This is a genomic window from Amycolatopsis sp. NPDC059027, assembly GCF_042739735.1.
Lineage (GTDB): Bacteria > Actinomycetota > Actinomycetes > Mycobacteriales > Pseudonocardiaceae > Amycolatopsis.
On record NZ_JBHYIK010000002.1, the window covers coordinates 242,348 to 290,918 of the forward strand.

Annotated in this window: 44 protein-coding genes; 23 read left to right on the forward strand and 21 right to left on the reverse strand. The window is 69.7% G+C overall.

Features of this window, described 5'->3' with window-relative positions; translation table 11 throughout:
• Positions 1-321: 321 nt before the first annotated feature.
• The 3 genes from ACFWY9_RS02210 to ACFWY9_RS02220 are packed head-to-tail and all read left to right on the forward strand — an operon-like array spanning position 322 to position 4,282.
• A complete protein-coding gene (locus ACFWY9_RS02210; protein WP_378337950.1) occupies positions 322-1,755 on the forward strand; it encodes an FAD-binding oxidoreductase in 1,434 nt (477 codons plus the stop codon).
• A complete protein-coding gene (locus ACFWY9_RS02215) occupies positions 1,752-2,864 on the forward strand; it encodes an FAD-dependent monooxygenase (protein ID WP_378337951.1) in 1,113 nt (370 codons plus the stop codon). The genes ACFWY9_RS02210 and ACFWY9_RS02215 overlap by 4 nt, the downstream gene beginning before the upstream one ends.
• On the forward strand, positions 2,864-4,282 hold the full coding sequence (locus tag ACFWY9_RS02220; RefSeq protein ID WP_378337952.1) for an MFS transporter: 1,419 nt from the start codon (positions 2,864-2,866) through the stop codon (positions 4,280-4,282). The genes ACFWY9_RS02215 and ACFWY9_RS02220 overlap by 1 nt, the downstream gene beginning before the upstream one ends.
• Before the next feature lie 66 nt (positions 4,283-4,348).
• On the opposite strand, the gene ACFWY9_RS02225 is transcribed toward ACFWY9_RS02220, so the two are convergent.
• The 4 genes from ACFWY9_RS02225 to ACFWY9_RS02240 form a co-directional block, all read right to left on the reverse strand.
• Positions 4,349-5,947, reverse strand: coding sequence for an alpha/beta hydrolase (locus tag ACFWY9_RS02225; protein WP_378337953.1), 1,599 nt, complete (start codon positions 5,945-5,947; stop codon positions 4,349-4,351).
• 154 nt (positions 5,948-6,101) lie between these two features.
• A complete protein-coding gene (locus ACFWY9_RS02230; RefSeq protein ID WP_378337954.1) occupies positions 6,102-6,749 on the reverse strand; it encodes a TetR/AcrR family transcriptional regulator in 648 nt (215 codons plus the stop codon).
• Positions 6,750-6,826: 77 nt separating this feature from the next.
• Positions 6,827-7,216, reverse strand: coding sequence for a hypothetical protein (locus ACFWY9_RS02235; protein WP_378325628.1), 390 nt, complete (start codon positions 7,214-7,216; stop codon positions 6,827-6,829).
• Between the two features lie 68 nt (positions 7,217-7,284).
• Positions 7,285-8,022, reverse strand: a complete 738-nt coding sequence (locus ACFWY9_RS02240; protein WP_378337955.1) for a S1 family peptidase — start codon at positions 8,020-8,022, stop codon at positions 7,285-7,287.
• 192 nt (positions 8,023-8,214) lie between these two features.
• Between ACFWY9_RS02240 and ACFWY9_RS02245 the strand changes: the two genes are divergently transcribed.
• Both ACFWY9_RS02245 and ACFWY9_RS02250 read left to right on the forward strand, forming a co-directional pair.
• Positions 8,215-9,645 carry an amidase gene (locus ACFWY9_RS02245; RefSeq protein ID WP_378337956.1) on the forward strand — a complete coding sequence of 477 codons (1,431 nt, stop codon included), beginning with the start codon at positions 8,215-8,217 and terminating at the stop codon, positions 9,643-9,645.
• Between the two features lie 102 nt (positions 9,646-9,747).
• Positions 9,748-9,933 carry a hypothetical protein gene (locus tag ACFWY9_RS02250; RefSeq protein WP_378337957.1) on the forward strand — a complete coding sequence of 62 codons (186 nt, stop codon included), beginning with the start codon at positions 9,748-9,750 and terminating at the stop codon, positions 9,931-9,933.
• Positions 9,934-9,982: 49 nt separating this feature from the next.
• Here the strand turns inward: ACFWY9_RS02250 and ACFWY9_RS02255 are convergent, their stop codons facing one another.
• The 6 genes from ACFWY9_RS02255 to ACFWY9_RS02280 form a co-directional block, all read right to left on the reverse strand.
• Positions 9,983-10,408 carry a rhodanese-like domain-containing protein gene (locus ACFWY9_RS02255; RefSeq protein ID WP_378337958.1) on the reverse strand — a complete coding sequence of 142 codons (426 nt, stop codon included), beginning with the start codon at positions 10,406-10,408 and terminating at the stop codon, positions 9,983-9,985.
• Positions 10,405-10,980: a cysteine dioxygenase gene (locus tag ACFWY9_RS02260; RefSeq protein WP_378337959.1), complete on the reverse strand. Its 576-nt coding sequence runs from the start codon at positions 10,978-10,980 to the stop codon at positions 10,405-10,407. Before ACFWY9_RS02260 ends, ACFWY9_RS02255 begins: the two co-directional genes overlap by 4 nt.
• A gap of 216 nt (positions 10,981-11,196) precedes the next feature.
• Complete coding sequence (locus tag ACFWY9_RS02265; protein ID WP_378325636.1) at positions 11,197-11,571, reverse strand: Na-translocating system protein MpsC family protein; 375 nt, start codon at positions 11,569-11,571, stop codon at positions 11,197-11,199.
• 178 nt (positions 11,572-11,749) lie between these two features.
• Positions 11,750-13,681 (reverse strand): protease pro-enzyme activation domain-containing protein, encoded by a 1,932-nt coding sequence (locus tag ACFWY9_RS02270; RefSeq protein ID WP_378337960.1) that lies wholly within the window; start codon positions 13,679-13,681, stop codon positions 11,750-11,752.
• Positions 13,682-13,888: 207 nt separating this feature from the next.
• Positions 13,889-15,412, reverse strand: a complete 1,524-nt coding sequence (locus ACFWY9_RS02275) for a M1 family metallopeptidase (RefSeq protein ID WP_378337961.1) — start codon at positions 15,410-15,412, stop codon at positions 13,889-13,891.
• 338 nt (positions 15,413-15,750) lie between these two features.
• Positions 15,751-16,503 carry a GGDEF domain-containing protein gene (locus ACFWY9_RS02280; protein WP_378337962.1) on the reverse strand — a complete coding sequence of 251 codons (753 nt, stop codon included), beginning with the start codon at positions 16,501-16,503 and terminating at the stop codon, positions 15,751-15,753.
• A 408-nt stretch (positions 16,504-16,911) separates the two neighbouring features.
• Here ACFWY9_RS02280 and ACFWY9_RS02285 point away from each other — a divergent pair, with 408 nt between their 5' ends.
• The 9 genes from ACFWY9_RS02285 (at position 16,912) to ACFWY9_RS02325 (ending at position 30,084) form a co-directional block, all read left to right on the forward strand.
• The gene (locus tag ACFWY9_RS02285; protein WP_378337963.1) at positions 16,912-18,210 is read left to right on the forward strand and encodes a purine-cytosine permease family protein; all 1,299 of its coding nucleotides are present in this window, start codon (positions 16,912-16,914) and stop codon (positions 18,208-18,210) included.
• 82 nt (positions 18,211-18,292) lie between these two features.
• Positions 18,293-19,864: a hydantoinase/oxoprolinase N-terminal domain-containing protein gene (locus ACFWY9_RS02290; RefSeq protein WP_378325729.1), complete on the forward strand. Its 1,572-nt coding sequence runs from the start codon at positions 18,293-18,295 to the stop codon at positions 19,862-19,864.
• Positions 19,864-20,955: a DUF917 domain-containing protein gene (locus ACFWY9_RS02295; RefSeq protein ID WP_378325642.1), complete on the forward strand. Its 1,092-nt coding sequence runs from the start codon at positions 19,864-19,866 to the stop codon at positions 20,953-20,955. The genes ACFWY9_RS02290 and ACFWY9_RS02295 overlap by 1 nt, the downstream gene beginning before the upstream one ends.
• Positions 20,952-22,019 (forward strand): DUF917 domain-containing protein, encoded by a 1,068-nt coding sequence (locus ACFWY9_RS02300; RefSeq protein WP_378325643.1) that lies wholly within the window; start codon positions 20,952-20,954, stop codon positions 22,017-22,019. Before ACFWY9_RS02295 ends, ACFWY9_RS02300 begins: the two co-directional genes overlap by 4 nt.
• A 5-nt stretch (positions 22,020-22,024) precedes the next feature.
• A complete protein-coding gene (locus ACFWY9_RS02305) occupies positions 22,025-23,605 on the forward strand; it encodes a helix-turn-helix domain-containing protein (protein ID WP_378325644.1) in 1,581 nt (526 codons plus the stop codon).
• Between the two features lie 69 nt (positions 23,606-23,674).
• Complete coding sequence (locus ACFWY9_RS02310; RefSeq protein WP_378325645.1) at positions 23,675-24,343, forward strand: TMEM175 family protein; 669 nt, start codon at positions 23,675-23,677, stop codon at positions 24,341-24,343.
• Positions 24,344-24,433: 90 nt separating this feature from the next.
• Positions 24,434-29,098, forward strand: coding sequence for an internalin (locus ACFWY9_RS02315; RefSeq protein ID WP_378325646.1), 4,665 nt, complete (start codon positions 24,434-24,436; stop codon positions 29,096-29,098).
• Between the two features lie 160 nt (positions 29,099-29,258).
• Positions 29,259-29,603 (forward strand): hypothetical protein, encoded by a 345-nt coding sequence (locus tag ACFWY9_RS02320; protein ID WP_378325647.1) that lies wholly within the window; start codon positions 29,259-29,261, stop codon positions 29,601-29,603.
• Between the two features lie 16 nt (positions 29,604-29,619).
• Positions 29,620-30,084: a DUF523 domain-containing protein gene (locus ACFWY9_RS02325; protein ID WP_378325648.1), complete on the forward strand. Its 465-nt coding sequence runs from the start codon at positions 29,620-29,622 to the stop codon at positions 30,082-30,084.
• Between the two features lie 27 nt (positions 30,085-30,111).
• Here ACFWY9_RS02325 and ACFWY9_RS02330 read toward each other — a convergent pair whose 3' ends face one another.
• Positions 30,112-30,717 (reverse strand): TIGR03086 family metal-binding protein, encoded by a 606-nt coding sequence (locus ACFWY9_RS02330; protein WP_378325650.1) that lies wholly within the window; start codon positions 30,715-30,717, stop codon positions 30,112-30,114.
• A gap of 62 nt (positions 30,718-30,779) precedes the next feature.
• On the opposite strand from ACFWY9_RS02330, the gene ACFWY9_RS02335 reads away from it, so the two are divergent.
• The gene (locus tag ACFWY9_RS02335; RefSeq protein WP_378325651.1) at positions 30,780-31,208 is read left to right on the forward strand and encodes a MarR family winged helix-turn-helix transcriptional regulator; all 429 of its coding nucleotides are present in this window, start codon (positions 30,780-30,782) and stop codon (positions 31,206-31,208) included.
• Positions 31,209-31,259: 51 nt separating this feature from the next.
• Here ACFWY9_RS02335 and ACFWY9_RS02340 read toward each other — a convergent pair whose 3' ends face one another.
• On the reverse strand, positions 31,260-32,132 hold the full coding sequence (locus ACFWY9_RS02340) for a LysR family transcriptional regulator (protein WP_378325653.1): 873 nt from the start codon (positions 32,130-32,132) through the stop codon (positions 31,260-31,262).
• Between the two features lie 70 nt (positions 32,133-32,202).
• Between ACFWY9_RS02340 and ACFWY9_RS02345 the strand changes: the two genes are divergently transcribed.
• Positions 32,203-32,520 carry a hypothetical protein gene (locus ACFWY9_RS02345; protein WP_378325654.1) on the forward strand — a complete coding sequence of 106 codons (318 nt, stop codon included), beginning with the start codon at positions 32,203-32,205 and terminating at the stop codon, positions 32,518-32,520.
• Entirely contained in the window at positions 32,517-33,257 is a 741-nt protein-coding gene (locus ACFWY9_RS02350) for an SDR family NAD(P)-dependent oxidoreductase (RefSeq protein ID WP_378325656.1), read from the forward strand. The genes ACFWY9_RS02345 and ACFWY9_RS02350 overlap by 4 nt, the downstream gene beginning before the upstream one ends.
• Here the strand turns inward: ACFWY9_RS02350 and ACFWY9_RS02355 are convergent.
• Both ACFWY9_RS02355 and ACFWY9_RS02360 read right to left on the reverse strand, forming a co-directional pair.
• The gene (locus tag ACFWY9_RS02355; RefSeq protein ID WP_378325657.1) at positions 33,209-33,859 is read right to left on the reverse strand and encodes a carboxymuconolactone decarboxylase family protein; all 651 of its coding nucleotides are present in this window, start codon (positions 33,857-33,859) and stop codon (positions 33,209-33,211) included. The genes ACFWY9_RS02350 and ACFWY9_RS02355 overlap by 49 nt on opposite strands.
• Before the next feature lie 5 nt (positions 33,860-33,864).
• A complete protein-coding gene (locus ACFWY9_RS02360) occupies positions 33,865-34,806 on the reverse strand; it encodes an MBL fold metallo-hydrolase (protein WP_378325659.1) in 942 nt (313 codons plus the stop codon).
• A 100-nt stretch (positions 34,807-34,906) separates the two neighbouring features.
• Here ACFWY9_RS02360 and ACFWY9_RS02365 point away from each other — a divergent pair, with 100 nt between their 5' ends.
• Positions 34,907-35,527 (forward strand): TetR/AcrR family transcriptional regulator, encoded by a 621-nt coding sequence (locus ACFWY9_RS02365; RefSeq protein WP_378325660.1) that lies wholly within the window; start codon positions 34,907-34,909, stop codon positions 35,525-35,527.
• Between the two features lie 161 nt (positions 35,528-35,688).
• The gene (locus ACFWY9_RS02370) at positions 35,689-36,873 is read left to right on the forward strand and encodes a cytochrome P450 (protein WP_378325662.1); all 1,185 of its coding nucleotides are present in this window, start codon (positions 35,689-35,691) and stop codon (positions 36,871-36,873) included.
• A gap of 11 nt (positions 36,874-36,884) precedes the next feature.
• Here the strand turns inward: ACFWY9_RS02370 and rho are convergent, their stop codons facing one another.
• The 6 genes from rho to ACFWY9_RS02400 form a co-directional block, all read right to left on the reverse strand.
• Positions 36,885-37,964: a transcription termination factor Rho gene (gene rho, locus ACFWY9_RS02375; RefSeq protein WP_378325664.1), complete on the reverse strand. Its 1,080-nt coding sequence runs from the start codon at positions 37,962-37,964 to the stop codon at positions 36,885-36,887.
• 224 nt (positions 37,965-38,188) lie between these two features.
• Positions 38,189-39,160 carry a YncE family protein gene (locus tag ACFWY9_RS02380; protein ID WP_378325666.1) on the reverse strand — a complete coding sequence of 324 codons (972 nt, stop codon included), beginning with the start codon at positions 39,158-39,160 and terminating at the stop codon, positions 38,189-38,191.
• Positions 39,153-40,337, reverse strand: a complete 1,185-nt coding sequence (locus ACFWY9_RS02385; protein WP_378325668.1) for a sialidase family protein — start codon at positions 40,335-40,337, stop codon at positions 39,153-39,155. The genes ACFWY9_RS02380 and ACFWY9_RS02385 overlap by 8 nt, the downstream gene beginning before the upstream one ends.
• Positions 40,338-40,486: 149 nt before the next feature.
• On the reverse strand, positions 40,487-41,893 hold the full coding sequence (locus ACFWY9_RS02390; RefSeq protein WP_378325669.1) for a polysaccharide lyase 6 family protein: 1,407 nt from the start codon (positions 41,891-41,893) through the stop codon (positions 40,487-40,489).
• Positions 41,894-41,991: 98 nt separating this feature from the next.
• Positions 41,992-42,819 (reverse strand): hypothetical protein, encoded by an 828-nt coding sequence (locus ACFWY9_RS02395; RefSeq protein ID WP_378325670.1) that lies wholly within the window; start codon positions 42,817-42,819, stop codon positions 41,992-41,994.
• A gap of 238 nt (positions 42,820-43,057) precedes the next feature.
• Entirely contained in the window at positions 43,058-44,260 is a 1,203-nt protein-coding gene (locus tag ACFWY9_RS02400; RefSeq protein WP_378337964.1) for a cytochrome P450, read from the reverse strand.
• A 108-nt stretch (positions 44,261-44,368) separates the two neighbouring features.
• Between ACFWY9_RS02400 and ACFWY9_RS02405 the strand changes: the two genes are divergently transcribed.
• The 4 genes from ACFWY9_RS02405 to ACFWY9_RS02420 all read left to right on the forward strand — a co-directional run bounded on the left by ACFWY9_RS02405 (position 44,369) and on the right by ACFWY9_RS02420 (position 48,058).
• Positions 44,369-45,538 carry an epoxide hydrolase family protein gene (locus tag ACFWY9_RS02405; RefSeq protein WP_378337965.1) on the forward strand — a complete coding sequence of 390 codons (1,170 nt, stop codon included), beginning with the start codon at positions 44,369-44,371 and terminating at the stop codon, positions 45,536-45,538.
• Positions 45,539-45,549: 11 nt separating this feature from the next.
• Positions 45,550-46,242, forward strand: a complete 693-nt coding sequence (locus ACFWY9_RS02410; RefSeq protein WP_378337966.1) for a helix-turn-helix domain-containing protein — start codon at positions 45,550-45,552, stop codon at positions 46,240-46,242.
• Positions 46,243-46,270: 28 nt separating this feature from the next.
• Positions 46,271-47,161 (forward strand): hypothetical protein, encoded by an 891-nt coding sequence (locus tag ACFWY9_RS02415; RefSeq protein ID WP_378337967.1) that lies wholly within the window; start codon positions 46,271-46,273, stop codon positions 47,159-47,161.
• Positions 47,162-47,224: 63 nt separating this feature from the next.
• Entirely contained in the window at positions 47,225-48,058 is an 834-nt protein-coding gene (locus tag ACFWY9_RS02420) for a class I SAM-dependent methyltransferase (protein WP_378325677.1), read from the forward strand.
• A 45-nt stretch (positions 48,059-48,103) separates the two neighbouring features.
• Here the strand turns inward: ACFWY9_RS02420 and ACFWY9_RS02425 are convergent.
• Positions 48,104-48,571, reverse strand: a 468-nt coding sequence (locus ACFWY9_RS02425; protein WP_378337968.1) for a DUF222 domain-containing protein, incomplete at its 5' end; no start/stop codon positions are given.

A 48,571-nucleotide genomic window follows, 5' to 3' on the forward strand; every position in this document is an offset into this window, starting at 1 on the left:
GTGTCGTCGCTGTCTCTGCGCGCGCCTCGCGAGAGTCCCCAGCGGGAGTGGCGCACCACCACACCACCCGGGGCACTTGTGCCCGGCTGGTGCTTCGGCGGAACATTCACCCTTTTGCAAGCTTGTATTCAGCTGCTTTCCGGTCATAGTGTCCCCTTGTCGTGAATAGTAATCCTGGGGTGTAACGCAAAGTACACGACGTCTCTGTCGAGCTTCCCGAGCGTCCCCCTGAGATCGCGCTGGTGTGCTTTCTGAATTGAGAAAGCGCTTTCAGAACGCCCGTAGTTCGCTTGTGTTCATTTCGGAGCATGGGAGACGGATATGACATCGATCGGTGACCTGCCGAGAGTGCCGAGCCCGGTGGCCGATGCGGCGCCGAGGCCGGACCTGGGTGAACACCGTCCCAGGGCGACGCTGGCGACGCGGTTCCCCGCCAGCGTCGACGAGGTCCGGGAAGCCGTACGCGCCGCCCGAGCCGAAAAGATCCCGCTGTATCCCCTGAGTACCGGGCGCAACTGGGGGATGGGCTCCCGGTCTCCGGTGGTCGACGGCTGCGCCGTGCTCGACCTGAGCCGGATGAACACCATCCGCACACTCGACCTCGACGAGGGCTACGCCGTGGTCGAACCCGGCGTCACGCAGCGGCAGCTCGCCGAGCGGCTGGAGGGCACGCCCTGGATGCTGAACGTGACCGCGGGGTGCGCGGACGCCGGCGTCGTCGGCAACATCCTCGAACGCGGTGACGGCACGATCCGCGGGCGCACCGAGGATCTGCTGGGCCTGGAGGTGGTGCTGGGCACCGGTGAAGTCCTGACGACGGGAGGCCTCGACCGGTACGACCGGCGCGCGGGCCGCGTCGCGGGCCCCGACCTGACCCGGGTCTTCCAGCAGTCCAACCTCGGAGTCGTCACGGCCGCGGCGATCAGCCTGATTCCCCGGCCTGAGGCGATCACGCTCGTCCACGCGACCTTCGCCCGCGACGCGCTCGGCGCGGGGGCGGGCGCCTTGGTCCGGATCGGCAGGTCACGGGTACCGGAACACGGGATGCTCCGGCTCAAGGAACTCTTCGTCGTCCCGGACCGTGGTGCCGCCGCCGTCCCGCCCGCCGCCGACCAGGGCAGGGTGACGATTCAGGTGCCGCTGCTCGGTTCACGGGCCGCCGTAGAGGATGCGGAAAGCGCTATCCGGGCTGTCTTCCGGGACGCCGCCACGCCGGTGTCCGTGCGTGTGCTGGACACGGCGACGACCACGGAAGACGACCCCTTGTACGCGCGTGCCCAGTTCGCGCGTGGCGTACCGACCTGCGACGCGCTGCGGGCGGGCCTGCGTGTGCGAACCTGCGCGGAAGCGGACGAGGCGCCCGTGGGGTGGCTCATGTTCCTGCCGACGGTGCCGCTACGCCGCGAGAGCCTGGTCACCGCCGTCGAGCTGATGCGTGCCGAGTCCGAACGACACGGAACCGCGAGCATGCTCGAGTTCAACGTGATCTCCCAGCACTCCACCAACATGGTCGTGCAGGTTCCGTTCGTCCGGGAACCGGACGCCATCGAACGGGCCCACGCGCTGCGCTTCGCGGCAAGGGAAGCCTTCCTGCGCGCGGGTTTCCCGGTCTACCGGTCGAACATCGACCAGCAGGATTCGGAGCTGGCCGCTCGTTCGGCCGGCTACCGGGACGAGCCGCTCGGCGGCCTGAAACATCTCTTCGACCCGGACGGCATCATCGCTCCCGGGCGTTACCTGGCGGTGCCCCGATGAACGACCGGACGCGGACGTCGGACGTCGACGTCGTCATCCTCGGCGCGGGGATCAGCGGATCGCTGCTCGCGATGCTGCTGGGGCGGCAGGGCCTGCGGGTGGCGCTGGTCGAGGCGAAGCCCACCGTCGGCACGAAGGGTGCCGATTTCCTCAAGCCGCGCGGCCTGCGCATCCTCGCCGAGCACGGGCTGCTCGACGTACTGCGGTCCCAGGGCGCGTTGCAACGGGCCACGATCGACTTCCACCACGACGGCGCCCCCTTGCTGTCCTACGACTTCGCCGAGCACACCGGCCTGGGGTACTACCTCGTCGTCCCCTACGCCGAGACGGTCCGCGCGGTGCTCGGGGCATGCGCCGAGTTGTCCACTGTGGATATACGCTTCGACACCTCCCTGGTGGACATCCACACCGAGGGCTCGACGGTGACCGAGGTCGGGCTTTCCGACGGCACCCGGCTGAAGGCGCGGGCGTTCGTCGACTCCAGCGGCTCGGGTACGCCGCTGCGCGACCTGATCGAACCGGACCGCCGGGTGATCAGCTACGACCACGGTTTGTGGATGACCACGATCCCCGGCACGCGGACCCGCGGTCAGCTCTACTTCAGCTCCGACCGCTGGCTCGCCTACTTCTACTCCGTGACGGCGGACTCGGCCCGGGTCTTCGTCGGGGTGCCCAGCGAACTCGAAGAGGCGGTGTTCCTCCGGCAGTCCCTTGACCTGGCAACGAAACTGGCTTCCTTCGTCACGGACGAAGACGGTATCGCAGCGCTCGACGCCAGCGCCTTCGAGCGCGCGCCGGTGTCGGCCTTCACCAGCGGTCCGTATCACCGCGGCAACGCGGTGCTGCTCGGCGGCAGCACGTTCGGCTGCCACCCGATGACCGGGCAAGGGATGAGCTACACTATGGAGGACGCGACGGTCCTGGCCGCGGTCCTCACCGAAGCACGCGACGCGCACGAACTGGACCGGCTGCTCGAACAACGCTACGAACCCCGGCGCGCCGTCCACATGCGACTGGTCGAATACGGCGACAACCTGGCCCGCCGCTATCACGACAGGGACGCCTACCTGGGCGTCCACGACGTGGTTTTGCACGGCGGGGACGTGTGATGGCGACGCGCACGGCCGCGTTGTTGAGCGCGACGTTCATGCTGTTCCTCGATGTTTCGATCGTCAACGTCGCTTCTCCCGCCATCCGGCAGGATCTCGGCGCGTCCACCGGAGCCGTGGAACTGGTGGCGTCCGTTTACACTCTGGCCTTCGCGTGCACGCTGATCACGGCCGGGCGGCTGGGGGATCGGTACGGCTATCGCCGTCTGTACCTGATCGGCATGGCGGTCTTCACGCTGGCCTCGGTGTTCTGCGCGGTGTCGTTCAGCATCGAGTGGCTCATCGGTTCCCGGGCGCTCCAAGGCTTCGGCGCCGGGGTGATGGCTCCCCAGGTTCTCTCGATCATCCAGCGGACATTCCCGCCCGAGCAGCGAGGACGTCTCTTCGCTGCTTACGGCTCGGCGATCGGTCTCGCGACCGTTACCGGGCCGGTGCTCGGCGGCCTGCTCGTCCAGCTGCGCGTTCCCGGACTCGACTGGAGACTGGTCTTCGCGATCAACCTGCCGGTCGGGATCGCGGCGTTGTGGGGCCTCCGGCTGCTGCCCGAGTCGCCACCGGGGGAGCGGACAGCGCTGGATCTCGCGGGTGCGGCGTTGTCCGTGATCACACTGGGCCTGCTCGTCTACCCTCTCGCCGTCGGCCACTCGGCGGACTGGCCCTTGTGGACGGTCGTGATGCTCTGCGCCGCTCCAGTGGCGCTCGCGGTCTTGGTCGCACACCAGCTCTCCAGGGAGCGCCACGGCCGGTGGCCCTTGCTGAAGCTGGTCTTGGTGCGCGATCCCGGATTCCGGGCCGGACTGGTCGCCGTGGCGGCCTTCTTCGCCGGCGTGCCACCGTTCTTCTTTTTTCTTTCGGTGTATCTGCAGACGGGCTTCGGGCATTCCGCGCTGGCCGCCGGTCTGACGCAACTCCCGTTCGCGGTGGCCACCGGGGCCGCGTCGCGATGGTCGGCGCCCATCACGTCCTGGCTGGGACGCGGTGTCCTGGTGAAAGCGACCGGGGCGCTGGCGCTGTCGATGCTCGCGCTCGCGGCGATTGTGGACATGCGAGGTGCCGACGTGCAGCCATGGGAGCTGGCCGTGCCCATGGCTGTGGGTGGTGCGTGCTTCGGCGTGTTCACCACGACGGCGTTCGCGCAAGCTCTGTCCCGCGTACCACCGGACGCGACCGGATCCGCGTCGGGGCTGCTCACCACCGTGCAGCAGGCCGCCGGTTCGCTCGGCCTCACCGTCGGTGGCGTCGTGTTCTACCTGGCTTCTCCCACGGCCGCGCTCGCGGGTGAAGCCACGGTCGTCCGCGATAGGCATGTCACCGGATTCACCGATCTGCTGCTCTACGAGGCGGTGGTGTTCGCACTGGCCTGCGTGGCCAGTCTGCTGCTCGACCGCAAGGCCGCGCTGCCACAGCCGGTGGGCTGACAGTCCACAGTGGAGCAATGCGGCGGGCCCGCCGGTGGTGACCGGCGGGCCCGCTGTGTCCGGGTGTCATGGAGTCGGCAGTGGCAGGCCGGGGACGCTCTGGTCCGGCGGGACGACGCCGTCGACCAGATAATCGTCGACGATCTTGTCCACGGCCTTGTTCCCGCCGAGCGCGTAGATGCCGTGGTCGCCTTCACCGGTGACGGTGAGCATCCGGGAGTTCTGGAAGGCGGCGTGGGCTTTCCTCGCGCCTTCGATCGGCGTGGCCGGATCGTGTTCGGACTGGACGATCAGTACCGGTGGAACACCCTTGCCGTTCATCGTCGGCAGCGGCCGGGGCTGGTTCTTCCAGAAGGCACAGATCTGGGCCGGCATCCAGACCGCGTTGTACAGCGTCACGCCGCGGTCGATGTACTCCTGCGACTGACGGATCAGCGACTGGCGGTTGCCCCGCCACGTGCCCTCGCCGCACAGGGTGGTGATCAGCGTGGCCGCCATGGCGTCGGAGGAATCGGCCGTGAGACCGGGCAATGGACCGGGTTTGCCGGACTCCGCCAACGTGGTCTTGAGCGCCGCACGGGCAGCGTCCTTGGCCTGCGCCGAAGTACGGGCGTCGGTCAGTGTCTTGACCTGCACCAGGATGCCGGCCATCGCGGGAAACTGGCTCTTGGATTTGAGCGCGCCGATGAGGTAACCGTCCAGCGCGGTCGCGCCGATCTTCGTGCCGTTCACCTCGACCGGCTCGCGAGTCAGTGCGTACCGGACGTTCTCGTAGGTCTGGCGCGCCGCTTCACCGCTGGTACCGAAGTGGTACTTGGCGTCGTAGCGGCCCAGCCAGGGCAGGAAGTCCTGCCGCCAGCGACGTTCGTAGGCGACCGGTTGCCATCCGAACGAACTCTGCCAGGTGCCGGTGAACTCGGTCGACGAGTCCAGCACGAACCGGCCGGTGCGATGCGGGAACTGCTGGGCGTAGTGCGCTCCGAGCCAGGTCCCGGCGGAGTACCCGATCCAGTTGATCTTCTCCCGGCCGATCAGTGCCCGCAGCAGATCCAGGTCCCGGACGTTCTGGAAGGTCGTGATCAGCGGGCCCAGTTCGCCGGCGGCCCGGCGGCAGGCGTTCGCGGTGTACTCGACGGCGTCCACGATCAGGTCGAGATTGCGCGGATCGCGATCGCGCGGGTCCAGTTCGCTGCCGGTGCCGGACGCGCCGCCGCAGGTGACGTTCGTGCTCCGGCCGGTGCCGCGCGTGTCGATGCCGATGATCTCCTGGTGTTCCCGAAGTCTTTTCTGCTCGCGGAACGCGGCCGGCAACCAACGGCCGGGCCCGCCGGGGCCGCCCGGGTTGGTGAACACCGACGCCGTGGTCGCACCGGTGGACTTGAGCCTGCTGACCGCGATGGTCAGGTCCTGCCGCTCGTTCGGGCGTTCCCAGTCGCGGGGCGTGCGGTACGTGGCGCATTCGAGTCCCGCGATGTCGGTGCCGGGCGGAAGATCCACCAGTTCGTCCTTGACGCAGGCGTGCCAGTCCAATGTCTGCCCGGAATAGCGGGCCGGGATGTTCGTGGTGGCCGGGCTTGGCGCGGCGGGATCCGCCGGCGCCGGTGTCACACCGGCGAGCAGTCCGCCCACCGCCGCCGGAATCACCACGGCGAGACGCAGTCTCATGTATTTCCCCCTTCTTCGAACCTTGTTTCGCCGAAGACCTCGAAACTGCGCCCACGCTAGGATGCCGCGCTCAAGGGGTACATCAACCGCAGGTAGCGGTCGCGCTCCTACTGCGGGATGACCGCGACAAAACGCCGCCCGATCGCATGCGGGCTCAGGAATCGACGGGGTCGCCGACGATCCCGCTGGTGGCCACGCGCACCGCACGAGCCATGCTCTGGAACGGATCCGGGATCCCGGTCAGATCTTCGCCCGACAGCACGGCGGGGCCGAGGGACTCGTTGAGCACCCGCATGGCTCCGCCCGCGGCCGCGGCGTGCGTCCGGACCTCGACATCGTCGGCGGGACGCCCCAACCGGTCCGCGATGACCGCGGCCAGTTCCTTCTCCACGTGATCGCACGTCATCAGCCAGGCCGACCGCAGCGCTGGCTCGGTGTCCCCCAGAACCACCATCCGGACCCCGGCCAGATCGTCGGCCGTCTCCTCCGGCGTCCGGCGTATCTCAGCCCGTGTCGCGGCGAGGTGGTCCTCAATGGACAGTTCGCGTGGCCACCGGCGCAGTGCCGCCACGAACCATTCGGCGCTTTTCGCCACGATCGGCTCGGCGCAGCTCTCCTTGGTGCGGAAATGCCGCCAGAGGGTGCGCACCGACAGGCCCACCGACGCGGCGATCTGCTCGCCACTGGTCCCGGCAACCCCCTGTGCCCAGAACAGTCGTGCCGCCTCCCGCGAGATCTCCAGGCGAATCCGGCTGCGACGCAGCTCGCTCATCGCGCCCGGCTTGCGGGTGCTCGGCGTCACGACGTTCCTCCACTCTGTCTTCAAACGACATTATGTCACTTAGTGACAGAGTGGGCAAACTCGCTGCCCGCCGACGGTCAGGAGTCGGTGACCTTTTCGCAGGTCACCGGCGCACCGGCGGCGGGCGCGGTGGATTTCGCGAGTTCCTTGGTTCCGTCGAGCAGGATGCGGCAGGTCAGCGTGAGGTCCTTGGCGGGCATGGCGGTCACCGCGGCCTTCTGTCCGGCGCTGATCACCACCTCCTGCTTCCACGGGACGCCGACCGGGCCGGGCACCGGGTGCTGGACCACCTTGTTCTCGTAGCGGTCGGGCGAGAGCGCGTAACTGGCCTCGGACAAGGTCCCGTCCGCGTTCGCACTGACCTCGTAGGTGATCGCCCAGGACTTGCCGATGGGATTCGAACACGCCGAGACGGCCATGAGCCCGCCGACGGCGAGAACGCCGCACAGCACGGTCTTCGTTTTCACAGATTCCACTCCTGGTCCGGTGATCGTGGATCTCATCTTCCGGCCCGGCCGCGTCGGCGGCAAATTGGTCAGCCGCCGATGACCTGGCGAATCCAGGTCAGCTGCTGGGAAACGTCGCCCGCGCCCGCGGTGCTGTCCCGGTCGGAGTCGTCGACGACGCCGACAATCGTGTTCTCGCCGAGGGTTCCGGTGGTCATGACCGGTCCGCCGGAATCGCCGCCCGCCGGGAGCCCGGAAATCCTGGCCGCACAGAAATCGGTTCCGCCGGGAACGGTGAAACGCCCGCATCGCGCATCGTCGGAGGCGAGCACCCGCAGATCCGCCTGCTTCAGCACATCCGACTGGCAGGATGTTTCGTCACCCTGACAGGTGGCGCCCCAGCCGTATTGCCGGACGACCTGCCCGGGACGCACCGCTTCGGAGCCGGGCAGAGTCGCCGGTGTGACGTTCATCGGCGGCACCTTGATCAGCATCATGTCGGCGACCGGTGCCCCTTGCCTGCTGCCGTTCACCGGGCGAACCGGTGTGCCCTTCCGCTGGTCGAGGTCGCCCACGCGGAATTCGATGCGGGAATCCGCGATGGATTCGGCGTGGTCGAAGAAACAATGGGACGCGCTGAGTACCCATTCCCGGGTGATCGCTGTCGCCGTGCATTGTGGATGGCCGTCGAGCAGCATCCGCACCGCCCATGGGCCATGCGTGCTGACGGATCCGCCGATCACGGCGGACGCCGCGGGAGCCGGGACGATCGCTGCCAGCGCCAGCAACGGCAGCAGTACGGTCAGGCGGCGAATTCGACGTTTCATGGATGTCCTTTCCTCGCTTGCCCGGTTGCGCACCGGATATTGTCTCTATGTCCACTGAGGAGTACGCGTTCTTGATGCGTGTCAGGAGGACGTCCTAGGCTGGCCGAAGGTTCGGCCGCCTGCCTGATTTTCCCGAAGGGATACCCGGAAATCCCCGATTGTGAACATGACCAAGGAAGTGGGGACTCGCCGGTGATTGACGAATTCGCCTGGCTCGACGCGACGGCCCAGGCCGATTTGGTCCGGCGCGGCGAGGTCACGCCGCGGGAGCTGCTCGACGCCGCGATCGCGCGGATCGAAAGGCTCGACGGCGAACTCAACGCCGTGGTCAGCACGCGGTTCGAGCAGGCGCGGCGCGAGGTGGCGGCGGACGGGCCGTTCCGCGGGGTCCCCATGCTGCTGAAGGACTTCCTCTGCCACACCGCGGGCGATCCGGTGCACGGCGGCATGCGGGTACTGCGGGAGCGCGACTGGCGGGCACCGGCGGACTCGCACCTGGCGACAAGGCTGCGGGCCGCGGGTTTCGTGTTCTGCGGCCGGACGAACACGCCCGAGCTGGCGACGAGCATCACCACCGAACCGCTGGCCAGCGGCGCGACCCGGAACCCGTGGGATCCCACCCGATCGCCCGGCGGCTCCAGCGGCGGGTCGGCCGTCGCGGTGGCCACGGGCATGGTCCCGGTCGCCCACGGCAACGACATGGCGGGTTCGATCCGGATCCCCGCGAGCGCTTGCGGGCTGGTCGGCCTGAAACCGAGCCGCGCGCGAACCAGCCTGGGGCCCCAGTTCGGCGAGTACTGGGGCCAGGTCACCCACGAGCACGTCCTGACTCGCTCGGTCCGGGACACGGCGGCCGTGCTCGACGCCATCGCGGGAGCGGCGCCAGGTGACCCGTACACCGCCCCGCCGCCCGTACGCCCCTATCGTGAGGAGGTCGGCGCGGACCCCGGACAGCTGCGTGTCGGCTTCCGGACCACCGCGCCGGGTACAGGGGAAGCCGCTCACGCGGACAGCGTGGCCGCGGTCGAGCACGCCGCTCACCTGCTCGAATCCCTCGGCCACCGGGTGGAACCCACCGCGGCCGCCGCACTGGACGCGCCCGGGATGTTCGACACCATGCCCGCGTTGCTGGCCGCCGTGGTCACCTGGGAACTCGACGCCTGGTCGCAGCGTCTCGGCGAGCAACTGCCGTCCTCGGTTCTGGAGCCGATGAACGCGATGCTCGCCGAAGCAGGCCGATCGGTCACCGCCACCCAATGGCTGGCCGGGATGACGGCTTCGCAGCAGTGGGCCCGCGGCGTGGCCGCGCTGTGGGACGGCGAACTGGACCTGCTGCTGACCCCGACCATGCCCGCGCCACCCGCCAAACTCGGGGAACTGGCTCCGGACGCCAAGCCGCCCGAAGAGCTGATCGCCGGCGTCGGGCAGACCGCCGCGTTCACCGCGCCGTTCAACATCACCGGACAGCCCGCGATTTCCCTGCCGCTGCGCTGGAACGCCGAGGGCCTGCCCACCGGCGTCCAGCTCGTCGCCGCCCAGAACCGCGAAGACGTGCTCATCCGCGTCGCCGCCCAGCTCGAACAAGCCGCACCGTGGGCTGAACGCCGTCCAGCGGTCCGCTGAACGTCCACTGTGGAGCATCGTGGGCATTGATCGATCCGGTAGCTGAATCCCAGCGAAACTGTGCGCTGGACGCGATGCCGGGCGCGGCCGAATACTCGAACCATGCAAGGAGCGCCGCACAGACCCGGGCAGGGGAACACGGACCTGAGCCTGCTGCTGCGACGGTTCGGCGTTCGTGCGCTGGCGCTGGCCCTCGTCGCGGGCCTCCTCGGCCTCACCACGCTGGCGATCTTCCTCGCGTTGGTCGGCTTCGGCCTGATTTTCGGCACTGCTCCCGCCAGGCCGTGAAGGACTCCTTACCGGCATTGAGCGCCGGTAAGGAGTCCTTCACGGACCTTCACGCGTGGACCTCCGGGGAACGGGGCACCACCGGCATTCCCGCGGCCTGCCACGCGGCGAAGCCGCCGCGTACGTCGCCGACGTCGGCGAGGCCGATGAGCGCCGACACCTGATGCGCGGCGAGGCTGGAGGTGTAGCCCTCGTTGCACAGCAGGATGATCCGGCGGCCGGTGTCACCGAAGCCGAGTTCCTTGAGCCGCCAGCGGCTGTGCACGTCGAGCCGCCATTCCAGGACGTGCCGGGAAACCGGCACCGCGCCGGGGATGTCCCCGAATCGCAGCCGGTATTCCAGCGGGCGCAGATCCACAAGGAGCGCGCCGCGGCGGATCTCCTCGCCTGCCTCCTCCGGTGAGTAGCGCGGCAGGTTCTCCCTGGCTTCGGCGAGACGGCGGGAGATCACGTCCTCGAACTCCGGTGCCGTCATCGCAGGCTCGCCGCGGTCGCTTCGAGATCGCCGGTGTCCGGTTCCGGCGAATCGCACGGGATTTCCCGCAGGTGGTGCGCGCCCGAGGGCAGCCAGCAGTAGAAGTTCATGGTGCGCAACGGTTTCGAGTAGGCGTGGACGCTGATCGCGGGTTCGGTCGCCACGTTGACCAGATTGTGCAGGTAGCGCGGGCCGAACGCGACGCTGTCGCCGGTCCGGTGGACGCGGGTGCGCAGTCTCCGCGCGGTGGGCTCGGCGTGGTCCTCCAGCAGGGCACCGCCCGCCACCGCGAACGCGCCGACGCTGCCGCCGTGGTCGTGCAGGAGGGTGTCCTGCCCCAGTTCCCAGCAGATCAGCCACACCTCGAACCGGGCGTCGTGGTGCAGCCGGACGAAGTAGCGTTCGGTGAGGTCGAAACGGACGTGCGGGGCCCAGATCGCGGGCCGGCCGGCCACGGCCGACACGATCCGGCGCAGGGCACGGGGACGGACCCGGGTGCCGTCGAAGTCGGCGGCCGAGGGCCGCAGGCCTGCCGGGAGCGCCGGGGCACGGGTGATGTTCGGTGTCTTCACGAGACAAGCTCCTCCGCTTGAACCCGCCGCGTGCCCGGCGCCGGCTGACGCCCTCGCCCGACCCACGTGCGGATGGTCTCGTCCCGAGCCGTTCCGCCGCTTCCCGGCTGACGCCGAAGTACTGCCGAACGGCCCGATGACCTGTGTGGAATTGTCAACGGCCCGATCCTAGGCCGCGCGCCGCGATCATGGAATCGGCCGAAAGCGCGTTCGGGTTCAGGCGTCGAGTTCCAGCGAGTCACCGAGGTCGGCGAAGATGAACACCCGGACCGCGTGCCCGGTGGCGGGATGCACCTGGGCGAGGTAGGCGTGCACCCGCTCGCCGACGATCTCCTCGACCGCGCCGATGAAGTCCGTCCGCGTCGCCTCGTGCAGTGCCTCGTGGTGCCGGAGCACCGCCTCCCGATAGCCCCGGTCGCCGAGCACGCTGTCGGCGACGGTCAGGCTGTCGATCGAGAGCACCACCAGGCTGACCGGGTCCTCCTGGCTCACCGAAACCTTGACGTTGCTCGGGCCCCGCCCGTAGAACGACCGCTCGAGCTGAGTGATCCGTTCCGCGACCGCGGCCCGCTGAGCGCGGGTGATCTGCACGCCGATCGGTCCCTTCCCCGTCTCCGTCCGTAACGCCTGGTCACCCTACTCGGACGCGCTGGGGAAAGGGCGGCTGTCCGGGCGCCCGCCCGTTACCGTGCCTTGCCCGGGCGACCGGCGTTGTGGCCGAAGCCCTCCGCCTCGAAACGAGGGGAGGGCTTCGGCGGGGATGCTTGGCTCAGTGGCCGTTGAAGGACGACAGGTAGGCGCCGGTCGGGGTTCCGAGCCCCGTCTCGGTGTCGAACCCGGATCCGACCTCGGGGGGCTGGTACTCGTCGGTCTTCTCGACCCATTGGGTGGCGAGGAAGTGGTGCAGCTCCGGTGTTTTCCCGCCGGCGGGGTTCGACCGGTAGAGCACCGCGGTGGCGGGATCCCCGCTGGGCAGCCGGTAGGCCGTGACGTCCCGGAACGCGGGGGTGCCCGCGCGCTGGTAGAGAGCGGGGTTGGCGAAGCCGAACCGCTTTCCGCCCCGCGCTTGCTGGGCGAGTGCCTGCACGCCGGCGAACAGCGGGGTGGAGAGGCTGGTTCCGCCGAAGGTGTGCTCGGTGTAGTGCCAGGTGCTGGGATCGCTGTCGGGTGAGCCGTTCAGCGGGGTGCCGCCGATGACCATGCCGGTCGCCGGGTCCGCGTCGAAGGCGACGTCCGGGCCGACCCGGCCGCGGTGTCCGTCCGGGGTGGCGGCGTAGCGGTCCGGGACGACGCCGTGCTGGTACCACGGTTGTGGTTGCCCGGTGGCCCGGCCACCGCCGGTGCCCCCTTCGCTGTGCATCTGTTCCCAGGACGTGCCGTCCTTGGACAGGTCGCTGACCGGGGTGCCCCAGCCGGTTTCCCAGATCCGCTTGCCGTCCTGGCCGATCGCCACCGACGTACCACCGACCGCGGTCACCCAGCTGCTGCCCGCGTAGCCGTTCATCATCCAGTCGCCGCCGGTGTCGTTCGGCCGGAAGCCACCGTCACCGGTGCAGAAGTAGAACCCGACGCCCTGCAGCGCGCCCTCCTGGTAGATCTGCTCGAAGGCCTGCCGCAACCCGGGCGGGGGGTCGTTGGCCAGCGACAGGGACACAATGCTCGCGTCGGTGTGGTCCAGCGCGTAACTGAGGCCGGCCAGCAGATTTCCGCCCTGCGCGGTGGATTCCCCGATCGAGACGATGTTCGCGTCCGGTGCGATGCCGTGCACCGCCTCGGCGTCGATGGTGGCCTCGATCATCGCGCCGTACCCGCCGTCGCCGGGCTTTTCCGGCGGCGACCCGTCCGGCGAGGGCACCCGGGTGAGCTGTCCCGGGCGGAGCCGTTGCGTGCCCACGCGGTCCGACCAGGTGTTGATGTCCTGTTCGAGGGTGTCCATCGACGAAGCCACCACGGCGACCGTCTGCCCGGCGCCGGTGACACCGCGGCTGTCGAGCCCGTAAGCGTGCCGCAGCTGTTGGGGTGTGTACCCGCACGGCGCCAACGGCGGAGTCGCGCCGTTCACCGGGGGCAACCCGGTCGCGGGCCGCTGGCCCCAGTACTGCGAACACTGCTGGGCCGCGGCACCGGCGTCCAGGTGCGGACGGCGTTCGGCGGACCGCCGCGGCGCGGCGGCTTGGCCGGCGTCCCGCACGAGGATCGGGACCTGACCGACGCCCAGCACCAGGGCGCCCAGTTCGGCCGGGACGCTCAGATCGGTGGGCGGCGCCAGGTAGTGGCCCTTTATCCCGCTCTCGGGCGGGAAGACGTAGTCGTGGAAGGTCACCGCGAAGGCGGCGTTCAGCTGGCCGAACGTGCCGGTCACCGTCAGGTGCCGCCAATCCGGCGCTGTCACGTTCAGCCCGGCCCCGGTCAGCCAGGCGCGGACGCGATCGACCTGCGCGTGGTCGAGCCGGTTGGCTTCCCGGATCTGCTCCCGGCCGAGGAACCGTCCGTAGCCGGGGCTGTGCGGATCGGACACCTCCTTCGCCCGGCGGGCCAGTGCCGCCGGATCCTTGACCGCGAGATAGACGGTCTCCGACACCGGAGTGTCCACAGGCACCGGGCCCTTGTCGACGATCCCCCACGTCATTTTGGTGCCGGCGAGCGGCACCCGATCCGGTGCCGCTCCCGCGGCCGCAGTTCCCGCGATGGTGAGTGTCATGGCAGAGACCACCACGACCGCCCACCGGAATCCGATCCGACGCACCGCTCCTCCTCACCACCCACCACTGAGACGGGAGGAACCGTACTTCCGGCCAAACCTCGTTTTCGTAAGACAGGAGCTAACAAATTCCTTATGTGCCCGACGGCGCCGGAATTCGAGACCATCCTCACCCAGCTTCGCGACGAGGCGGTGACGAGCGGTGGCCTACTTGGTCGTCCAGTCGGGATGTCCGGGCATCGGCGGAGTCTTCTTGTCGTACAGCCAGCTGGTCAGCAACGGCGTGAGGTCGCGGTGGGCCACCGTGTTGGCGATCGCGATGTAGTCCTGTGTGCCGGCGGACTTTCCCCGATAGGTCCGGAGGAAGGTCGTCTCGATCTTCGCGAAGGTCTGCTCTCCCACGGTCTCGCGCAGCGCGTACAGGGCGAGCGTGCCAGGCCCGTTGGTACCCATGGTGATGCTCGCGGCGTTGTCGAGACGGGCCGGTGGACCGTTCTGGTCGCGCAGGGTCTGATCGATCCCGTAGAGCCCCTTCATCGCCTCGTCCAGGCTCTTACGGCCTTGAGCGGCCTCATAGACGTTCTGGTAGTACTCGGCGTGGCCCTCGTTGAGCCACATATCGTCCCAGGACGCGGGAGACACGGCGTCGCCGAAATACTGGTGCGCCAGCTCATGCACCTCGGTCGCCGATTCGAGGTCGGCCGGAAGCGCCAGCCCGAGCACGGAGAACGTGGACTGGGTGGCCGTCTCCAGCGCCACCCCGTCATACATGCTCAGCACGCCGAGCACCCCGTACTTCTCGAACGGGAACGGGACGCCCAGCACCCGCTCCAGCCAGCGCACCTGATCCGGAGTCCGCCGAGCCGCCTCGGCGGCGTGGGCGAGCACGTTCTCCTTCGTGATTCCATACTGCTTGGTCATCTCCGCCGGGACCGGGAAAGTGCCCGTGGCGGACGGGATCTGGCTGACGATCGGCAGTCCGTGCGGCCCCTGCTGGGTGATCGTGGCGAACTTGCCGACCGCGACCTGCACCACATTGGTGGGAATCTCTTTCGCGGTGCGGTAGACGTAGGTGGTGCGGTCTCCCCGCGGCTGCGTGGCCCGCAGCGTTCCGCTGGCAACCACCTGCCGGTCCCGCGGCACCGTGACCCGGAAGGTGAAGGTGGCCTTGTCACCCGGGATGTCATTGCCGGGGAAGAACAGGTGTGCCCGGTCCGGCTGCCCCATCAGCGCGAACCCGTCCGGGGTCTCCACCCAGCTCTTGGTCGGGTAGTCCATGCCCGGGGGCAGATGCACGTACGCCGGGGCGGGATTCAGCGACCGGTCGGCGGAGTACGTGACCTTGACGGTGAAGGTGTCGCCACGGCGGACGCCGACCGGCGCGGAAACCACCAGTTTCTCGGTTTTCGGATCGACGGTGAACCTCGCGCCGACCCCGTCGACCGTGACCGCGGAGATCGTCTGACCCACGGAGTCGAGGCTGAACCGCGACAGGTCCTGGGTCGCGGACGCGGTGATGGTCACCGAGGACGCCATGACCGTCGACGCGGGAACGTAGTCGAAGCTGACGTCGTAATCCGACACCTGGTAGCCGCCATTGCCCAGAGTCGGGATCAATCGCTCTCCGGAAGTCTGTGCTCCCGGCGTACCGATCGTGGCCCCCGCGGCGCCAGGCATCGCCGCCGTGGCACACAGCGCCACCGAACACGCGAACGCGGCAACTCGTTTCACATCGAATTCCTTACCCTTGGCAGCAAAATTCACCGTACTGTGGAGGTAGCACGCTAACGAGTTGTGCGTCTGTGGCCTAAGTCCCTTTCCGGTTCGACGTTCGCTTGGTGAACGACGTCGCGGGCTCGATGGTAGAGATCCACCGCGTCGGCAACAACGCGTGATGTCCGAAAAGGTATAAAAAGTGGCGCCGCGGAATCGGTTCCAACGAGGTGCGTTCAGAAAGCGACGTCTGCACTTATGGGCAGGCCGAAACCGACCGGACGCGGCCGGCCTCGGACAGGCGGGCGGCTACCCCCAGTCCGAGCCGCCCGCCTGTCCGGTGTGGACGGTCGGAGTCAGGGGTGCTGGCGGGTCGCGACCCGGTGTGGCACACCGAGGTCGTGCCCGGAAGGGTCCGGCTCGGCGAGGATCGACGTGGTCTCCGGTGGCCGCGCCCGCACGACCCGGTCGTAGCTCCACGTGACGCCTTTGCCGAACGGCCGGTCGGCGTGCGTGGCGCGGCAGCTCTGCCCGCGTCCGTTGCGCTTGGCCGCGAGCAGGGCCGCGTCCGCCGCCAGCAGGAGCTTGTCCAGGCCGACGCCGGCGTCGCCCGCCGGCGGCCACGCGGTGAGCCCGATCGAGGCGGTCAGGCCGGTGAGGTCGGTCTGCCCGGCCCGGACGCTGGTGGTCGCGACGTTGGCCGCGTTGAGGGCGAGGTTCAGCCGCCTGGCCACCGCGAGCGCGTCGGTGATCCTGGTGCCGGGCAACAGGACGAGGAACTCGTCACCGCCGTACCGGGCTACGAGGTCCTGTTCCCGGGTGACCGCGCGCAGGATCCGGGCGACGTGCCGGAGCGCGTCGTCGCCGGCGAGGTGCCCGTGCACGTCGTTGATCCATTTGAACCAGTCCAGATCGGCGATGAGCAGCGACACCGGATAGCCGTGTGCCCGCGCCGTGGCCAGCGCGTTGGTCGCCCGCCTGTGCCAGCTGCCGCGATCGAGCAGCCCGGTCAGCCAGTCCATCGCCCCTTCGTCCAGCGGCTTGCCGCACGCGGTGCAGACGGGTTCGCCCGTCTGGAACTTCGGTGACCTGCGGATCGTGGCTGCCACGTGCTCCCTGGCGCGCGGGCTCCGCGGCTCCACGGGGCGCCGGAAACCTCGGCGGATCGCGGCGCGCCATCCGCGCGGGAGCCACATGGCCGGTCCCCCTCCCACTGGACAACACCGGAAACACACCTTGCTGAATGACCGACGGTAGCCATTCGGTGCCGATGCGGCTACGTGCGAGTTGCCCATCCGGGCGGGACGCACTGGGCGGATCGCACATCCGGTCAATCCGCCGAGAGGAGTACGAGGATTGCACGGTTGAAAGTTGAATTTGTCCGTTGTCCCGGCCAACGGGACAGGGCGTTTTGCCTTCCGTTTCCCCCGAAAGAGGGCCGATGGCCCATGGACGCGCCGTGTCGACGTGAGTACTATCCGGCGTCTCGCACGTGGTGAGAGGGGAAGGATCACCGGATGGCGAACTCCGTGGGGCGCGACGACTACGCGCTGACCCGAGTTCCTCCCGAGGCCCGGTACCCGTGGTTTTCGGTGGCGACCCAGCGGTTCGGGCAGCTGTCCGCGCTGAGCCAGTTCCTGCTCGGCGCGACACTGGGCTTCGGCCTGCCGTTCTGGCAGGCGTTCCTCGCCTTCACCCTGGGCGCGGTGCTGCTGGAGCTGATCGCGATCGCGGTCGGCGTCATCGGCCAGCGCGAGGGACTCTCGACGTCGGTGCTGGCCCGCTGGACCGGGTTCGGGCGCGGCGGCGCCGCGGTGGTCGGGCTGGCCATCGGGCTGTCCGCGACCGGCTGGTTCGGTGTCCAGTCCGGAATCGCGGGCAGCGGGCTCGCGCGGCTCGTCGGCGTGCTCCCGACCTGGGTGTGGTCGCTGATCTTCGGGCTGGTCGTCACCGTGATCGTGACCTACGGCTTCCGGTGGATGGCGTGGACGGCGTATGTCGCGGTGCCCGCGTTCCTCGTGCTCGCCGGAGTGTCCATTGTGGCCGAACTGAGCAGGCACGACCTCGGCGAACTGATCAACAGCCCGGCACCGGGCCCGCACCTGAGCCTGATCCAGGCCGTCACGCTGGTGGCGGGCCAGTTCATGGTGGGCGCGGTGATCACCCCGGACATGACCCGCTTCAACCGTTCGCCGGGCGACGTGGTCAAGCAGACCATCGTCGGCATCACCCTCGGCGAATGGGTGATCGGCTCGATCGGCGTGCTGCTGGCGCACGCGGTGCGCAGCAACGACGTCATCGCGATCGTCACCTCGTCCACCGGCTGGCTCGGCCTGCTGGTGATCGTCACCGCCGCGGTCAAGGTCAACGACTGGAACCTGTACGTCTCGTCGCTGGGGCTGGTCAACTTCGCCGAGACGGTGTTCGGCCGCAAACTGAACCGCGCCCACATGTCGCTGGTGGTGGGCGTGCTCGGCAGCCTGCTCGCGGCGGCCGGGATCCTCGGCAGCTACACGGGTTTCCTGACGCTGCTCGGCATCGTCTTCCCGCCGATCCCGGGGATCATGGTCGCGGAGTACTTCTTCGCCAGACGCTGGCGTGCCGCGCTCGCCGCCGCGGGCCCGGACCAGCTGCGTACCGGGGCACCGGCGTGGGTCCCGGCGACGCTGGTCTGCTGGGCCGCGGCGACGCTGGTCGGCAAGTTCGTCACGATCGGGCTGCCCAGCATCAACGCGCTGGTCACCGGGTTCGTGCTGTACCTGATCGCCGAGCGCGTCACCCGGCGGCGTCCGCAAGGGGAGCTGGCCGGGGCATGAGCGATGCTTGCGAGCGAATCATGGACATCATGCGCCAAAAGGGATTCGACACTGTCTCGCGGAGCGAGGCGATCGCATGACGCTGCGCATTGGTATCGACGTCGGCGGCACGCACACCGACGCCATCGTGATGGACGGCGATCGCGTCGTCGCCACGGTGAAGTGCGTGACGACCGAGGACGTCACGTCCGGGATCGTCAACGCCCTGCACGAACTCCGCGTCCGCTCCGAACTGGACCCGGCGGCCGTGCGCGCGGTGATGATCGGGACGACGCACTTCATCAACGCGCTGGTCGAGGCGAACCGGCTCGCGCCGACCGCCGCGCTGCGGTTCGGACTGCCCGCGACAGCGGCGCTGCCGCCGATGGTCGACTGGCCGGAATCGCTGGTGACCGCGGTCGGCGGCAAGTCCTATCTGTGCCACGGCGGCGTCGAATTCGACGGCCAGGACATCGCCGAGCTGGACGAGGACGAGATCCGCCGCGCCGCGCACGACATGCTCGGGCACGGGGTGCGCAGCGTGGCGGTCTCCTCGGTTTTCTCGCCGGTCAGCGCGGAACACGAATTGCGCGCGGCCGAGATCCTCACCGCCGAGGCGCCCGATCTGAACGTGAGCCTTTCGCACGAGATCGGCAGGCTCGGCCTGTTGCAGCGGGAGAACGCCACGATCATCAACGCCGCGCTGCGCGAGATGGCCGCGCAGATCGTCGACGGGCTCGCCGACGCCGTGCGGGGCGCGGGGATCGTCGCGCCGCTGTACCTGAGCCAGAACGACGGCACGCTGATGGAGGTCGACTACGCGCGGCGGTATCCGGTCGCGACGTTCGCCTCGGGACCGACGAACTCCATGCGGGGCGCGGCTTTCCTGTCCGGGCTCACCGACTGCGCGGTGGTCGACGTCGGCGGCACCACCACCGACGTCGGCGTGCTGCGCCACGGTTTCCCCCGCGAGGCGGCGACCGAGGTGATCGTGGCCGGGGTGCGGACCAACTTCCGCATGCCCGACGTGCTTTCGATCGGGCTCGGCGGCGGCTCGCTGGTGCACGGCAGCGAGGCGGGCGATGTCGAAGTCGGGCCGGACAGCGTCGGCTACCGGCTCACCGAAAAGGCGCTGGTGTTCGGCGGCGACACCCTCACGGCGACCGACATCGCCGTCGCCGCGGGCATTCTCGACATCGGCGACCGCGGCCGGATCCGGCATCTGGGCAAGGACTTCGTGACCGCGGTCCTGGCCGACATCGAGACCAAGGTCGCCCGCACGGTCGACCGGATGCGCAGCTCGCGCGAGCGGCCGCCGGTCGTGGTCGTCGGGGGCGGCGGGATCCTGGTGCCGGACACCCTCGAAGGCGCCGGGACCGTGCACCGGACCGAGCACTTCGCCGTGGCCAACGCGATCGGCGCCGCCATCGCGCAGGTCGGCGGCGAGGTCGACCGGATCTACCCGATCGAACCGGGACGCCGCGAGGCCGTACTGGACGCGGCAAAACAGGAGGCCGTCGACCGGGCCGTGGCGGGCGGCGCCGATCCCGGTCGCGTGGAGATCGTGGACATCGACGAGATCCCGATCGCCTACCTGCCGGGCAACGCCACCCGCGTCCGGGTCAAGGCGGTCGGTGATCTCGTGCTGAGCGCGGACGGGGCGGGGACGACGTAGTGCGGGAGGTCCAGGCAGCGGAACTGCCCGACATCGCCACCGGCGCCGCGTTGCTGGGCACCGGCGGGGGCGGTGACCCCTACCTCGGCCGTCTGCTGGTGCGGCGCGAATACCTGCGGGGCCGCACGGTCCGGTTGCTGGACGTCGCGGAGCTGCCCGACGACGCGCTGGTGATCCCGACCGCCGGGATGGGCGCGCCCACGGTGCGCGTCGAAAAGCTGCCCAACGGCGACGAAGCGAGTACGGCGTTGCGGACGCTGGAAGACCATCTCGGCCGTCGCGCCGACGCCACGATGCCCGTCGAATGCGGTGGGTCCAATTCGATGGTCCCGCTCCTGGTGGGCGCGCAGCTCGGACTGCCGGTGGTCGACGCCGACGGCATGGGCCGCGCGTTCCCCGAACTGCAGATGCAGACCTTCGGCGTGTACGGGATTTCCGGCTCGCCGCTGGCTTTCAGCGGTTCGCACGGCGAACGCGGTGTGCTCGACACCGGCACCGACAACGTCCGGCTGGAACGCCTGGCACGCGGAATCACGGTACGGCTGGGCGGGACGGCGAGCATCGCGCAGTTCCCGATGAGCGCCGCCGACGTCCGGCGTACGGCCATTCCCGGCACGCTCACGCTCGCCCTGCGGATCGGCCGGTGCCTGCGGGAAGCGCGGGAGGGTTACCGCGATCCGTTCGGGGCGCTGGCGAATCTGTTCAAGGAGACCGCCTACGCGCACGCCGCACCGGTTTTCAGCGGCCGGATCGTCGACGTCGAACGCAGGACCACCGGCGGGTTCGCCCGCGGCAGCGCCGTCATCGAGTCCTTTGTGGACGACTCGGTGCTCGAACTGTCCTTTCAGAACGAACATCTGGTGGCGCGGGTGGACGGACGTGTCCGCGTCATCGTGCCCGATCTCATCACGGTGCTGAACGCAGAAACCGCCGAGCCGATCACCACCGAAGCGCTGCGCTACGGGCTGCGCGTGACGGTGTTCGCGATCGCCGCGCCCCCGATCATGCGCACGCCCGAGGCGCTGGCGGTGTTCGGCCCGCGTGCCTTCGGGATCGACGCCGATTTCGCCCCGGTGGAGGAGCTCGCGTGACCGAGGGGCAGGTGCTGAGCGTCGACGACGTCGACGCGCTGCGGTGGGGCGCGAGCCTGCTCGGTTCGGGTGGGGGCGGCGAGCCGCGGCTGGGCGCGCTGTGGCTGAACCGCGAGATGGCCGGGGGAGCCAGGGTCGAGGTCGTCGCCGTCGACACGCTCGCCGAGGGCTGGGTGCTGACCGTGGCGGTGGCCGGGTCCACCGCCTCGGTGGGGATCGAAAAGCTGCCCGCGGGGGACGAACTGAGCCGCTGCGTCGCGGTCGCCGAGAAGTACCACGGCGTGCACATCGACGCCATCGGCGTGGTCGAGGTCGGCGGCAGCAACGCGCTCTTCCCGTTCATCGCCGCGGTGCAGACGGGGAAACCCGTGGTGGACGCGGATCTGATGGGCCGGGCGTTCTCCCGGCTGGACCAGACCGTGATGGAACCCGGCCTGACCGGAGCGTGGGTGTGCGCGGAGGCGCACGGCGCCGCGATGGTCGTCGACGGCGTCGACCCGCGCACCGCGGAACGGGTGATGCGGGGCGCACTGACCGGGCTCGGCGGCTGGGCGGCACTCGCCTATCCGCCGCTGAGCGCGGAAACCTATCGCCGGATCGCCCTGCGCGGCACGGTCTGGGCCGCGATCCGGCTCGGCAGACGGTACCGCGCGGGTGCGGACGCCGGCCTCGACGGCCCGGAACTGGCCGAGCGGCTGGGCGCCGACCATCTCGGCCAGGGCACGGTTCTCGAGGTGCACCGGTACGCGGGGAAGGGCTTTTCCAGCGGCTCGGTAGCGTTGCGCACCACGGACGGCAAACAGGTGCTGCGCGTCGAAATGCAGAACGAATACGCGATGGTGCTGCGCGACGGCGAGGTGGTGGCCACCACGCCCGACGTGATCTGCCTGCTGGACACTCACAGTCTCCAGGTGATCCAGACCGGCGAGGTCCGGCGCGGCCACGAGGTCGTGGTCCTCGCCCTGCCGGTGCCGGACCGGTTGTGGCATCCCGACATCCTGCCCAGGGTCGAGCCGCGGGCCTATGGCCTCGACGCCGAACCGGTGCGGAGAGCGAAAGGCTGAATGCGGTGACGGAGCCCGCGGATCCCCTTGCCCTGCGCCAGCTGGTGGCGCATCCGGTGCTCGCCGGCGCCGAGGTCGTCGGCGGCGAGACCGGCGACGCCGTGGTGCACCGGGTACGGGTGCGGCCGGGGGTCGACGCCACCGGGCTCGGGCCCGGCGACCTCATCGTGGTCACCGAGCTCGGCGACGCGACGGGCTGGCAGGTGGAGGCCGGGATCCGGCGCTGCGCGCTCGCCGGGGTCGCCGGGCTGGTGCTGCCCGGCGGAAGCCGCGGGCCACTGGCCACCAGCCTGCTGCTCGCCGAGCGGCTCGGCCTCCCGATGGTCCTCCTGCCCCGTGAAGTGAGCACGCACGACGTCGCGCTTCAGCTCGCGCAACTGGTCGCCACCCCGGAGGTGGCGCGGGCCGAACAGGTCCTGCAGTTCGTGCGGCAGATGCGGGGCCAGGCGGACAACCTGGGGGCGGTGGCCGACGCGGCGGCGAAGGTGCTGCGGGCCCCGGTCAGCATGCTGAGCCCGGACGGCGCGCTCGTGCACGGCGCGCATTCGCCGTCCTCCTTCCGGCGCGATCTGGCTCTGCCACAGGTGGTGGTCGAGGACGAGCTCACCCACGTCGTCCAGCCGGTTTCCGCGACGGCCGCGCCGCTGTGGCTCACCGCCGCGTTGACCAGCCCGACCCCCGCGCGTGTCGCGATCGCCCAGTCCGTGCTGGCGCTCGCTGAGCCGTGGGCGGTGTCCTGGCTGGCCACGCAGCGCCTCGCCGCCGAACGCGACGCCCGCACGCGCACCACGTTGCTGGCGGATCTGCTGCGGCTGCGCGAGGAGGCAGGGGCGGTGGTGCGGCACCGCGCGGCCATCCTCGGCTGGCGGCTGGACGGCTGGCACACCGCCGTCTACCTGCGCCGGCTCGACGAACCGCCGAACGACCACGTCACCGACCGCGACGAGATCGTGCGCGTGCTGCGGGAAAGTCACCTCGAGGGCCCGCTGGTCGAACAGTCCGACGGCTGGGTCGCCTGGCACACCGCGACGTTCGATTCCTCGCCGCAGAACGTGAAATCGCTGATCTCCTCGATCCGGCTCGTGCTCAAGCGGCTGGGGACCGGCGTCGAGATCGCGGGTGGGGTCGGCCGCACCCATCCCGGGATCGGCGGTCTGGCCCGCACCATCGACGAAGCCCGCGAGGCCGCGCTCTCGGTCGACCCCGCCGTCGTCGAGGACCACAGCCTGGACGCCGGTTCCCGCGTCGTGCACATCGACGCGCTCGGCGTCGGCAGGCTGGTCCGCGTCTGGACCCGGTCGCGCACCGCCCGCGCGCTGGCGACCACGTTGCTGGCGCCGCTCGCCGACCACGACACGCTGCTCGCGACCCTGGACGCCTACCTCGAAAACGAATCCTCGGTGGTGGCCGCTTCGGCGGCGCTGGGACTGCACCGCAACACCGTCGCCGACCGGATCGCCCGCGCGCAGAAGATCCTCGGCGTCAACCTCCGCGATCCCGACGACCGCCTCGCCGTCGAACTGGCCTGCCGCACCCTGCGCCCGAAAGTCCGCGAGGCCGACGACGGCGCCCCTCCCGGTACTTAAGTCTCACGATTTTGTCCCGAAATCACCTCGAAGTGCCAAGGACGCCGGTGCCTGGCAGGCTGTCCTCTCGTGGTGCAAGACGAACCGTCGGGCGGGAAGCGCTCTCCGTATTTCACTGACGAAGAGGACCGGCGGTACCTTCAGGATCGCCTGGTCTTCTTCTCGGACGCGGTCGTCGCGATCGCGATCACGCTGCTCGCGCTGGATCTGCCGGTGCCGCACGGGAAGACCAACTCCCAGGTGTGGCACGCCTTTTTGGAGCTACTGCCGAAGGAATACCTGAACTTCCTCGTCGGGTTCGCGGTCATCGCCTTCTTCTGGTGGAATCACCACCGGTTCTTCCGTGGCGTATACGTGGTTTCCCCGAAGCTGCTGCGGCTGAACATACTGTGGCTGTTCTTCATCGCGGTGTCGCCGTTCGCCACCCGGCTGGACAGTGAGGACTCCGCCTTCGTGCTGGGGCCGGTGTTCTTCGCGGTCGTGATCGCCGCGCTGGCGCTGGTGCTGACGGCCATGGCCGCGCACGCCGCACGGGCCGGGCTGCAGCGCCCTGGCCTGCCCCGAAGCGCGACGCGGTCGGTGATCGTCGGTGGCTTGACCGCGGCCGGGGTGTTCCTGCTCTCCATCCCCGTGAGCTTCATCAATCCTTCGTGGGGCCGGTATGTCTGGCTGTCCCTGGTCGTCGTCTCGTCCGTCGCGGATCATCTGACCGAACGGCGGGCCCACTCGGTCGGGTGAGTTGTTCCGGTGTGAACGCATTCGAGTTGTCCGGAATGGTGCGCGTTGATTTGATGCGATCATGAAGAAGCGGCGCGCGCTGGTGGAAATATGAGCCCGGAGCGCCGCCGCGACATTTCCGTGCCGCGCGGGATCGCGATCCAGGTCCTCGCCATGGCCGTGGCGATGTCCACCGTGCTGGTGGGCGGTGCCGCGCCCGCCGCCGCGCAGTCCTCGTGGCCGGTCGAAGGTGAGCACACACCGTCGGTTTTCGACTGTGATCACCTGTACTACAGCAACATCCGCTCCGGGATGCAGTTCCGCAACGACGCTTCCGGTGCCGCGACCATCGAGAACACGGTGATCAGCAAGCGGGCGGGCAGTGGGCCACCGGACTACTGGTCGACCGACATGGCCCTCGGGAAGGATCCTGACACCGGCAGGGTCGCCGCGTTCTATTCGAATTACACGTCGGCCAACCGCACGCTGTACAAACACGTTTCCGGAACCGACAGCGTCACCGACGAGATCGCCGGTGGCGCGACACGGGAACTGCCCGCCGGGTCCAACTGGGGCGGGATCACCGCGGATCCGAACACGGGCATGCTGTTCGGCGCACAGAACGGCGGCGTACCGAAACTGTTCGGGATGAACCTCGCCAGCGGGGATACCACGATCTGGACCCGGGGCGACAACCTGACCCCGGTGCCCGCGAACGACCCGGTCTTCCGCGGCGGATCCATCGTGCCGGACCTGTTCGTCGACGACCAGGGCGGCGCCTACTACGGCATCAGCTATGGCGGCTCGACCTACATCTACCGGCTGGACCCGGCGACCGGCACCACGACGCAGGCCGTGCACGTGACCGGCCCCGGCTCGTCCAACGGCTTCAACAACTACGGGATGGCCTACCACCACGGCTCGATCTACCTCGGGTACTACGGCGGCGCACTGTACAAAGTGGACCCTCGAACCGGCGCGTCGACGCTGGTCCCCGGCGGCAACGCGCAGAACAACCAGGTCGGGCGGATCACCTCGGAGGCAGGGGGTGCCTGGCCGATCACCGACCTGGCCAGCTGCTCCATCGCGCCGAACCTGACCTCGAAACTCGTCGTGCGCAAGACCGCGAGCCCGCGGACCGCGAAACCGGGGGACACCGTGCGGTACACGGTGACGGTGACCAACGAGGGTGACGGCCCCGCGCCGGACGCCCGGCTCACCGACGATCTGTCCGGTGTCCTCGACGACGCCACCTACAACTTCGACGCGGCGACCACGACCAGTGGGTCGCCGACCTCGTCGCAACCGAGTTACGACAGCGCGGGGAAGAAACTGAACTGGGCCGGCGAAATCGCGCCCGGCGCCTCGGTCACCATGACCTACTCGGTGACCGTGAAGTCTCCGTCCACAGGGGACAAAAAGCTGCGCAACGTCGTGACCGTGCCGGAGAGCAACTGCGCGCGGGCGACGAAGGACCCGGCCTGCTGGTCCGAGGTGCCGATCGCCGCGCTCAAGATCGCGAAACACGCGTCACCCGCGAAACCCGGCCCCGGCAGCGTCGTCACCTACACCATCACCGCGACCAACGACGGACAAGCCGACTGGACCGGCGCGGTGGTCACCGACGATCTGTCCGATGTGGTCGATGACGCCGCGTACAACAACGACGCGCGGGCGAGCAAGGCCGACGGAACCTCCACCGGGGCGGTGTCGTACGACGCTCCCGGCCGGAAGCTGCGCTGGACCGGCGACGTCCCGAAGGGCGCGACGGTCGCCATCACCTACACCGTCACGGTGGGCGATCCGCCCGCCGGGAACCGGCGTCTGGTCAACCGGGTGGCCGGCCCGGACGGCTCGAACTGCGGCCACGACAGCACGGATCCGGCCTGTACCACCGACGAGCCGATCTCCGGTCTGGTGATCCGGAAAACGGCCGCACCGGACACGGCGAAGCCAGGGGACACCGTCACCTACACAATCACCGCCCAGAATGTCGGCGCTCTCACCGAACCCGGGGTCACCCTGTCCGACGACCTCAGCGGCGTGGTCGACGACGCCACCTACGGCAACGACGCCGTCGCCAGGATCGGCGGTGCCGCCGCGCCCACCCAGCCCGGCTACGACCAGGGCACCGCGAAACTGACCTGGACCGGCGACGTCCCCGCCGGGCAGACCGTGACGATCACCTACACGGTCAAGGTGAACGCGCCCCCGCGCGGGGATCACGTGCTGCGCAACGCGGTCACCAGCCCGCCAGGGACGAACTGCGCGGACCCCGCCGATCCCGCCTGCGTGACCGAGACCGAGGTCGCCGCCCTCGAGATCAAGAAGACCGTGGACAAGGCCGACGCCAAGCCCGGCGAGAAGGTCACCTACACGGTGACGGTGCGGAACACCGGTGAGGCGCCGTATCCCGGCGCGTCGTTCGCCGACGACCTCTCCGGCGTCCTCGACGACGCGACGTGGAACAACGACGCCGCGGCCACCTCGGGCACGACGTCGTTCGACGCCGCGGCCCAGCGGTTCCACTGGACCGGTGACCTCGCGAAGGGCGCCACCGTGACAGTGACCTATTCGGTCACCGTCGGTTCGCCGCCTGCCGGGGACCACCGGCTGCGCAACGCGGTGACCGGGCCCGAGGGCTCGCCCTGCCCGCCCGGCAACGCCAATCCGGACTGCGCCACCGACACCCGGATCGGCGAACTGCAACTGACCAAGACCGCCTCGCCGGACGTCGCGAAACCCGGCGAGAAGGTCACCTACACGGTGACCGCGCACAACGCCGGCACCGGCACCTATCGCGGCGCGCGGTTCTCGGACGATCTGTCCGGGGTGCTCGACGACGCCGTCTACAACAATGACGCGAGGGCCACCGGTGGCACGGTGAGCTACACGCCGCCGATCCTGAACTGGACACACGATCTGCCCGCGGGCGCCACGGTCACGATCACCTACTCCGTCACCGTCGGCACGCCGCCGGTCGGGGACCACCGGCTCGGCAACGTCATCACCGGGCCGCCCGACTCGACCTGCCCACCGGGGTCCACCCGCCCCGAATGCCATCCGGTCACGCCGATCGCGCAGCTGACGATCGCGAAGGCCGCGAGCCCGGCGAATCCGAAGCCGGGCGAGGTCGTGACCTACTCCGTCACGGTGTCCAACACCGGCACGGCGACCTACTCCGGAGCGTCGGTCACCGACGACCTGACCGGGGTGCTCGACGACGCGACCTACAACGACGACGCGAAGGCCACCGGCGGTTCGGTCACCTACCGTGCGCCGAACCTCGTCTGGACCGGTGACGTCGAGCCCGGTTCTCCGGTCACGATCACCTACACCGTCACGGTCGGCAGCCCGCCCCGAGGCGACAAGAAGCTGAAGAACGCGGTCACCGGTACGGGGGACACGAACTGCCCGCCGGGAAGCCGGGACCCCGCGTGCGGGACCGAGACGCCGCTTCCGGCGTTGAAGATCACGAAGCGAGGCACCCCCGAGGAAATCAAGACCGGGGACAAGGTCACGTACACGATCACGGTGGAGAACACCGGTGAGGCCGCCTATCCCGGCGCGTCGTTCACCGACGACCTCTCCGGCGTCCTCGACGACGCGACCTACGGCGACGACGCGCGCGCGGACTCGGGCGTCGTCACGTTCGCCCGGCCGAATCTGAGCTGGACCGGTGATCTGGCCAAGGGCGCCAAGGCGACCATCACCTACTCCGTCACGGTCACCAACGCGGGCGACCACCGGCTCACCAACGTGGTCAGCGGCACGGGGTCGAACTGCGCCGAAGGTTCCGCCGATCCGGACTGCCGGGTGGTACTGCCGAAGCCGCATCTGCGGATCGCCAAGACCGCCGACCCGAAAACCGCCGTGCCCGGCGGAAAGATCACCTACACCGTGACCGTGCGCAACACCGGCGAGGCACCGCAGCCGGACGCGTCGGTCACCGACGACCTGACCGGGGTGCTCGACGACGCGACCTACAACGACGACGCGAAGGCCACCGGCGGTTCGGTCACCTACGAGCGTCCGCGCCTGCACTGGACCGGCACGGTGGCCGCCGGGGCCGAGATCACCCTCACCTATTCGGTGACGGTCGGGAATCCGCCGCCGGGCGACAAGATCCTGCGCAACGCCGTCACCAGCCCGGACGACACCAACTGCCCGCCGCCGAAGACCGCCCGTGCCGAGGATCCCGCCTGTGGCACCGAAACCCCGGTCCGGGCGATGACCATCGTGAAGCGGACACCGGCCACCACGGCGAAACCGGGGGACAAGGTCACCTACACGGTCGACGTCGTCAACACCGGCACCGTCGTCTATCTCGACGCCGCGTTCGTCGACGACCTCACCGATGTCCTCGACGACGCTGTTTACAACCAGGACGCTCGCGCCACCGGTGGCACCGTCGAGCAGAGCGGCTCACGCCTGGCCTGGCACGGGCGGCTGGAGATCGGCCAGACCGTCACGATCACCTACTCCATCACCGTCAAGCCAGGGCTCACCGGGGAACGCCGTCTCCGCAACGTGGTGGTCTCCCCGAGCCAGGGGACGAACTGCGTCACCGGGAGCGAGCCAGGCTGCACGACCGACACCCGGGTCACCCCGCCGACGCCACCGCCGCCGGGGACGCCGCCGACAGGCCCGGGGACTGCACCGCCGCTGGCTTCGACCGGCACGCCGCTCGGCGATCTGTTCCTGGGCATGCTTTTCCTGCTGCTCAGCGGCTTCACGGTGCTGGTCTCGGCGCGGCGGCGGGCGCGCCGGGGCTGACCCGCCGGGCGCGCGTGCCACGATCGGGCAACACTCGGGCACGACCGGCTCTGCGGGACCACGGCACGCGGTACCGTCGACGGTGCGGGGCTGCATCAAGGACGACCGTCGGGACAGACGGTCAGCAGGGGACTTGGCGACGAGGGGAAGCGAGAATCCCGTGCAGCCGAGAACCGTAACAGCCGATGACCCGCGTCTCGGCGCGGTCGAATGGGTGACCAATCATCTCGAAGCGCACGGCCAGTTGCTCGTGCGCGGGAGCACGATCGAGGAAATCGTGACCAGGGCGCGGGCCGTGGTGGCCGCGGGTGCCCCCTCGGCCGCGGCCGTGCGGCTGCACGTGATCCGCCTCGGCTGGTGGCGCGTCACCCCGTGCTGCTGCCACCGCACCTTCGCGACCTCCAACCACCCCACCTGGCACTACCTCCCGGCAGGTCCCGGTGTCCCGGACGCCTGGCGGGGCGCCGAGGTGCGCATCCGGTTCACCGCGGGCACCCGGCGCTGATCGCTAGGCTGCGAGTATGAGGAAGGTGCTGGTGAGCGCGTGCCTGGCAGGTGTTCCGTGCCGGTACGACGGCGCGGCGAAGACCTCGCCCGCCGTCGTCGCGCTGGTGGACTCGGGTGAGGCTGTCCCGTTCTGCGCGGAGGTCGCTTCGGGGCTGAGCACTCCGCGCCGCCCGGCGGAAATCGTGGACGGCGACGGCGACGCGGTGCTCGACGGCCGCGCACGGGTTGTCGACGACCACGGCACCGACGTCACGGAGCAGTTCATCGCGGGCGCCCAGCTCGCCTTCGTCACGGCGCGGGAGCACGAGGTCCGGGAGGCGGTGCTCATGGCACGCAGCCCGTCCTGTGGTTGTGGCGAGATCTACGACGGCACCTTCGCCGGCGAGCGTCGGCAGGGCAACGGGGTGACCGCGGCTTTGTTGCTGCGCAACGGAATCGCTGTGCGCTCCTCCGACGAGCTGCCGGACGCGCCGGCGTAGGCGGCTCGGCCGGAGGAGCGCCGGGGTTCACGCCGCCGCGGCCACCGGCCACGCGGGGGAACGCCCCAGCAGGGCGACGAGTTCGTCGAGTCCGGCGCTCCCCGGATTCGGCACGATCGGGGCGAACGCGGCGCCGGGCGTGAGCCTGATCTCCCCGTCGGGGACGATGCGGGCCACGGCCAGCGCGGCCTCGACCACCTCGGGCGGGAAACTCACCGGCAGGTCCAGCGCCCGGGCGACGTCCCAGGCGTGTACGACGTAGTCGACCAGGTGGAAGCTGAGCGCCTGCTCCGCCGGGAAGGTGGCTTCGGCGGAGAACTCGGGGAGCGGGAACCGCCGCTCGGCAAGGTCCTCGACGGCGAACGCGGCGAGGACACGGTCGGCCGCGGCGCGGTAGGTCGCCGCCGGGTCGTCGCCGAGCGAAACGAGCTTCCAGTGGCCGGGACTGCCGTCGCCGGTGGAGGCGGCGGCGAACCCGTGGTGCTGGGCGGCCATATGGGCCACCAGCCCATACACGGTCCACGCGGCGCACGGAGTCGGTTTGGCCAGGTCGGCGGGCTTCACGTGGGAGACGAGGTCGGCGCTGATCCGCACCGCGGCGGCGTCGAGTTCCCGAAGGTCGTTGATGTGCATGCGCTTATCATCTGCACCTGCGTACGATCTGTCAACGGGGTTCCCCTGGGTATCGTCGGCGTATGTCGGAACAGGGACGACCGGACCTCGCCGCGATGCTCGGCGGGCTGTTGCGAACGCTGATCGCAATGGAGTCCCCTGTCCTTGCCGAGCATGGGCTGACCATGTGGGGCTACGTCGTGCTGAGCGCGCTCGACGGTGGGCCGGTGCGCACGCAGGCGGCGCTGGCGCAGGCCATCGGTGCCGACAAGACGCGGATCATCGGCACGCTCGAAGAGCTGCAGAAGGCCGGGTTCATCAGCCGTGACCCCGACCCGGCCGATCGGCGCGTCCGGCTGCTGGCGATCACCGAGGCGGGGCGCCGCGTGCGCAGGTCGGCGCAGACGCGGATCCAGGCGGGCGAGGAGGAGCTGCTCGGCCACCTGTCCGCCGGGGAACGGGCGACTTTCCTTGACGCGGCACGAAAACTGTGGACGCTGTCCAGCTCGTGAGGTCCGCGTGTCGCACTTTAGTCCTCTGTGGACGCAGAGGTGACGCTGGGCTCAGCGCTCCGAAGGTCCCCAGCCTGCTGCGGTGCTGTCGCGATGTTCCAGCGCGGCGGCCACGAACGCCGCGACCAGCGGCCGCCGATCGTGCTCGTTCCAGGCGAGCACGAGGCGGCTGAGCGGCGCGTCGGTGACCGGGACGCACACCAGGCCGGCGGGCGGCGGCTCGACGAGCGAACGAGGCAGTACCCCGATCATCCGGCCCACCGAGATCATCTGGAGCAACTGGACCACGTCGACGACTTCGGGACCGGTGCCGTCCCCGCCGGGAACATCTTTCCAGCGTGGCAGCGTCTCACCGTCCAAATCGGACATACGAACCGAGGTGCGCCCGGCGAGACGGTGGCCGGAGGGGACGATGGCCACGCGGCTTTCGGTGAGCAGTGTCTCGTGGGCGAGGCCGTCGAGCGGGTCGAACGGGGCGTACAGCAGGCCGACGTCGGCCCGGCCGTCGAGCAGGAAGCCGGCGCGGTCGGCGGGGCCGCTGAACAGGATGTCCACCCGGCGCGCGTCGGGCTGGTGGGCGTACTCGGCCAGGATCGGGGACAACAGCCCGGCGTCGCCGCCCGGCTTGAGCACCAGCCGCAGCCGGGCTTGGCGGTCTCCGGCGTGCCGTGCGCTCCGGACGGCGGCGCTGACGGCGTTCAGCGCGTGCCGACCGTGTTCCTGTAATGCCTTCCCGGCCGGAGTGAGCTCGACGTGGCGGCTGGAGCGGAGGAACAGCGGGACGCCGAGCCGGGTCTCGATCCGCCGGATCGCCTTCGACAGCGCCGGCTGGGCGATCGAGAGCCGGACGGCGGCCCGGCCGAAGTGCAGCTCGTCGGCGACCGCGAGGAAGTACTCCAGCTCGCGGGTCTCCAGATCAATCATGCCTCAAGGTTATCGCCGAAGAGCGAATCGGTCTTGGACGCCGACGGCGTACCACGGCAAAAATTGAGGCATGATCAACCACACGATGATCGTCTCCTTCGATCAGCCGCTGCCGGACTGCGAACTTGACCAATATCTCGCGGACATCGAACGCGTGATGCTCGACACCGGCTTCACACAGTCCGTCGTGACCAGGCGGCACCTTCCCATCCCCGGCGAGGAGGCCATCCCCGCGCTGATCGCGACCGCGATCGTCCAGGTCGCCGTGGCCGACACCGGCACGCTGGCGAAGGCGTTCGCCGCGCCCGGCGTGCACGAGGTCATCGACCGCTGGCAGTCGCGGCACCCGTACAAGGTCGCCTGGGCGAACCACGAGCCGCTGGCATGAGCGCCCGGAAGGCGGGACTGGTCACCGGCGCGGGCAGCGGGATCGGCCGCGCGGCGGCGGTCGAGTTCGCCCGGCAGGGAACCGCGGTCGCCGTGCTCGACATCGACGAGAGCACGGCGGCCGAGACCGTCGAGATGATCGAGAAGGACGGCGGCGAAGCGCTGGCGATCGCCGTCGACATCGCCGACGAACACTCCGTGCGGTCGGCCGTCGAGCGCACGGTCGAAGCCTTCGGCGGCCTCGATTTCGCCGTGAACAACGCCGGTATGGCCGCGCACCACCGGCAGCTCGACGAGATGACACTGGACGAGTTCGAGCGCGTGGTCCACGTCAACCTGGCAGGGACCTACCTGTGCATGAAGTACGAGCTGCCGCTGCTCAAAGGCGGCGGTGCCATCGTCAACGTCGCATCCAACGGCGGCCTGTACGCGATCCCGCGCGCTCCCGCTTATGTGGCCGCCAAACACGGCATCGTCGGGCTCACCAAGGCCGCCGCCGTCGACTACGCGCCGCACGGGATCCGGGTCAACGCCGTCTGTCCCGGCCCGACCCGCACGCCGGGGTTCGAGAAGGTGGCGGCCGGCACCGACATGATCGCGATGCAGGAGGCGATCACGCCGCTCGGCCGGATGGCCACGCCGGAAGAGGCCGCGGCAGCTGCGGTGTGGCTCTGCTCGGACGCCGCGTCCTACGTCACCGGGATCGCGCTGTCGGTGGACGGCGGGCGACGGGCGTGAACCTCGGGCAGGGGAGCCGGATCGCCGAGCCAGTCGTCGATCGGGACCCGGCAGGAGTTGAGGACGTAGGCCACCAGCGTGTAGGTGCCGGTCAACGCCAGCAGTTCCAGCAGCTGCCGGTGGTCGTAGTGGGCGGCGAGCTGCTGCCAGGTCCGGTCCGACACCGCGGCCCGCGGACCGTGCAGCTCGTCCACGGCGCGGAGCAAGGCCGCGTCGAGATCGCTCCAGCCGGGTTCCCCTTGGCCATGGGGGATCCTGGCGATCTCCTGCTCGGTCAGCCCGGTGCCGCCGGCGATCACCACGTGGTGCGCCCATTCGTAGCGCGCCCGGGTGTGCCAGGCGACCCGCAGGATGACCAGTTCGCGATCGCGTGCCGGGAGCAGCCCGGTGCTGATCGCCCCGAGCAGCGGGGCCAGCCCGGTCAGCAGGCCGGGATGGTTGCCGACGGTGGCGAGGACGTTGAGCACGGGGTTCGCCGTGATGTGGTGTGCTGCCGCCGGGGCCTCCGTGGCGTCCAGCCCGCCGAGGAGACCGCCCAGCAGCGGACGGATTTCCTCGGGCGGTGCGGGGGCGATGCGGGGCTCGGTGTCCGAAGTGGACATGGTCGTCACCGTGCTTCCGTTGTCACGTCGAGCATCTGGGGCATCAGGTCCAGCTCTGCGGGGGTGCCGTCCCCGTTGAGCTCGCGGTAGACCGCGCCGACGTTCAGCACGAGCCTGCCGGGGTCGTCGAGATCCTCGAACCCGCGGTGGTCGAATTCCCGCGCGGCTTCCAGTGCGGTCCGGCCCCGCTGGTGTGCGGCGACGGCGTGGTCCCGCAGACGGTGCAGGTACTCGCGGAACCGGGTGACCTCGGGCTTGCCGATCACCGGGCCGTGGCCGGGGACGATGGTGTCGGCGTCCAGGCCGAGAATCAGGTCGCAGGCCCGGATCCAGCCGCTGACGGGTCCACTGTGGACGACGGGATGGCCGCCGATGAACAGGATGTCCCCGGTGAACAGGACCCGCTGGTCGGGGACGTGGACGAGGACGTCGCCTTCGGTGTGCGCGGGGCCGACCTCGATCAGGCGCACGGCGCGCGTGCCCACCTTCACCTCGAGTTCCCCGTCGAAGGTTTCGCCGGGGTAGGCCGGGGTGACGTCGGTGAAGTCGAACGGGGCGAACAGGTCCGCGAGCCCCCGCATGCCGGGGTCCGACTTACCCGCGGCGAGGGCTTGCAGCATCGGCTCCGGGCCCGCGTGCCGCATCTCCGCGGCGGCCGCGGTGGAGGCGATGATCCGCGCCTCGGGCAGGAGCTGGTTGCCCCACCAGTGGTCGCCGTCGCCGTGGGTGTTGACCAGGGTGCGGATCTTCGCCGCGGGGAGTGCTTGCCCGATGGCGTCGAGCATCCGCCGGGTGAGCGCGACGGTGAACAACGTGTCGACGAGCAGGGCTTCGTCGCCGTCGACGACCAGCCCGGCGTTGCTCCAGCCCCAGGAGCCGTTGGGCTGCAGGTAGGCGTACGTCGCGGGTGCGACCTCGTGCAGACCGGTGCGATACGGAACGGACATGTGGTTCTCCTTGCCTCTCACTGTCGTGTACTAGAGTACAAACATAGACTCAAGTACACAACCGAAGGTGACGAAGGACGCGGGAGGTAGGGTTCGGCGGGTGAGTGCGACATCCACGCCCGGCGGCCGGGCGCCCACGGGGAGCAGGCTCGAACGCCGCAAACAGCAGACCCGGCAGCGGCTGTACACGGCCGCGCTGGAGTTGTTCGCCGCCCGGGGTTTCGACGCCACGACCTACGACGAGATCGCCCAGCGCGCCGACGTCGCGCGCCAGACCGCGTTCAACTACTTCCCCCGCAAGGAAGACTTCATCAAGGCGTGGGTCGAGCACCGCCGCGAACGCCTGCGCGAGCTGCTGACCGAGACCGCCTTCCGGCGGGCACCCGCCGCCGAGCAGCTCGCCGCTCATCTGCGTGCGCTGGCCAAGTTCAACGAGGACGACCGGCATCTCCGTGACACCCTCGCCGCCACGCTCTCCATCAGCATGGACATGATGGTCGGCGAACCCCCGCCGGACGCGTTCGCCGAAAGCATCCGGCTCGGTCAGGAACACGGCGAATTCGACCCCGCGGTGGATCCGGAACTGGCCGCCGAGGTCATCTTCGACAGCTATCTGTGCACACTGGGGCGCTGGCTCCGGCAGGACACGCCCGCGCCATTGGGCGAGCTGCTGCTGGCGAAGCTGTCCGTGATCCTCGACGGTCTCGGCAGCCCTCGGTAGCCGTCCTTTGTGGACATCGATCCTGGGAAGGGAGTCTTTCGGGCAGCCCGTTCGCCGGTACGCGTTTGCGTCCATCCGGCCCGTTGACGCCCGGTGGCGAACCTCCCTACGTTCGAATGGTCGCTCGCGCAATTCCCCGTCGATCAAGGGAATCCTCGACCATGACCAGCACCGAGCCCGTCGGTTACCCGTTCAACAAGCCGCAAGGCCTGAGCATGGCTCCCGCCTACGCCGAAGCGCGGTCGCGCGAGGGGCTGGTGCGAGTACGGCTGCCCTACGGCGAACCCGCGTGGCTGGCCACCCGCTACGCCGACGTCCGGTTCGTGCTCGGCGACCGGAGATTCAGCAGGGCGGCCGCGATCGAGCGGGACGAGCCGAGGACGACGCCCGGCCGGGTGGTGACCGGCTTCCTCGACGTGGACCCGCCCGACCACACCAGGCTGCGCACGCTGGTGGCCAAGGCCTTCACCGCGCGCAGGATCGAGCAGCTGCGGCCGAGGGTGCGGACGCTCGCGGGCGCGTTGCTCGACGAGATGATCGCCGGCGGTGCCCCGGCCGACCTGGTGGAGAACTTCGCGCTACCCCTGCCCGTCGTGGTGATCTGCGAACTTCTCGGTGTCCCGGAGCGCGATCGCGCGCGGTTCCGGGAGCTGAGCGACAACGGGCTGTCCACGAGCGCGCTGACCCCCGAAGAGTTCCAGGCCAACAACGAGGAACTGCGCGCGTACATCGCCGCGTGCGTCGCCCGGCACCGCGCCGAACCCGCGGACGACCTGATGACGGCGCTGATCGAGGCGCGGGACCTGCGCGATCGGCTTTCCGAGCCGGAACTGATCGACGTCTCGGTCGCCATCCTCGTCGCGGGCCACGAGACCACCGCGACCCAGATCGCCAACTTCGCCTACGCGCTCCTGGAACGTCCCGGCGAGTTCGCCGAGCTGTGCGCCGATCCCGCGCGGATCCCGGCCGCGGTGGAGGAACTGCTGCGGTACGTCCCACTGGGGGTCGCCGCGATCTTTCCCCGCTACGCCACCGAGGACGTCGAAGTCGGCGGGGTGCTCGTCCGTGCGGGCGAGCCGGTACTGGCCTCGGTGGCCTCGGCCAACCGGGACGCGCTCCAGTTCGACGAACCGGAGGTGGTGCGTTTCGATCGGGAGCCCAACCGGCACCTCGGGCTCGGCCACGGCCTGCACCACTGCCTGGGCGCCCAGCTGGCCCGGGTGGAGCTGCAGGAGGCGTTGGGCGCGCTGGTGACGAAGATGCCGCGGCTACGGCTTGCGGGCGAGGTCGAGTGGAAGACGCAGCTTGTCGTGCGGGGGCCGCGCACAATGCCGGTGACGTGGTAAACCCTGGCGGTTCACGCCGCCCGTGTCAGCGGGGAGGCAGCGGTAGCGGACACGCGGTGCAGGAATTCGGCGTTCGAGCCGGTCTTGCGGAGTTGCTCGAGCAGCAGTTCGGTGGCGTGCTGGCCTTCGCGGCCGAACAAGGCGCGGCGCACACCGTGGAGGACGGCGAGCTCGTCCGCCGGTATCAGCAGTTCCTCGCGGCGAGTGCTCGAAGCGGCGAGGTCCACGGCGGGGAACACCCGGCGTTCGGCGAGTTTGCGGTCCAGCCGGAGTTCGGCGTTGCCGGTGCTCTTGAGCTCCTCGAAGAACACCGTGTCGGCGAGTGAGCCGGTTTCGACCATGGCGGTGGCGATGATGGTGAGCGAACCGCCGTCCTCGACGGTACGGGCGGCACCGAGGATCCGCTTGAGCGGATGTAGCGCGGAGGCATCGATACCGCCGGAGAGGATGCGGCCGGACGCGCGGCCCGCGAGGTTGTACGCCCGGCCGAGCCGGGTGAGCGAATCGAGTAGCAGGACCACGTCCTTTCCTTGCTCGACAAGCCTTTTGGCGCGTTCGACGGCGAGTTCGGTGACCGCGGTGTGGTGGGCGGGCGGATTGTCGAAAGTGGACGCGACGACCTCGCCGCGGATCGAGCGGCGCATTTCGGTGACCTCCTCCGGCCGTTCGTCGGCGAGGACGGCCATCAGGTGACATTCGGGGGCGTTCTTCGCGGCCGCGTCCGCGATGTCCCGCAGTATCGTGGTTTTTCCCGCCTTGGGCGGGGAAACCACGAGTGCGCGCTGGCCCTTGCCGATCGGGGCGACGAGGTCGATCAGCCGCGTGGTGAGCGGTCGAGGGCCGGTTTCGAGCAGGATCCGTTCGTGTGGATGGACGGGGACGAGTTCGTCGAACGCCGGACGCTCCGGCAGCGGATCGGCGCCGTTGACGGCGGTGATCCCGTCGGCGGTGCCGGCGATTTCGTCGCCGCGGCGCAACCCGTATCGGCGCACCACGGACGCGGGCAGGGGGACGTCGTCGGGGGCGGCGGCGTAGCCGGCCCGGACGAACCAGGATTTTCCTTGTACATCAAGGATTCCGTGAAAAGACATAGGGATCTCCCAAACAGAGATGAGGCGGCGGTGAACAACAGAGAGCCGCGATCGAGAACCGGTCCTGAGAGGATTCCGGTGAAGGGACGCTCCCTGGGCGGCCGACGGCCGACATCCATGAGAAGCGAGTTCAGGATAGCCGGTACCGCTCCGATGCGCAACAGTGCCCCCGGCGACCTCCCCGCCGCGTCCACTGTGGACGCTGCTCGCGGGAGCCGCGTGGGTCAGAAGCCGGTGATCACCGAGACGAGGTCGTGCAGCGGGTCGGTGACGTAGACCGTGCCGGTGCGCTGGTCGACAGCGACGTCGCCGGGATTGATGCCGAGCGACAGTTCCCCGGTGAGCTTGCTCAGCACGCCGTCGATCTTCACGATCCCGTTCGGGCCGCCGTTCGTGTACACCGTGTTCGTCGCCTGGCGCACCGCGACCGAGGACGCTTCGCTGCGCAACAGCACGTGCGGCAGTTCGGTCCGGCTCGCGCCGTCCACGATCGAAAGGTGGTGGATCCCGGAGTTGCTCACGTAGATGCGGTCGGACGCGGGATGCGCGGCGAGCCCGGCCGGGCCCTTGCCGACCTTGACGTTCCCCGTGAACGTGGTGCTCGCGGTGTCCAGGATCTCGACGGTGTCGGTGTACAGGCTGGACAGGTACGCCAGGTGCCGTCCGGCGTCCACGCTCACCCCGGAGAAGCCCCGGCCCGGTCCGGGCACGGTGCCGATCAGGGTGCTGCTGATGCCGTCGATGACACTCACCGAACCGGATGTCGCACTGGCCGCGTAGATCTTGTCCGCCGCCTCGTCCACGGCCAGTGCCGAGGCGCCGGGTCCCGCGCCGACCACGCCGAGCACCTTGTTCGTCCGGCCGTCGAGCACGGTGACCGTGCCTGCCGCCGGACTGGAGACGTACACCCGGTTCGTGGCCTCGTTCACCGCGACGCCGCCCGGCCCGTCGCCGACCCGGACGGTCGCGGTGACGGTGGCGGACCGGCCGTCCACCACCGAGACGGTGCCGGCGGCGGAGTTGGCGACGTACACCATTCCGGTGGCCGAGTTCACCCCGAGGGGGCCCGGGTGATCACCGACGTCGACGGTCACCACCTGGGCGGCCGCGGCCGGGGCCGCGACCCCGAACGTCGTGACGAGAGCGGCTCCGGCCAGGGCGAACATCGTCCGGCGGCGGATGACTGGCTCACGCATGCCTGCCTCCCGCGGCGGTGGCCGGTCCCTTGCCGAAGTAGGCGCGGCAGATCCCGTTGTCGTAGTCGGCGGCGATCTCCAGGACGTTCGCGCCGCCGTCCACCGGCAGCAAGGTCGAGCTGTAGTTCGGGCACCAGTCGTTGTACGGCTTGCCGACCGCGACCGGCGCGGGCAGCTCGTACCACGGGCCCTCGCCGAGATTGTCGTTGGCCAGCAACGTTTTCCCGTTACCGGGCAGCGGGTTTCCCTTGCCGTCGACGAAAATCTGACCGACCATCAGCAGCCGGGTGCCCTTCGGCCCGCCGGGGAACAGGGTCACCGTCTGCGCGTGCTGGAAGTGGTTGCCGCCGGTGGTGCCGATCTGGGCACCCGGCGCGCCCGGATCACCGAAATTCGCACCGTCCGCGGAGATCTTGTAGTACGGATCGCAGTAGCGGGAGCCGAAGTTGCAGATCTCGTAGCCGAAGTAGAACCGGCCGTCGGGCAGCCCGCGCACGATCGGCATGCCGGGGCGGACCCGGTCCGGCGGGATCGCCATGGTGCGTTGCTTGGTGCCCCAGTGCACCCCGTCGGTGGACGCGACCCGGTTGAGCACCTGGGCGAACCGCGGGGCCTCGGTCTCGTCGGCGAAATGCAGCCAGAGCGTGCCGCCCGCGTCCACGGTCAGTTCGGGTTCCCAGACTCCGTCGTGGTTGTGCGAACGGGCCGCCTCGGACAGGAACTGCCAGGAGCGGCCGCCATCCTTGCTGGCCAGGACCTTGATCCCGACCCGGCGCCCCGGCCCCGCGTTCTGGCCGTAGCTCGCCGCCCAGAGCAAGGTGCCCTCACGCAGGTCACCGACCCGTCGCGGGAGCTCGTACAGCGTGCCGCAGCACATCCCGGCGGCACCCTCGGGATCGCGGATCTCGGCGATCTTCTGGAAGCTGCGGCCCTCGTCGACGCTCTGGAAGACCGGAGCGAACCGGCCGCGGCCGTCCTCGCTGGTCATCGCCGCGATGATCCGGCCGTTGCGCGCCGGACCGCCGTGCGCCAGCCGGATGAGCCGGGGATAGGACCCCATTCCCTCCGCGAGCAACCGGCGTCCGGCAGGGGCCGGTGCCGCCGAGGCCGGGGCGAGCATCCCCGCGGCCAGCAGCAGTGTCATCAACAGCGCGAGACTGCTCCCCAGGCGTCGCATGCTCCGTCCTTACCGCACCGCGGCCAGACATTTACACCATCGAGTGAAAAATTTGCCGGATTTTCACTCGTTTGGTGCAGAAGTATCCGCGAGGCCCGGGGCCGCCGCGCGGGCGGCCCCGGACTGCTTTCACCCGGACGAGTCCGGTGTCACGGAGCGGAAGGACCGACGTCGGTCTTCGTCAGCGGCCGGGCCGGGGTGGCGGTGTTGTACTGGTCGGCACCGACGTCCTTCGCCGACGGCCGGGCCTGCTGGTCGATGTCGAGGGTGACCTGCGGGAACGATCCGGTCGCCTTGCCGATCACCGGGCTGGTCGCGGCGGGGCGGAGCAGCCCGTGCGCGTCGCGCGCCAGCTTCGGGTCGATCGTGCGGTACGCGTCGGAGGGCAGGCTGCCGGCGGAGGCGCCGAACAGGATGTTCCCGGTGAAGTGCGACGACGTGCCGGTGCCCTTGGCCGCGGCCTGGCCCTTGCCGAGCAGGACGTTGTCGGCCAGCGTGTCGTCCGACGGCGGGAACGGTTTGCCGCTTCCGTACGAGATGAGGGCGCCGGTGCCGGACAGCGTGTTGAAGGCGACCAGGCAGTGGTCGGCGGCGTCGTGGTTGGTGCCGCTGGTGGTGTCGTCGCGGACCTCACCGCCGCCGAACTCCATCGCCGTCCCGGCGGTGTCCTCCACGATGTTGTTGACCACGACGTGGTTGTTGCCGAAGAAGCGGATGCCGGTGGTCCCGCCGATGAGGATGTTGCCCTCGACGCGCGAATCCCATCCGTGCCGCATCGAGAGCGTGCCGCGGCTGTTGACGATGGTGTTGTATCGCACCACGTTGTTGCTCGACTTCACCGAGATCGCCTCGGAATCGCCGTCGGCCTTTTCGAACAGGTTGTTCTCGATCAGGCCCTTCGCGACGGCGTGCTGCCTGCCGGACAGGCCGAAGCGGATCGACTCGCCGCCGTTGGTGCCCTTGAACTGGTGGTTGAAGAAGTAGTTGTGGTGCACGTGGACGCGTTGCGCCATGTCCTTCTCGCCCGGCCCGACGACCTGGAGGAACACGCCCTCCTCGGTGCGGTTCTGGAACGTGTTGTGGTCGACCTCGGTGTCGTTGGCCTTGACGGTCAGATCGGCCTTGCCCGGGTTGCCCTCGAACACGTTCCGCGTCACCCGGTCGCCCGCCGCGTCGCCCGGGACGGTCAATCCCGCGTCGTTGGCGAACACGAAACCCTGCACCACGACGTGGGACGCGCCGGTCAGATCCAGCCCGCCCGCCCCGGTGAACCGCGTCCGCCCCGGCGCGGCCGCGGCGATCGTGATCGGGGCCTTCGCGGTGCCCGATCGTCCCACCCGGACCCGGCCGCTGTCGTAAGCGCCCGCGGCCACCTCGACCCGGTCGCCCGGCCGCGCCTGTGTCAGCGCCGCGGACAGTTCGTCCGATGACGACGCCGTCAGCGTCCGCGTCCCCGTGGCCGCGCTGGCCGACGACGCGACCAGCCCGCCGCCGATGGTGAGCAGTCCGGCGGCGACCAGTACGCCGATTCTCCGGTGTTGGGGAGTACGGGCCATGTCTTCTCCTTGGATAGGACCGTTTTCGTACGATGGCGGCAGACTGGGGCGGGCGGCGCCGGGATCTCGTCGATCCACAGTGGACGATCCGGGCACGGCTACTTGCGGCCCGCCTGGAAATTGCGGAACAGCAAGTGAGTGTCGATGATGTCGGTCTTCGCGCTCTGGACCGAGCGGTAGATACCCCACTTCGGGCGGACGTAGTCACCCTGGTCCGGGATGGTCACGCCGGTGCGGCTGCCCTGCGCGGCGACCGGCGCGCCAGGACCGGTGCCGTCGCGGATGACGCACGCGGCCGCGCCCTTGGCGCCGGGGGTCAGCGTCCACTCGACGGTGATCCACTTGTCGCGCAGCGGCGCGAGCCGGGTCGAGGCGATGGACGGGGAACCGGGATTCGCGTAGGCGCGGGCCTGGAGCATTTCGGTGCCGCCGTCGCGGGTGAGGTCGAGGGTCACCCACGGACCGCCGTTGGTGGACGGCGTCTTGGTCTGGAAGATGTGGGTGAACTTGCTGGTGCCGTGCACAGTGGACGGCAGGTACATCTCGTAGGAGATCGTCCACGTCTCGCCGTCGCGCATCTTCAGCGCGGAGCCGTTCTGCACCATGCCCTTGACTTCGGTGCGCTGGCGGTCGCCGCCCCCGGTGGTGTCGCGGTCGTCGGCCCAGATGTCGAACCGGTAGTGATCGCCCTCGACGTAGACGTATCTGCGGTCCGGATGCTGGTGGCCGCGGTCGGCTTCGATGCCTTCGAAGGCCTTCGTGCCGTCCGTCGCCGGGTTCGGATGCCACAACGGGGCCGCCGCGGGCACCGCGACCGCGCGGGACAGCGGGCTGAGCGCGAGCGGGGCGGCGAGGGCGGAGACGGCCAGCGTGCGCAGGGCCGTCCGCCTGGTGAATCCGCCGGGCCGGGACTGGGAGTCCGTCATCGTCGGTGTGTCCTTCCTGACGGCGGATCGACAGGGGTCACATCGGCCGGCGGAGGGGCGCCGAGACTTCGCAGCCTCGGCGTCAGGACATCCGATGTCTTCCGGGAATGAACGTAGAAGGGGGCAGGAACGGTGTCAACGCTGATCCGGTTTCTTGGGGAACCGGTGAGGAATTCACCCTGGAAGCGCGGGCTTTCCGGCTTCAAGTCGTGTGCCGGTCATCGGATCACTCGTCGGGTCACCAGGTGACGGGCAGTTCCCGTACCCCGTAGAAGACCGCGTTCTCCTTGTACACCAAGCGTTCCAGCGGTAGGGCCGGAGCGAGCGCGGGGAGCCGTCGGAAGAGGGTGTGGTAGGCGATCCGCAGCTCGACCCTGGCGAGGCCCTGGCCGAGACACTGGTGCGTGCCGTAGCCGAAGGCGACGTGGTGCCGGGCCCTGCGGTGGACGTCGAGCGTGCCCGGGTCAGGGAAGGCCGCGGGGTCCCGGTTGGCGGTGCTCTTCACGGCGATGATGCCTTCGCCCGCCCGGATCAGCGTGCCGCCGATCTCCAGATCCTCCCGCGCGACGCGGCGGGCCTCGGTGTGCGTGATGGACAGGTAGCGCAGCAGTTCCTCCACCGCGTTGGCCACCAGCTCGCGGTCGCCGTCGCGGACCGCGCGGAGCTGGTCCGGCTGAGCGAACAACGCGGCGACGCCCAGCGCGATCATCGCGGTGGTGGTGTCGTGCCCGGCCACCATGAGGAGCTGGCCGAGCACGGCGATCTCGCGCCGGGTCATCGCGCCGGTCCGGAACTGCTCGACGGCCAACCTGCTGAGCAGGTCGTCGGCAGGCTTGGCGGCCTTCGCGGCCACCAGATCCTCGAGGTAGGCGTTCAGTTCTTCGCTGGCGGCCATCGCCTGCTCGGGGTCGGGCTCGTCCATGACGAGGGTGTGAGCCACCCGCTGGAAGAAGTCGCGGTCGGCGTAGGGCACGCCGAGCAGTTCGCAGATCACCAGCGACGGCAGCGGCAGGGCGAAGGCCGCCACCAGGTCCACCGGTTTCGGCCCGGTCAGCAACTCGTCGACGAGTTCGTCGGCGATCCGCTGGATCCTGGGCCGCAAAGCGGTCATCCGGCGGATCGTGAAATCCGCGGTCAGCAGCCGCCGCTGAGCGGTGTGTTCCGGCGCGTCCAGCTGCATCAACGTCTTCATCCGCGCGTCGCGGGCCTTGCTGACGGCGTTGGTGTGCGGGAAACCGGGCCACGTCACGTCGACGCTCACCCGGGGATCGGCGAGCAGCGCGCGTACGTCCGCGTAGCGGGTGATCAGCCACGGCGTGCTGCCGTCCCACAGCCGCACCCGGGAAACCGGCGCCTGCCGGGCCAGCTCCGGTGCCGGGTCGAATGGGCACTCCGCCGCGCGGGGCATCGGGAACTCCGGCGGCTTCGCCTTGTCGGTCATCGAATCTCCTCACGTCGCCTCGCATCATGGCGGCGCGGGAGACCCCGGTAATCGGGCAAATCGGACGTGAACTACGTCACATTTCCGGGTCGTCCTAGACTTGTGTCCATGTCGGACACCCCGCCTCGTGCCGAGCCGTTCGTCCCGCGGACCGCCCCCGCGGTGCTGGAGGACCTGCGCGCGCGGCTCCGGGCGACGCGCTGGCCGGACGCGCCGGAGGACGCCGGCTGGTCGATGGGCACCGACCTCGGCTATCTCCGGGAACTCGTCGCCTACTGGGCGGACGAGTTCGACTGGCAGGCGCAGGAGGCGGCGCTTGCCCGGTTCCCCCACTTCCGCGTTCAGCTCGGCGGCCTGGGTGTCCACTTCGTACACGTCCGGGCGGTCGCGCCGGCGGGGCCCGTCCTGCCGCTGGTCCTCAGCCACGGCTGGCCGGACTCGTTCTGGCGCTACACCAAGGTCATCCCGCTCCTCACCGACCCCGGCGCGCACGGCGGCGACCCCGCCGACGCGTTCGACGTGGTCGTGCCCGACATACCGGGTTACGGGTATTCGGAGCGGCCCGCCGTCCCTCTCGATTCCATCGCTGTTGCCGGGCTGTGGGCCGAACTCATGGACGTCCTCGGCTATCCGCGGTTCGGCGCGGCCGGCGGGGACCTCGGCAGTCATGTCAGCCGCTACCTCGCCCTCGACCACGCCGACCGGGTCGTGGCCGTGCACCGCACCGACGCGGGCTTGCCCGTCTTCACCGGCGATCCGGCGGAACTCACGCCGGAGGAACGCGCCTGGTTCGAGGAAGTCGCGGGCTGGGGCGCGGTCGAGGGCGCGTACGCCGCCATGCATCGCACGAAACCCCAGACCGCCGCGTTCGGGCTGGCCGACTCCCCGGCGGGGCTCGCGGCATGGATCGTCGAGAAGCTGCGGTCGTGGAGCGACTGCGACGGTGACGTCGAGCGGCGCTTCACCAAGGACGAGATCCTCACGAACGTCACGCTGTACTGGCTCACGGAGACGATCGGCTCGTCGATGCGCATGTACCGTGCGAACGCCGCGATCCCGCCCGCGCAACTCACGCGCCGGGTCGAAGTGCCGTCCGGTTTCTCGATCTTCCGCGGCGATCTCGTCCGTCCGCCGCGGGCGTGGCTCGAGCGCACGGCGAACGTCGTGCGGGCCACCGAGCCCACGCGCGGCGGGCATTTCGCGGCGTTCGAGGAACCGGAACTCTACGCGGAGGAACTGCGCGAGTTCTTCCGTCCCTACCGGGCCGCGATCGGCTGAAAGGACGGACCATGGGGAACTACGCGACACGACGGGGCGCCCGGACCGGCGCGACGCTGTGGCGCGTGTCCTGCGACGGCCCGGAAAAGCACGTCGTCCCGGACGGCGTGATGGATCTGATGTGGTTCCAGGACCGTCTCGTCGTGGCGGGGGCCGACACCCGGACCATGGTCATGGAGACCCGGCCAGGCGAGGTGACCTGGGGCCTGCAGCTCGCACCGGGTGTGGCTTACGCACTCCTAGGCGTGCCGGCGGACGAACTGACCGACCAGCGCGTCGAGTTGTCGGAACTGGTCTCGCTGTCCGGGCCCTGGTCGTTCGAGGACGACGTGGCCGATGCGCTCGAACGGGTCCTCATCGCGCTGTGGACGCAAGCGGATCCGGAACGTGCCATCCTCCGCGAGGCCGCCTCGCTCGACCGCGCGGCGCGCGAAGGCCTGAGCGTGCGGGAGATGGCGGAGCTGCACGACCTGCCGGAGCGCTCCTTGCGCCGGCTCAGCAAGCGGCTCTTCGGCTACGGTCCCAAGACACTCACGCGGATTCACCGGTTCCAGCACGCACTGCACCTGGTGCGCGCGGGCCTGCCGTTGAGCGAGGCCGCGGCGACGGCCGGCTACGCCGACCAAGCCCACTTCACCCGGGAGAGCAACCTGCTCGCCGGCCGGACACCCGCCGCGCTGGCTGGCCGTTTCGTTCAATCCTGACGCCGTCGATGGATGACAGGGTTCTCGTATGAGCATCAATCTTGGTCGCGCCGGAGCGTTCATGGCTTCGCACGCGCGAGTTCTCGACCGGCGGCGCTTCGAGGCCGTCACGACCGACAGCGACGCGGCTCGTCAGGCCGTCATCGACGCGCTTGACGCCTACCGCAACCCCGACGGCGGCTATGGCTGGGGCCTCGAACCGGACCTGCGTGCCACGGAGAGCCAGCCGGGAGGTGCGCTGCACGCGTTCGAAGCCCTGGCCGACGCCGGCCCTGCGACCTCGCCACACACCGCCGCCCTCCTCGACTGGCTGGACTCCGCGACACTGTCCGACGGCGGGCTGCCCTTCGCTCTCCCGATCGCGGATCCCGTGGCGTGCGCGCCGTTCTGGGTCGGCGCGGACCCCGCGGAGTCCTCGCTGCAGATCACGGCCGCGGTGACCGCGCAGGCGTATCGGGCGGCGCGGTGGGACAAGACCATCCAGGACCATCCGTGGCTGGCCAAGGCGACGCGGTACTGCTTCGACGCGATCCGCCAGCTCGACGAAGCCCCCTTCGCGTATGTGCTTTCCTTCGCGCTCCAATTCCTCGACATCGCGACCGACACCCATGAGGAGGCGCGCGAGCTGATCGTCCATCTTGGACAGTTCGTCCCCCGGGACGGTGCGGTCGCCGTCGTCGGCGGGGCCGAGGGCGAGACGCTGCATCTTCTCGACTACGCGCCCGAGCCCGGCCGGCCCGTCCGGGACCTGCTCGACGCCCAGGCCGTGTCGGACGATCTCGACCGCTTGGCGCGAGGGCAGCGGCAGGACGGCGGCTGGGCTGTCGACTTCACCAGCTACTCGGCCGCCGCCGCGCTCGAATGGCGTGGCCACGCCACGGTCGGTGCCGTCTCGGTGCTCCGGTCGAACGGACGCTGAGTCAGGCGAAGCGACGTTCGATGTTCTCGGCTGAGAACCTGTTCAGGGCCTAGCCTGAGCGGTGTGCATGAGGATGCGTGGCAATGGGATTCGTTGCTCTACTCCGGTAGCGCCGCGTATTACGCGCGGGGACGCCTGGCTTATCCGAGGGCCCTCGTCGATGCGCTGGTGAGCGAGCTGCGCCTTGACGGTTCCGGTCGTCTTCTCGACGTCGGCTGTGGTCCCGGTTCGTTGACGCTGCCGCTGGCCGGGGTGTTCGCGGAGGCGATCGGGCTTGACGCCGACGGGGACATGCTCGACCAGGCCGAGCGTTTCGCCGCCGAGGCCGGGATTCGCAACGTTCGGTGGCTGCGGCTGCGTGCCGAGGAGCTTCCGGCCGGGCTTGGCGGCTTCAGGCTGGTCACGTTCGCTCAGTCGTTTCACTGGCTGGACCGGTCCAAGGTCGCCGGTGCGGTGCGCGGAATGCTGGCGGACGGGGGATTTTGCGCGCACGTCCACGCTACGACCCATCGCGGCGTGGACGGCGACGCCGAACTGCCGCATCCGCGTCCGCCGCACGCGGCGATCGGCGCGCTGGTGCGCGAGTATCTTGGTCCGGTGCGCCGTGCGGGCCGGAGCCGCTTGCCGCGGGGGACGGCTTCGGGGGAGGGCGAGATCTACCGGGCCGTGGGATTCACCGGACCGCGACGGATCGAAATCCCGGGCCGGGTGGTCACTCGCGCGATCGATGACATCGTCGCCGCGGTCTACTCGTTGTCCAGCTCGGCACCTCACCTGTTCGGCGACGACCGCGCCGAGTTCGAGGCCGATCTGCGGCGGCTGCTGCACCGCGCCGGCCCGGACGGCGTCTTCAGCGAGCAGACGCGCGAGATCGCCGTCGACCTCTGGCAACCGTGAACACGGCTCAGTTTGTCCTTTGTGGACGACAGTGCTGTGAAGGGCTTAGGTTCGTAGGTGGATGGTGTTGCGTCGTGGTGTGCGGGTGGCGTCGAGCCATGCGGGTGGGATGAATTCGGGTAGTCCGTCGGTGGTGATTCGGACTTCCCATTCGGAGTGGTGGATGAGCTTGTGGTGGAAGGAACATAAGAGGACGAGATTGTCCACTTTGGTCTCACCATGGTGTGCCCAATACACCACATGATGCGCCGTACAACGGTAGGCGGGCGCATCGCAGCCGGGGAAGGCGCAGCCGCCGTCGCGGCGGGTGAGGGCGCGTCGGATGGCGGGGGTGGCGAGGCGTTGGGCTCGGCCGACGTCGAGGGGTTCGCCGTGCGTGCCCAGGACCATGGGGATGATCTTGGCGTCGCAGGCGAGTCGTCGTGCTTCGGCTGCGGTGATCTCGCCGAGCAGATCAAGAGTGGCCTGTCCGATCCCGGTGCGTAGTTCCTTGAGTCCGACGGTGACGACGAT

Excerpts from the sequence above, each read along its gene's own strand:
- ACFWY9_RS02210 (WP_378337950.1), top strand. The coding sequence starts at position 322 with ATGACATCGATCGGTGACCTGCCGAGAGTGCCGAGCCCGGTGGCCGAT.
- ACFWY9_RS02215 (WP_378337951.1), top strand. The coding sequence starts at position 1,752 with ATGAACGACCGGACGCGGACGTCGGACGTCGACGTCGTCATCCTCGGC.
- ACFWY9_RS02220 (WP_378337952.1), top strand. The coding sequence starts at position 2,864 with ATGGCGACGCGCACGGCCGCGTTGTTGAGCGCGACGTTCATGCTGTTC.
- ACFWY9_RS02225 (WP_378337953.1), bottom strand. The coding sequence starts at position 5,947 with ATGAGACTGCGTCTCGCCGTGGTGATTCCGGCGGCGGTGGGCGGACTG.
- ACFWY9_RS02240 (WP_378337955.1), bottom strand. The coding sequence starts at position 8,022 with ATGAAACGTCGAATTCGCCGCCTGACCGTACTGCTGCCGTTGCTGGCG.
- ACFWY9_RS02250 (WP_378337957.1), top strand. The coding sequence starts at position 9,748 with ATGCAAGGAGCGCCGCACAGACCCGGGCAGGGGAACACGGACCTGAGC.
- ACFWY9_RS02255 (WP_378337958.1), bottom strand. The coding sequence starts at position 10,408 with ATGACGGCACCGGAGTTCGAGGACGTGATCTCCCGCCGTCTCGCCGAA.
- ACFWY9_RS02270 (WP_378337960.1), bottom strand. The coding sequence starts at position 13,681 with ATGACACTCACCATCGCGGGAACTGCGGCCGCGGGAGCGGCACCGGAT.
- ACFWY9_RS02285 (WP_378337963.1), top strand. The coding sequence starts at position 16,912 with ATGGCGAACTCCGTGGGGCGCGACGACTACGCGCTGACCCGAGTTCCT.
- ACFWY9_RS02315 (WP_378325646.1), top strand. The coding sequence starts at position 24,434 with ATGAGCCCGGAGCGCCGCCGCGACATTTCCGTGCCGCGCGGGATCGCG.
- ACFWY9_RS02325 (WP_378325648.1), top strand. The coding sequence starts at position 29,620 with ATGAGGAAGGTGCTGGTGAGCGCGTGCCTGGCAGGTGTTCCGTGCCGG.
- ACFWY9_RS02330 (WP_378325650.1), bottom strand. The coding sequence starts at position 30,717 with ATGCACATCAACGACCTTCGGGAACTCGACGCCGCCGCGGTGCGGATC.
- ACFWY9_RS02335 (WP_378325651.1), top strand. The coding sequence starts at position 30,780 with ATGTCGGAACAGGGACGACCGGACCTCGCCGCGATGCTCGGCGGGCTG.
- ACFWY9_RS02340 (WP_378325653.1), bottom strand. The coding sequence starts at position 32,132 with ATGATTGATCTGGAGACCCGCGAGCTGGAGTACTTCCTCGCGGTCGCC.
- ACFWY9_RS02345 (WP_378325654.1), top strand. The coding sequence starts at position 32,203 with ATGATCAACCACACGATGATCGTCTCCTTCGATCAGCCGCTGCCGGAC.
- ACFWY9_RS02350 (WP_378325656.1), top strand. The coding sequence starts at position 32,517 with ATGAGCGCCCGGAAGGCGGGACTGGTCACCGGCGCGGGCAGCGGGATC.
- ACFWY9_RS02355 (WP_378325657.1), bottom strand. The coding sequence starts at position 33,859 with ATGTCCACTTCGGACACCGAGCCCCGCATCGCCCCCGCACCGCCCGAG.
- ACFWY9_RS02360 (WP_378325659.1), bottom strand. The coding sequence starts at position 34,806 with ATGTCCGTTCCGTATCGCACCGGTCTGCACGAGGTCGCACCCGCGACG.
- ACFWY9_RS02370 (WP_378325662.1), top strand. The coding sequence starts at position 35,689 with ATGACCAGCACCGAGCCCGTCGGTTACCCGTTCAACAAGCCGCAAGGC.
- rho (WP_378325664.1), bottom strand. The coding sequence starts at position 37,964 with ATGTCTTTTCACGGAATCCTTGATGTACAAGGAAAATCCTGGTTCGTC.
- ACFWY9_RS02380 (WP_378325666.1), bottom strand. The coding sequence starts at position 39,160 with ATGCGTGAGCCAGTCATCCGCCGCCGGACGATGTTCGCCCTGGCCGGA.
- ACFWY9_RS02385 (WP_378325668.1), bottom strand. The coding sequence starts at position 40,337 with ATGCGACGCCTGGGGAGCAGTCTCGCGCTGTTGATGACACTGCTGCTG.
- ACFWY9_RS02390 (WP_378325669.1), bottom strand. The coding sequence starts at position 41,893 with ATGGCCCGTACTCCCCAACACCGGAGAATCGGCGTACTGGTCGCCGCC.
- ACFWY9_RS02395 (WP_378325670.1), bottom strand. The coding sequence starts at position 42,819 with ATGACGGACTCCCAGTCCCGGCCCGGCGGATTCACCAGGCGGACGGCC.
- ACFWY9_RS02400 (WP_378337964.1), bottom strand. The coding sequence starts at position 44,260 with ATGACCGACAAGGCGAAGCCGCCGGAGTTCCCGATGCCCCGCGCGGCG.
- ACFWY9_RS02405 (WP_378337965.1), top strand. The coding sequence starts at position 44,369 with ATGTCGGACACCCCGCCTCGTGCCGAGCCGTTCGTCCCGCGGACCGCC.
- ACFWY9_RS02410 (WP_378337966.1), top strand. The coding sequence starts at position 45,550 with ATGGGGAACTACGCGACACGACGGGGCGCCCGGACCGGCGCGACGCTG.
- ACFWY9_RS02415 (WP_378337967.1), top strand. The coding sequence starts at position 46,271 with ATGAGCATCAATCTTGGTCGCGCCGGAGCGTTCATGGCTTCGCACGCG.